Origin of the sequence: Actinotignum inguinis (genome assembly GCF_051265835.1) — a bacterium.
Classification (GTDB): domain Bacteria; phylum Actinomycetota; class Actinomycetes; order Actinomycetales; family Actinomycetaceae; genus Actinotignum; species Actinotignum timonense.
Genome location: NZ_JBOZDP010000004.1, coordinates 1 through 56886 on the forward strand (window position 1 = coordinate 1; position 56886 = coordinate 56886).

56 protein-coding genes and 4 tRNA genes (1 of these 60 only partly in view) are annotated in these 56886 nt (G+C 62.6%); 5 read left to right on the forward strand and 55 right to left on the reverse strand.

The annotated features are described in order from the left end of the window. Positions 1 to 117: 117 nt before the first annotated feature. From map to rpsJ, 24 genes are all read right to left on the reverse strand, one after another. The gene (gene map, locus ACRQFC_RS03470) at positions 118 to 942 is read right to left on the reverse strand and encodes a type I methionyl aminopeptidase (RefSeq protein ID WP_087070542.1); all 825 of its coding nucleotides are present in this window, start codon (positions 940 to 942) and stop codon (positions 118 to 120) included. Between the two features lie 8 nt (positions 943 to 950). Beyond that, positions 951 to 1526 (reverse strand): adenylate kinase, encoded by a 576-nt coding sequence (locus ACRQFC_RS03475; RefSeq protein WP_026428272.1) that lies wholly within the window; start codon positions 1524 to 1526, stop codon positions 951 to 953. 71 nt (positions 1527 to 1597) lie between these two features. Then, the gene (secY, locus tag ACRQFC_RS03480) at positions 1598 to 2893 is read right to left on the reverse strand and encodes a preprotein translocase subunit SecY (protein WP_026428273.1); all 1296 of its coding nucleotides are present in this window, start codon (positions 2891 to 2893) and stop codon (positions 1598 to 1600) included. 300 nt (positions 2894 to 3193) lie between these two features. Then, on the reverse strand, positions 3194 to 3670 hold the full coding sequence (gene rplO / locus ACRQFC_RS03485) for a 50S ribosomal protein L15 (RefSeq protein ID WP_087070541.1): 477 nt from the start codon (positions 3668 to 3670) through the stop codon (positions 3194 to 3196). Further along, on the reverse strand, positions 3670 to 3852 hold the full coding sequence (rpmD, locus tag ACRQFC_RS03490; protein ID WP_026428275.1) for a 50S ribosomal protein L30: 183 nt from the start codon (positions 3850 to 3852) through the stop codon (positions 3670 to 3672). Before rpmD ends, rplO begins: the two co-directional genes overlap by 1 nt. Further along, positions 3852 to 4556, reverse strand: coding sequence for a 30S ribosomal protein S5 (rpsE, locus tag ACRQFC_RS03495; RefSeq protein WP_026428276.1), 705 nt, complete (start codon positions 4554 to 4556; stop codon positions 3852 to 3854). Before rpsE ends, rpmD begins: the two co-directional genes overlap by 1 nt. Positions 4557 to 4579: 23 nt before the next feature. Further along, complete coding sequence (gene rplR / locus ACRQFC_RS03500) at positions 4580 to 4951, reverse strand: 50S ribosomal protein L18 (protein WP_016443087.1); 372 nt, start codon at positions 4949 to 4951, stop codon at positions 4580 to 4582. Next, positions 4951 to 5487, reverse strand: coding sequence for a 50S ribosomal protein L6 (gene rplF, locus ACRQFC_RS03505; RefSeq protein ID WP_026428277.1), 537 nt, complete (start codon positions 5485 to 5487; stop codon positions 4951 to 4953). Before rplF ends, rplR begins: the two co-directional genes overlap by 1 nt. Before the next feature lie 18 nt (positions 5488 to 5505). After that, positions 5506 to 5904 (reverse strand): 30S ribosomal protein S8, encoded by a 399-nt coding sequence (gene rpsH, locus ACRQFC_RS03510; protein ID WP_026428278.1) that lies wholly within the window; start codon positions 5902 to 5904, stop codon positions 5506 to 5508. Between the two features lie 54 nt (positions 5905 to 5958). Then, on the reverse strand, positions 5959 to 6144 hold the full coding sequence (locus ACRQFC_RS03515) for a type Z 30S ribosomal protein S14 (RefSeq protein ID WP_016443090.1): 186 nt from the start codon (positions 6142 to 6144) through the stop codon (positions 5959 to 5961). A 2-nt stretch (positions 6145 to 6146) separates the two neighbouring features. Beyond that, positions 6147 to 6698, reverse strand: coding sequence for a 50S ribosomal protein L5 (gene rplE / locus ACRQFC_RS03520; RefSeq protein ID WP_016443091.1), 552 nt, complete (start codon positions 6696 to 6698; stop codon positions 6147 to 6149). Continuing rightward, positions 6695 to 7036 (reverse strand): 50S ribosomal protein L24, encoded by a 342-nt coding sequence (rplX, locus tag ACRQFC_RS03525; protein ID WP_016443092.1) that lies wholly within the window; start codon positions 7034 to 7036, stop codon positions 6695 to 6697. Before rplX ends, rplE begins: the two co-directional genes overlap by 4 nt. Then, on the reverse strand, positions 7036 to 7404 hold the full coding sequence (rplN, locus tag ACRQFC_RS03530; RefSeq protein ID WP_016443093.1) for a 50S ribosomal protein L14: 369 nt from the start codon (positions 7402 to 7404) through the stop codon (positions 7036 to 7038). The genes rplX and rplN overlap by 1 nt, the downstream gene beginning before the upstream one ends. A 157-nt stretch (positions 7405 to 7561) precedes the next feature. Further along, a complete protein-coding gene (gene rpsQ / locus ACRQFC_RS03535) occupies positions 7562 to 7837 on the reverse strand; it encodes a 30S ribosomal protein S17 (protein WP_026428279.1) in 276 nt (91 codons plus the stop codon). A gap of 11 nt (positions 7838 to 7848) precedes the next feature. Continuing rightward, the gene (gene rpmC, locus ACRQFC_RS03540; RefSeq protein WP_016443095.1) at positions 7849 to 8076 is read right to left on the reverse strand and encodes a 50S ribosomal protein L29; all 228 of its coding nucleotides are present in this window, start codon (positions 8074 to 8076) and stop codon (positions 7849 to 7851) included. Continuing rightward, positions 8076 to 8492: a 50S ribosomal protein L16 gene (gene rplP / locus ACRQFC_RS03545; protein ID WP_016443096.1), complete on the reverse strand. Its 417-nt coding sequence runs from the start codon at positions 8490 to 8492 to the stop codon at positions 8076 to 8078. The genes rpmC and rplP overlap by 1 nt, the downstream gene beginning before the upstream one ends. Before the next feature lie 3 nt (positions 8493 to 8495). Then, positions 8496 to 9329 (reverse strand): 30S ribosomal protein S3, encoded by an 834-nt coding sequence (gene rpsC, locus ACRQFC_RS03550; RefSeq protein ID WP_026428280.1) that lies wholly within the window; start codon positions 9327 to 9329, stop codon positions 8496 to 8498. Beyond that, entirely contained in the window at positions 9329 to 9709 is a 381-nt protein-coding gene (gene rplV / locus ACRQFC_RS03555; RefSeq protein WP_016443098.1) for a 50S ribosomal protein L22, read from the reverse strand. Before rplV ends, rpsC begins: the two co-directional genes overlap by 1 nt. Positions 9710 to 9743: 34 nt before the next feature. After that, positions 9744 to 10025 carry a 30S ribosomal protein S19 gene (gene rpsS / locus ACRQFC_RS03560; RefSeq protein WP_026428282.1) on the reverse strand — a complete coding sequence of 94 codons (282 nt, stop codon included), beginning with the start codon at positions 10023 to 10025 and terminating at the stop codon, positions 9744 to 9746. A gap of 14 nt (positions 10026 to 10039) precedes the next feature. Next, positions 10040 to 10876 carry a 50S ribosomal protein L2 gene (gene rplB, locus ACRQFC_RS03565; protein WP_026428283.1) on the reverse strand — a complete coding sequence of 279 codons (837 nt, stop codon included), beginning with the start codon at positions 10874 to 10876 and terminating at the stop codon, positions 10040 to 10042. A gap of 33 nt (positions 10877 to 10909) precedes the next feature. After that, entirely contained in the window at positions 10910 to 11221 is a 312-nt protein-coding gene (gene rplW / locus ACRQFC_RS03570; protein WP_016443101.1) for a 50S ribosomal protein L23, read from the reverse strand. Further along, the gene (gene rplD / locus ACRQFC_RS03575) at positions 11221 to 11868 is read right to left on the reverse strand and encodes a 50S ribosomal protein L4 (RefSeq protein WP_087070539.1); all 648 of its coding nucleotides are present in this window, start codon (positions 11866 to 11868) and stop codon (positions 11221 to 11223) included. The genes rplW and rplD overlap by 1 nt, the downstream gene beginning before the upstream one ends. Positions 11869 to 11870: 2 nt before the next feature. Next, on the reverse strand, positions 11871 to 12536 hold the full coding sequence (gene rplC / locus ACRQFC_RS03580) for a 50S ribosomal protein L3 (RefSeq protein ID WP_016443103.1): 666 nt from the start codon (positions 12534 to 12536) through the stop codon (positions 11871 to 11873). Between the two features lie 11 nt (positions 12537 to 12547). After that, positions 12548 to 12856, reverse strand: a complete 309-nt coding sequence (rpsJ, locus tag ACRQFC_RS03585) for a 30S ribosomal protein S10 (RefSeq protein WP_016443104.1) — start codon at positions 12854 to 12856, stop codon at positions 12548 to 12550. A gap of 294 nt (positions 12857 to 13150) precedes the next feature. Between rpsJ and ACRQFC_RS03590 the strand changes: the two genes are divergently transcribed. The 3 genes from ACRQFC_RS03590 to ACRQFC_RS03600 all read left to right on the forward strand — a co-directional run bounded on the left by ACRQFC_RS03590 (position 13151) and on the right by ACRQFC_RS03600 (position 15894). Further along, entirely contained in the window at positions 13151 to 13282 is a 132-nt protein-coding gene (locus ACRQFC_RS03590) for a hypothetical protein (RefSeq protein WP_257960040.1), read from the forward strand. Positions 13283 to 13366: 84 nt separating this feature from the next. Further along, on the forward strand, positions 13367 to 14791 hold the full coding sequence (locus ACRQFC_RS03595; RefSeq protein ID WP_087070538.1) for an aldehyde dehydrogenase family protein: 1425 nt from the start codon (positions 13367 to 13369) through the stop codon (positions 14789 to 14791). A gap of 2 nt (positions 14792 to 14793) precedes the next feature. After that, complete coding sequence (locus ACRQFC_RS03600; protein ID WP_087070537.1) at positions 14794 to 15894, forward strand: zinc-binding dehydrogenase; 1101 nt, start codon at positions 14794 to 14796, stop codon at positions 15892 to 15894. Positions 15895 to 15917: 23 nt separating this feature from the next. Here ACRQFC_RS03600 and ACRQFC_RS03605 read toward each other — a convergent pair whose 3' ends face one another. From ACRQFC_RS03605 to ACRQFC_RS03680, 16 genes are all read right to left on the reverse strand, one after another. Then, complete coding sequence (locus tag ACRQFC_RS03605) at positions 15918 to 16631, reverse strand: HAD family hydrolase (RefSeq protein WP_159455007.1); 714 nt, start codon at positions 16629 to 16631, stop codon at positions 15918 to 15920. Positions 16632 to 16887: 256 nt separating this feature from the next. Next, complete coding sequence (tuf, locus tag ACRQFC_RS03610; RefSeq protein ID WP_087070535.1) at positions 16888 to 18078, reverse strand: elongation factor Tu; 1191 nt, start codon at positions 18076 to 18078, stop codon at positions 16888 to 16890. A gap of 104 nt (positions 18079 to 18182) precedes the next feature. Continuing rightward, positions 18183 to 20309 (reverse strand): elongation factor G, encoded by a 2127-nt coding sequence (fusA, locus tag ACRQFC_RS03615; protein ID WP_026428289.1) that lies wholly within the window; start codon positions 20307 to 20309, stop codon positions 18183 to 18185. Between the two features lie 42 nt (positions 20310 to 20351). Then, positions 20352 to 20822 (reverse strand): 30S ribosomal protein S7, encoded by a 471-nt coding sequence (gene rpsG, locus ACRQFC_RS03620; RefSeq protein ID WP_016443110.1) that lies wholly within the window; start codon positions 20820 to 20822, stop codon positions 20352 to 20354. Beyond that, the gene (gene rpsL, locus ACRQFC_RS03625) at positions 20822 to 21196 is read right to left on the reverse strand and encodes a 30S ribosomal protein S12 (RefSeq protein ID WP_016443111.1); all 375 of its coding nucleotides are present in this window, start codon (positions 21194 to 21196) and stop codon (positions 20822 to 20824) included. The genes rpsG and rpsL overlap by 1 nt, the downstream gene beginning before the upstream one ends. Positions 21197 to 21498: 302 nt before the next feature. Beyond that, positions 21499 to 25386 carry a DNA-directed RNA polymerase subunit beta' gene (locus ACRQFC_RS03630; RefSeq protein WP_087070534.1) on the reverse strand — a complete coding sequence of 1296 codons (3888 nt, stop codon included), beginning with the start codon at positions 25384 to 25386 and terminating at the stop codon, positions 21499 to 21501. Between the two features lie 45 nt (positions 25387 to 25431). After that, positions 25432 to 28929, reverse strand: a complete 3498-nt coding sequence (gene rpoB / locus ACRQFC_RS03635) for a DNA-directed RNA polymerase subunit beta (RefSeq protein WP_026428291.1) — start codon at positions 28927 to 28929, stop codon at positions 25432 to 25434. Between the two features lie 437 nt (positions 28930 to 29366). Next, entirely contained in the window at positions 29367 to 30455 is a 1089-nt protein-coding gene (locus ACRQFC_RS03640) for a GNAT family N-acetyltransferase (RefSeq protein ID WP_159455006.1), read from the reverse strand. A gap of 428 nt (positions 30456 to 30883) precedes the next feature. Further along, a complete protein-coding gene (gene rplL / locus ACRQFC_RS03645; RefSeq protein ID WP_026428293.1) occupies positions 30884 to 31273 on the reverse strand; it encodes a 50S ribosomal protein L7/L12 in 390 nt (129 codons plus the stop codon). 182 nt (positions 31274 to 31455) lie between these two features. After that, positions 31456 to 31977 (reverse strand): 50S ribosomal protein L10, encoded by a 522-nt coding sequence (gene rplJ, locus ACRQFC_RS03650; protein WP_026428294.1) that lies wholly within the window; start codon positions 31975 to 31977, stop codon positions 31456 to 31458. 355 nt (positions 31978 to 32332) lie between these two features. Beyond that, positions 32333 to 33664 carry a glycosyltransferase family 39 protein gene (locus ACRQFC_RS03655; protein WP_087070532.1) on the reverse strand — a complete coding sequence of 444 codons (1332 nt, stop codon included), beginning with the start codon at positions 33662 to 33664 and terminating at the stop codon, positions 32333 to 32335. Positions 33665 to 33838: 174 nt separating this feature from the next. Next, positions 33839 to 34540 carry a 50S ribosomal protein L1 gene (gene rplA, locus ACRQFC_RS03660; protein WP_087070531.1) on the reverse strand — a complete coding sequence of 234 codons (702 nt, stop codon included), beginning with the start codon at positions 34538 to 34540 and terminating at the stop codon, positions 33839 to 33841. 175 nt (positions 34541 to 34715) lie between these two features. Further along, positions 34716 to 35150, reverse strand: coding sequence for a 50S ribosomal protein L11 (rplK, locus tag ACRQFC_RS03665; RefSeq protein WP_016443119.1), 435 nt, complete (start codon positions 35148 to 35150; stop codon positions 34716 to 34718). 237 nt (positions 35151 to 35387) lie between these two features. After that, a complete protein-coding gene (gene nusG, locus ACRQFC_RS03670) occupies positions 35388 to 36239 on the reverse strand; it encodes a transcription termination/antitermination protein NusG (RefSeq protein WP_284883275.1) in 852 nt (283 codons plus the stop codon). Between the two features lie 42 nt (positions 36240 to 36281). Next, positions 36282 to 36521, reverse strand: coding sequence for a preprotein translocase subunit SecE (gene secE, locus ACRQFC_RS03675; protein WP_016443121.1), 240 nt, complete (start codon positions 36519 to 36521; stop codon positions 36282 to 36284). Between the two features lie 55 nt (positions 36522 to 36576). After that, positions 36577 to 36649: transfer RNA gene (locus tag ACRQFC_RS03680), tRNA-Trp, on the reverse strand. A 195-nt stretch (positions 36650 to 36844) separates the two neighbouring features. Here ACRQFC_RS03680 and ACRQFC_RS03685 point away from each other — a divergent pair. Then, the gene (locus ACRQFC_RS03685) at positions 36845 to 38059 is read left to right on the forward strand and encodes a pyridoxal phosphate-dependent aminotransferase (RefSeq protein WP_284883274.1); all 1215 of its coding nucleotides are present in this window, start codon (positions 36845 to 36847) and stop codon (positions 38057 to 38059) included. Between the two features lie 190 nt (positions 38060 to 38249). On the opposite strand, the gene phoA is transcribed toward ACRQFC_RS03685, so the two are convergent. Together phoA and ACRQFC_RS03695 are read right to left on the reverse strand one after the other, a co-directional pair. Further along, the gene (gene phoA, locus ACRQFC_RS03690; protein ID WP_284896426.1) at positions 38250 to 42026 is read right to left on the reverse strand and encodes an alkaline phosphatase; all 3777 of its coding nucleotides are present in this window, start codon (positions 42024 to 42026) and stop codon (positions 38250 to 38252) included. A gap of 196 nt (positions 42027 to 42222) precedes the next feature. Beyond that, positions 42223 to 43527: a phosphotransferase gene (locus ACRQFC_RS03695; RefSeq protein ID WP_284896427.1), complete on the reverse strand. Its 1305-nt coding sequence runs from the start codon at positions 43525 to 43527 to the stop codon at positions 42223 to 42225. A gap of 80 nt (positions 43528 to 43607) precedes the next feature. Between ACRQFC_RS03695 and ACRQFC_RS03700 the strand changes: the two genes are divergently transcribed. Continuing rightward, positions 43608 to 44627 (forward strand): adenosine deaminase, encoded by a 1020-nt coding sequence (locus ACRQFC_RS03700; RefSeq protein WP_284896428.1) that lies wholly within the window; start codon positions 43608 to 43610, stop codon positions 44625 to 44627. Between the two features lie 16 nt (positions 44628 to 44643). Here the strand turns inward: ACRQFC_RS03700 and ACRQFC_RS03705 are convergent, their stop codons facing one another. The 13 genes from ACRQFC_RS03705 to ACRQFC_RS03765 all read right to left on the reverse strand — a co-directional run. Next, positions 44644 to 45810, reverse strand: coding sequence for a UDP-N-acetylmuramate dehydrogenase (locus ACRQFC_RS03705; RefSeq protein WP_284896429.1), 1167 nt, complete (start codon positions 45808 to 45810; stop codon positions 44644 to 44646). A 542-nt stretch (positions 45811 to 46352) separates the two neighbouring features. Beyond that, the gene (gene rpmG / locus ACRQFC_RS03710; RefSeq protein ID WP_016443127.1) at positions 46353 to 46523 is read right to left on the reverse strand and encodes a 50S ribosomal protein L33; all 171 of its coding nucleotides are present in this window, start codon (positions 46521 to 46523) and stop codon (positions 46353 to 46355) included. Between the two features lie 39 nt (positions 46524 to 46562). Further along, positions 46563 to 46636: transfer RNA gene (locus ACRQFC_RS03715), tRNA-Met, on the reverse strand. 27 nt (positions 46637 to 46663) lie between these two features. Further along, positions 46664 to 46736 (reverse strand) — tRNA-Thr (locus ACRQFC_RS03720). Between the two features lie 97 nt (positions 46737 to 46833). Beyond that, positions 46834 to 46915, reverse strand: a tRNA-Tyr gene (locus ACRQFC_RS03725). Between the two features lie 315 nt (positions 46916 to 47230). Beyond that, on the reverse strand, positions 47231 to 48280 hold the full coding sequence (gene lplB / locus ACRQFC_RS03730; RefSeq protein ID WP_284896430.1) for a lipoate-protein ligase small subunit: 1050 nt from the start codon (positions 48278 to 48280) through the stop codon (positions 47231 to 47233). Between the two features lie 45 nt (positions 48281 to 48325). Continuing rightward, entirely contained in the window at positions 48326 to 49747 is a 1422-nt protein-coding gene (locus ACRQFC_RS03735; protein ID WP_284896431.1) for an FAD-dependent oxidoreductase, read from the reverse strand. Between the two features lie 493 nt (positions 49748 to 50240). Next, a complete protein-coding gene (gene hpf / locus ACRQFC_RS03740; protein WP_087070522.1) occupies positions 50241 to 50894 on the reverse strand; it encodes a ribosome hibernation-promoting factor, HPF/YfiA family in 654 nt (217 codons plus the stop codon). A 186-nt stretch (positions 50895 to 51080) separates the two neighbouring features. Next, the gene (locus ACRQFC_RS03745) at positions 51081 to 52031 is read right to left on the reverse strand and encodes a ComF family protein (protein ID WP_145989742.1); all 951 of its coding nucleotides are present in this window, start codon (positions 52029 to 52031) and stop codon (positions 51081 to 51083) included. Between the two features lie 169 nt (positions 52032 to 52200). Further along, positions 52201 to 53922 carry an LpqB family beta-propeller domain-containing protein gene (locus ACRQFC_RS03750; protein ID WP_284883103.1) on the reverse strand — a complete coding sequence of 574 codons (1722 nt, stop codon included), beginning with the start codon at positions 53920 to 53922 and terminating at the stop codon, positions 52201 to 52203. Further along, positions 53919 to 55811, reverse strand: a complete 1893-nt coding sequence (mtrB, locus tag ACRQFC_RS03755) for an MtrAB system histidine kinase MtrB (RefSeq protein WP_284883102.1) — start codon at positions 55809 to 55811, stop codon at positions 53919 to 53921. The genes ACRQFC_RS03750 and mtrB overlap by 4 nt, the downstream gene beginning before the upstream one ends. Next, complete coding sequence (gene mtrA / locus ACRQFC_RS03760; RefSeq protein ID WP_026428307.1) at positions 55808 to 56491, reverse strand: MtrAB system response regulator MtrA; 684 nt, start codon at positions 56489 to 56491, stop codon at positions 55808 to 55810. The genes mtrB and mtrA overlap by 4 nt, the downstream gene beginning before the upstream one ends. Positions 56492 to 56584: 93 nt before the next feature. After that, positions 56585 to 56886, reverse strand: partial view of a DUF3499 domain-containing protein gene (locus ACRQFC_RS03765; RefSeq protein WP_284883100.1) — the 3' portion only. Its footprint extends 88 nt past the window's final position; only the last 302 of its 390 coding nucleotides appear in the window; its start codon lies off the right edge, out of view; its stop codon occupies positions 56585 to 56587.

The window sequence follows — 56886 nt, forward strand, 5'->3', positions numbered from 1 at the left end:
GTAGTGCGAGAATTGCGCGGGGAACGGTTGTGCGCGGTGCACTTTTAGTACGACGGCGCAGCTGCGGCGCGCAGGCCCTTAGCCCAGAACCGCACACCTTCAGTACGACGGCGCGGCTTAGTCCCCGAGGGGTACCGGCACCACGCCGTACTTAGCGAGGCGGGCCGCTCCCCCATCGGGCTCGTTGAGCACCCAGATACCTCCGGCGTGCTTGGCGATTTGGCTTTCCCAATGGCAGGCATCCTGGCCGTCCGCGGTTTTAACCGTCCAGCCATCGGCCAGGGTGATATTCTCCTGGGAGCCTGCGGTAAGAATCGGTTCGATGCACAGCACCATGCCGGCCTTGAGCCGGGGCCCGCGCCCGCGGGTGCGGTAGTTGAAGACCGTGGGGTCTTCGTGCATGGCCCGCCCGATGCCGTGCCCGGTGAATTCTTCCACGATGCCCGGTTCGGGATCTTGGGCTACCACGAAATCGTCGATAGCCGCCCCGATATCGGATACAAATTTTCCGGTGGCCATCGCGGCGATACCCACCCACATGGATTCTTCCGTAATATCGGAGAGCCGCTGGCGGGCGGCCATCTGCTTCTCATCCCCACCCGGAAGAACAATGGAGAAACAGGAATCCCCATTCCAGCCGTTGAGGAGCGCCCCGCAGTCGAAGGAGACCAAGTCTCCCGGCTCCAGGATTTCCTCTTCGCTGGGGATACCGTGCACCACGGTGTTATTCACCGAGATGCAGGTCTGGGCCGGGTAATCGTAATACCCGTAAAAATTCGAGACGGCCCCGTGTGCCTCCAAGACGGCCTTGGCGCGCTGGTCGAGCTGCGCCGTCGACATTCCGGCTTTCACGTGGGCGCGCAAGTCATCGTGAATCGCGCGCACCACGAGCGCGGCCTGGCGCATGCCCAGGATATCCGCCTCGCTGCGAAGATTAATCATCGGTGCGCCTACCGGCCCAGGAAATCGCGCAGCGCGCTATCAATCGCGGCCGCGACTTCCTCCACGGTACCCAGGCCATTGACGGAGACCACGAGCCCGCGGCTGGCGTAGGCGTCGATAATCGGCTTGGTGGTGGCGTGGTACACCTCGATGCGGTGGCGGATAACATCCTCGGTATCATCGGCACGGCCCTGCTCGAGGGCGCGCCCGAGGAGGCGCTGGACCACCACGTCGTCGTCGGCCTGCAATTCCACCACGGCGTCCACGTTCTTCTCACCGAGCATGGCATCCAGGGCGCTCACCTGGTCGAGGTTGCGAGGGTAGCCATCCAGGAGGAAACCGGCGGCCGCATCGGCTTCGCCCAGGCGCTCCTCCACCATCTGGTTGGTGACGGAATCAGGAACCAGCTCGCCCTTTTCCGAATAGGAGGCCGCCAGGCGCCCGAGTTCATCCTGGGCCTTGGCGTGCGCGCGGAACAGGTCACCGGTGGAAATCGCCGGGATACCGTAGCGCTGCGCGATACCGGCCGCCTGGGTGCCTTTGCCCGCGCCCGGGGGGCCAACCAAAATCAAACGTACTGACATGAGTGGCACCTTTCTGTGTTATCGATGCGGAGCGCCCGCGCGCCCCGCCTGAAAGAAGGGGCGAGGCCGCGTTAGCGGATACCGCCGAGGAAGCCTTCGTAGTGGCGCTGCTGGAGCTGGGCGTTGATGTCCTTGACGGTCTGGAGGCCCACACCCACCAGAATCATGATGGAGGTACCGCCGAAACCGGACTGTACGATGCCGAGCGCGCTGAAGAGCAGCAGCGGGATGAGGGCCACGATGGTGAGGTAGGTGGCGCCCACCCAGGTGAGGCGATTCGAAACAAAGTGGAGGTAATCCGCGGTGGGTTTGCCGGCGCGCACATTCGGAATGAAGCCGCCGTACTTCTTCATATTGTCCGCCACTTCGTCTGTATCGAAGGCGATGGAGGTGTAGAAGAAGGTGAAGGCGAAGGTGAGAAGCGCGTAGGTGAGGATATAGGCCCAGCCATTGTGCTGGAAATTGCGCTGGATCCAGATCACCCACGAAGAGTTCTGATTCCCGAAGGTGGAAATCATGGTGGGGAGCATGAGGATCGAGGAAGCGAAGATCACCGGGATAACGTTCGCCATATTGATCTTGATGGGCAGGTAGGTGGTGGACCCGCCGTAGGTGCGCCGGCCGATCACACGCTTGGCGTACTGGACCGGAATGCGGCGCTGGGACTGCTCCACGAAGGTAACAACCAGGGTGATGAGCGCGAAGACCACGATCACGATGAGGAGGGTACCGATGCCGTGCCCGGCGTAGATCTGACCCATCATCGAGGGGAAGCCGGCGCAAATACCCGTGAAGATGAGGATGGACATACCGTTACCCACCCCGCGTTCGGTGATGAGTTCGGCCATCCACATGATGAGGCCGGTGCCGGCCGTCATGGCGAGGATGGTCATGGTGTAGGTCCACCAGGTGGCATTCGGGATCACCGGTTCTTTGCAGCCGGCGAAAAGCGTGAAGTTCGCGGTGGCCACCACAACCGAGGACTGGAGCAGGCCCAGCCCGATGGTGAGGTAGCGGGTGTATTCCGTCAGCTTCGCGGTACCCGACTGCCCCTGCTTATGCAGTTCCTGGAAGCGCGGGATCACCACGCGCAGCAGCTGCACAATAATCGAGGCCGTAATATAGGGCATGATTCCGAGGGCGAAAACGGAGAGCTGCATCATCGCGCCACCTGAGAACAGGTTGAGCATATCGATGAGATCCTGCGCGCCCGACTGCTGCGTGGTGCACTCCCGAATATTACTCAGGCTCACGAACGGAGCCGGGATGAAGCTGCCCAAGCGGTAAATCACCATAATCATCATGGTGAAAAGCAACTTGCGGCGCAGATCCGGGGTGCGGAAAGCAGCTGCGAAAGCCTTAATCAAGATTCCTCCTGATGGTGACGGATCGCGCGGGGCAGTCCGTTATCGTCGAGAACCGTCGGGTGACGGAAATGGGGACAAGCGTATTTTCTGGGAAAGTACGTACGACGGCGCACCGGCCACGCTGCTTATTCGCCACTGAAAGCAATCTTTCCGCAGCAAAGCAATACTTCAGCAGGGCTGCCTGCGCCCAGAAAAAAGCTCGCCCCCGCCATAATAGCGGGGACGAGCAAATTTCGCACTGTTCATCCACAGAGTGTGGGTGAGTGCTCAGTCAAACGGTGGCCGTGCGGCCAGCGCGTATTACTTGGATTCGACCTGCGGCGCGGAGATAGAACCCCCGGCAGCCTCGATCTTTTCCTTAGCCGAATTCGACCACGCTTCCACTTCGACGTCGAGCTTGACGGAAATCTCACCGGTTCCGAGAACCTTGACCGGGGAGTTCTTGCGAACCGCGCCCTTGGCGACGAGATCCGCCGAGGTCACCTTCCCACCTTCGGGGAAGAGCTCGCCGAGCGCCGAAACGTTAATGACCTGGTATTCGACCCGGAACGGGTTCTTGAAACCGCGCAGCTTCGGAAGGCGCATATGCAGCGGCATCTGGCCACCTTCGAAGCCGGGACGCACGGTATTACGTGCCCGGGTACCCTTGGTACCGCGACCGGACGTCTTACCCTTGGATCCTTCACCGCGACCAACGCGAATCTTCGCCTTGTTCGAACCGGGAGCCGGACGCAGGTCGTGCAGCTTAATGATGGAATCCTTTTCTGCTTCCGCCATTAGTCAACCTCCTCCACCGTAACGAGGTGAGCCACGGCGCGAACCATGCCCTTCACCTCGGGGGTATCCTCGCGCACAACGGACTGACCGATCTTGCGCAGACCGAGCGTGCGCAGGGTGTCCTTCTGGCGCTGGATCGCACCAACAACACCCTTCACCTGGGTGATCTTAAGATTTGCCATTACGCACCAACTCCCGCGGCCGCGGCCTCATTTTCCGCCTTGGCGGCTTCGGCCTCTTCGATCTCGCGTTCCTTGGCTTCCGCTTCGGCGCGGGCCCGCAGCATAGCTTCGGGAACGACGCGCTCGATGGGGAGCCCACGCCGGGCGGCAACCGCTTCGGGCTGCTCAAGCTGCTTGAGGGCAGCCACGGTGGCGTGCACGATATTGATCGCGTTCGAGGAACCGAGCGACTTGGAGAGCACATCGTGAATACCCGCGCACTCCATAATGGCGCGCACCGGGCCGCCGGCGATAACGCCGGTACCGGGAGCGGCCGGGCGCAGCAGCACAACGCCGGCGGCGTCTTCGCCCTGCACCACGTGCGGGATGGTCCGCGCGATACGCGGGATGCGGAAGAAGTTCTTCTTCGCTTCCTCGGTACCCTTGGCGATAGCGGCGGGAACTTCGCGGGCCTTGCCGTAGCCGACACCCACGAGGCCGTTGCCGTCGCCCACCACCACGAGGGCGGTGAAGGACATCCGGCGGCCACCCTTGACCGTCTTCGCAACGCGGTTAATGGTCACCACGCGCTCGATATAAGCGTTCTTTTCTTCACCGCGACGGTTGTCACGGCGGTTCTCACGACGGTTGTCGCGGCGGCCGCGACGACCTTCGTTGCGATTTTCCCGGCCGTTCTGGGCCGGATCCTGCTGCTCTGCAGCCATTTTCCTCTGCCTTTCCTCAGCCGTTAGAAATCGAGTCCTGCTTCGCGCGCACCTTCGGCGACAGCTGCAACGCGACCGTGGTACTGGTTGCCACCGCGGTCGAAGACCACGGCGCTGATCCCAGCGTCCTTGGCGCGCTGACCGACGCGTTCGCCGACCTTCCGCGCGATTTCTGTCTTGGTACCCTCCGCTTCGCGCAGGTCAGCCTCGTAGGACGAGGCGGCCGCGAGAGTGCGGCCCACGACGTCGTCGATAACCTGGGCGTAAATATGGCGGTTGGAACGCGAAACCACGAGACGCGGCCGCGCGGCGGTACCGGAAATACGCTTGCGCAACCGGAAGTGGCGGCGCGCACGAGCGATGTACTTGCCCTTGCCCTTGATGGTAACAGCCATCACTTACCAGCCTTTCCAGCCTTGCGACGAATAACTTCGTCCGCGTACTTGACACCCTTGCCCTTGTAGGGTTCGGGCTTACGAAGCTTGCGAATCTTCGCTGCGGTTTCACCCACGAGCTGCTTATCGATACCCGAGACCGTGAACTTGGTCGGGGTCGTCACCGTAAAGGTGATACCCTCGGGAGCTTCGAAAAGAATCGTGTGGGAGTAGCCCAGCGAGAATTCGAGATCAGAACCCTTGGCGACCACGCGGTAACCGGTTCCGACGATTTCCATCGCCTTGGTGTACCCGTTGGTGACGCCCTCGATCATATTCGCGACGAGGGTGCGGGTCAGGCCGTGCAGCGAACGCGATTCGCGCTCGTCATTGGGCCGGGTCACCAGAACCGTATTGTCATCAACATTCACCGCGATCGGCTCGGCCACGGAGAGCGCGAGCTGACCTTTGGGGCCCTTGACGGTGACGTCCTGGCCGGAAACCGACACGTCGACGCCGCCGGGGATAGCGATGGGAAGCCTACCAATTCGAGACATTATTGCACCTACTTCCCATTACCAGACGTAAGCGAGGACTTCCCCGCCAACGCCCTTATCCTTGGCCTCGCGGTCCGTCATGAGGCCGGAGGAGGTGGACAAAATAGCCACACCCAGGCCGTCAAGAACGCGCGGCAGGTTCGTGGACTTCGCGTAAACGCGCAGGCCCGGCTTGGAGATGCGCCGGACGCCAGCAAGGGCGCGCTCACGGTTCGATCCGTACTTCAACGTGAGGGTGAGAGTCTTGCCCACCTGGGCACTCTCCACCTCGTAGGAGTCGATGTAGCCTTCGCGCTTCAAGATGTCCGCAATATGGGACTTAATCTTGGAGTACGGCATAGACACCGACTCATGGAACGCCGAATTGGCGTTACGCAGACGCGTCAGCATGTCTGCGATTGGGTCAGTCATTGTCATTTTGGGCTGTGGCCCTTCCTCGTCGCGGTTTCCGATGGACCTGCGACGTAGTCTTTACCAGCTGGACTTCTTAACACCGGGGAGTTCGCCGCGCAGGGCCAACTCACGCAGGCAAATACGGCACAGGCCGAACTTGCGGTAAACGGAATGCGGACGGCCGCACCGGTTGCAACGGGTGTACGCACGAACGGCGAACTTCTGCTTACCGGCGGCCTTTTGCTTCAGAGCGGTCTTTGCCATATTTAGGCCTCCTTGAAGGGGAATCCGAGATGCTTGAGAAGAGCGCGCCCTTCGTCGTCGCTCCCGGCAGAGGTCACCACGGTGATGTCCATACCGCGCACGCGATCAATCTTGTCCTGGTCGATCTCGTGGAACACGGTCTGTTCGGTCAGACCGAAGGTGTAGTTCCCGTTGCCGTCAAACTGCTTGGGCGAAAGGCCGCGGAAGTCGCGGATACGCGGCAGCGCGGTGGAAATAAGCCGGTCGAGGAATTCCCACATGCGGTCACCGCGGATGGTGACGAAGCACCCGATGGCCTGGCCTTCACGCAGCTTAAACTGCGCGATGGACTTCTTGGCCTTGGTGATCATCGGCTTCTGGCCGGTAATCGCCGTCATATCGGCGACGGCGCCGTCGAGTACCTTGGAGTCACGCGCAGCATCACCCACGCCCATATTCACCACGACCTTGACGATCTTGGGAACCTGGTTGACATTGACGTACTTAAATTCTTCCTGGAGTTCCGGGATGATGTGTTCCCGGTACTTCACCTTGAGACGGGGGGTATCGCTCACAGTTCGATTTCCTTCCCGCCGCGGCGTCCGATGCGCTCACGGACAATCTTCTTCTTGCCGTCGCGCTCCACCTCTACCTCGCGGTAGCCCACGCGAATCGGCTTGCCATCGTGAACGAGGGCAACGTTCGAAATGTGAATCGGTGCTTCAACGGTTTCAATACCGCCGGTGGTGCCGCCCCGCGAGGTCTGCCCCACACGCACGTGCTTCTTCACGCGCTGGACGCCTTCCACGATGACGCGATCACGCTTGGTATCAACGGAAAGCACGCGCCCCTGCATACCCTTATCGCGCCCGGCGATAACTTGGACGAGATCATCCTTCTTAATCTTCGCCATTAGATCACCTCCGGAGCCAGCGAAATGATGCGCATGAACTTCGCGTCGCGAAGCTCACGCCCAACGGGCCCGAAGATACGGGTGCCGCGGGGTTCGCCGTCGTTCTTCAACAGCACGGCTGCGTTTTCGTCGAACTTGATGTAGGACCCGTCCTTGCGGCGCGTTTCCTTAACTGCACGGACGACGACCGCCTTGACGACGTCGCCCTTCTTTACGTTTCCGCCCGGAATAGCATCCTTGACGGTGGCGACGATGGTGTCACCAATTCCGGCGTAGCGCCGGCCGGAGCCGCCGAGCACGCGGATGCACAAAAGTTCCTTGGCACCGGTGTTATCGGCGACGCTAAGCCGCGTCTCCTGCTGGATCATGTGTTTCTATCTCCTATTGTCGTGCCGGTTCTCGGATTCGAGCCTTGCCGAACGAATGGGTTCGCGCGAACTGCGCCGGCCCAAACGCCTTTGGCCCACATGCGAGGGCCGCCTGCGTTCAGGCCGGTCACATTCGCTCAAGCTAGGAAAGCCCTAACTACTTCGCCTTCTCGATGATCGTAACGACCCGGAAGTGCTTGGTCGCGGAGAGCGGGCGGGTTTCCATAATGGAAACCAAATCGCCTACGCGAACTTCGTTATTTTCGTCGTGCGCCTTCACTCGCTTGGTGCGGGTAATAACTTTACCGTATAGCGGGTGCTTTACGCGATCTTCAACTTCAACAACAACGGTCTTGTCCATTTTGTCGGAGACCACGTAGCCGCGCAGCGACTTGCGATGATTACGTGTTTCGGTGCTTGCGTTCTCGCTCATCTCATCCTCACTTACTGAGCGGCCGGAGCGGTTCGAATGTTCTTCTCCCGCTCGCTCTTAATGGTGTAAATGCGAGCAATCTCGCGACGAACTTCCCGCAGGCGGCCACTGTCCTCCAGGCGGTGAGTCACCGCCGAGAAGCGGAGGTTGAACAGTTCCTTCTTCGACTCGGCAAGCTTCTCGAGAAGCTCCGCGTCGGTCATCGCGTCGAGTTCCGCGGTGGTCAGTCCCTTAGCCATTACTCAACCTCCTCACGGGTGATAAAGCGGGTCTTGATGGGCAGCTTGTGCTGGGCGCGGCTCATGGCCTCACGGGCGAGAGCCTCATCCACGCCGGCCATTTCGAACATGACCCGGCCGGGCTTGATATTGGCAACCCAGGTTTCCACCGGGCCCTTACCCGAACCCATACGCACGCCGAGCGGCTTCTTGGTGAGCGGGCGATCCGGGAAGATATTGATCCAGATCTTACCGCCACGCTTGACGTGACGCGTCATGGCAATACGGGCTGCTTCAATTTGACGATTGGTGATGTAGGCCGGCTCGAGCGCCTGGATGCCGTATTCACCGAAAGCCAGCTGAGTTCCGCCCTTGGCCATACCCTTACGGTGCGGACGGTGCTGCTTGCGCCATTTAGTACGACGAGGAATCAGCATGAGTTATGCCTCCGTTCCGGTTGATTCCGGCGCGGCCACCGGAGCTTCGGCTCCGGCCGCCGGGCTCTGAGCCTGTTCGCTGCGGGCTTCCCCACGCTGGCCACCGCGACCGCGACCGGCGCCGCGGCGACCGCGACGATCCGAACGGCCCCCGCGCCCACCGCGCGGAGCTTCCGCGAGGCTGCGGTAGTACTCAGCGTCGGTCAGATCACCGCGGTAGATCCACACCTTCACGCCGATGCGGCCGAAGGTGGTACGCGCTTCGTAGAAACCGTAGTTGATATTCGCGCGCAGGGTGTGCAGCGGCACGCGCCCTTCGCGGTAGAACTCGCTACGCGACATTTCGGCGCCACCCAGACGGCCCGAGCACTGCACGCGGATGCCCTTGGCACCGGCGCGCTCGGCGGACTGGATACCCTTGCGCATGGCGCGGCGGAAGGACACGCGCGAGGCGAGCTGTTCCGCGATACCCTGCGCCACGAGCTGGGCGTCAGCTTCCGGGTTCTTCACTTCGAGAATATTGAGCTGCACGGCCTTACCGGTCAGCTTCTCCAGATCAGCGCGGAGGCGATCAGCTTCCGCACCGCGCCGGCCAATGACGATGCCGGGGCGAGCGGTGTGGATATCCACAACCACGCGCTCGGCGCGGCGCTCGATGTGCACGCTGGAAATCCCGGCGCGCTCGAGCGTCTTTTCGATCATGTCACGGATTTTGACATCTTCGAGGACGTAGTCCGAGTAGCGCTGCCCCTTCTTGGTGGAATCAGCGAACCACTTGGAGCGGTGGTCGGTCGTGATGCCGAGACGGAACCCAATAGGGTTGACTTTCTGTCCCACTAGCGGGCCCTCCTCTGGTTCTTGGTCTTGGGCTTCTCGTCGGTAACGATAACGGTGATGTGACTCGTCCGCTTGTTGATGCGGTTCGCCCGGCCCTGGGCACGCGGCTGGATACGCTTCATCGTCGGGCCTTCATCGGCGTAAATTTCGCCAATGAACAGCTCGGACTCATCGAAGCGCTCCCCCGCCTGCTCGGCGGCGTAGCGCGCGTTGGCGATGGCCGACTCCACGATCTTACGAACCGGAGTGGCGGCCGCAAACGGTGCGAACTGCAGTACGTCAATAGCGTCCAGGGCGCGCCGGCCGCGGATGGTGTCCACGACACGACGGGCCTTCATGGGCGACACGCGCACGAAGCGCGCCTGCGCCTTTGCTTCCATAGTTCTGCCTTACTCTCTCGCTCGAGGCCCCGGCTTAGCGCCGGCGGCCCTTTCGGTCGTCCTTGTCGTGCCCGCGGAAGGTGCGGGTCGGGGCGAACTCCCCGAGCTTGTGGCCAACCATGGATTCGGTAATGAATACCGGCACATGCTTGCGTCCATCGTGCACTGCAAAGGTGTGACCCAGGAAATCGGGGGTGATAACCGACCGACGCGACCAGGTCTTGATTACGTTCTTGGTGTTCTTCTCGTTCTGCTCGTCGACCTTCTTGTAGAGGTGCTCGTCGACGAACGGACCCTTCTTCAAACTGCGGGGCATCAGCTAATCCTTCCTCAGCGCTTCTTGCCGGTCTTGCGACGGCGCACGATGAGCTTGTCGCTGGCCTTGTTCGGACGGCGGGTACGGCCTTCCTTCTTGCCCCACGGGCTAACGGGATGGCGCCCACCGGACGTCTTACCTTCACCACCACCGTGCGGGTGGTCCACCGGGTTCATCACAACACCGCGGACGGTCGGGCGCACGCCCTTCCAGCGCATACGGCCGGCCTTACCCCAGTTGATATTCGCCTGCTCGGCATTGCCGACTTCACCGACGGTGGCGCGGCAACGCACGTCCACGTTACGGATTTCACCGGAGGGCATACGCAGCTGCGCGTACTTGCCTTCGCGGGCAACCAACTGCACGGAAGCGCCGGCGCTGCGGGCGATCTTGGCCCCGCCCAGCGGCTTGAGTTCCACATTGTGCACCGTGGTACCGAGCGGGATATTGCGCAGCGGCAGGTTGTTGCCGGGCTTGATATCCGCATTCGGACCGGTTTCGATGAGATCGCCCTGCTTCACGCCGCGGGGAGCAACGATGTAACGCTTCTCGCCATCAACGAAGTGAAGCAGCGCAATGCGCGCGGTGCGGTTCGGATCGTATTCAATGTGCGCAACCTTGGCCGGCACGCCGTCCTTATCCCAGCGACGGAAGTCGATGAGACGGTACTGGCGCTTGTGCCCACCGCCCTTGTGACGGGTGGTGATGCGTCCCTGGTTGTTACGCCCACCGGTCTTCTTCAGGGGACGAACGAGGGACTTCTCCGGGGTCGAACGAGTGATCTCGGCGAAGTCGGCAACGCTCGCACCGCGACGACCCGGGGTCGTCGGCTTGTACTTACGAATTCCCATGAGTTCTTATTCCTCAGTTCCTCGAATCGCCTATTAGACGATTTCGCCGTAGATGTCGATGGAGCCTTCACGCAAGGTGACGATGGCCCGCTTGGTATTCTTGCGCCGCCCGATGCCGTTGCGCGTACGCCGGGTCTTGCCCTGGCGGTTCTGCGTATTGACGGAGGCAACCTTGACGCCAAAAATCGCTTCGACGGCCTGCTTGATTTCGGTCTTATTCGAACGCGGATCAACGAAGAAGGTGTACTTACCCTGTTCTTCGAGCAGCGCGCTCTTCTCCGACATCACCGGGGCGAGGATGACATCGTGCGGGTTCTTATTCCAGAAGTTACCGTTCTCAGTCATTACTTCTCATCCTTCTTGGTGTTCTTCTCCACGAACGCGCCGAGCGCGGCTTCGGTGAAGATAACGTCGTCAGCAGCAAGAACGTCGTAGCTATTGAGCTGATCAACGTAGAGGACGTGGATCTGCGGGAGGTTGCGCACGGAGAGCACCGAGGCGTCATCTTCACGCTGGACCACGACGAGCGCCTTGCGCCCCTCGTTCATCTTCTCGATGAGCGTACGCGCCGCCTTGGTGGACGGGGTCTCATCGGCAACAAAAGCGGTCACGGCGTGAATACGCTCGTGGCGAGCCCGGTCCGAAAGGGACTGCAGCAGCGCGGCCGCGATCATCTTCTTGGGGGTGCGCTGCGAGTAGTCACGCGGCTGCGGGCCGTGGACAACGCCGCCACCGACCCACTGCGGAGCGCGGATCGAACCCTGGCGGGCCCGGCCGGTCCCCTTCTGGCGCCACGGCTTCTTGCCGCCGCCGGACACCTGACCGCGGGTCTTCGTGGCGTGGGTACCGAGGCGAGCGGCAGCTTGCTGCGCGTTAACGACCTGGTGGACCAGCGCCATATTGAAGTCGAGATCAAAGAGCTGAGCCGGGAGGGTGGCCTGCGAGGTCACCTTGCCGGTTTCATCGAGAACGTCAATCTTGAAGTCTGCCATTGTTAGGCTCCCTTCACGGACGTGCGGACCACAACCGAGCCACCCTTTGCACCGGGGATGGCGCCAACCACGAGCAACAGGCCGTTCTCGAGGTCAACGGAGTGGATGGACAGATTCTGCACCGTGACACGGTCCTGACCCATGCGACCAGCCATGCGCAGACCCTTGAAGACGCGCGAGGGGGTGGCGCAGGCGCCGATGGAACCGGGCTTGCGGTGGTTGCGGTGCGCACCGTGGGAGGCCGACACACCGGCGAAGCCGTGACGCTTCATCACACCGGCGAAGCCCTTACCGCGGGAGGTACCGATAACGTCAACGGACTGACCGGCTTCGAAGATATCCGCGGTCAGTTCCTGCCCGAGCGTGTATTCACTGGCATCGGGGGTGCGGATTTCCGCCAGCTTCTTGCGCGGCGTAACACCGGCCTTAGCGAAGTGGCCCTGGAGCGGCTTGGTGACGTTCTTCGTCTTTTCATCGCCCGAGGCGAGCTGCACGGCGGAATAGCCGTCAACCTCGGGGGTGCGAACCTGGGTCACCACATTGGTGCCCACGCGCACAACGGTAATGGGAAGGAGGCGCCCGTCCTCATCCCAGAGCTGGGTCATCCCCAGCTTCGTGCCCAGCAACGCCTTCACGGGCTTGCTGGCAACAGCTTGCTTGGAGTTCATTGCGTATTACCTCAGAGCTTGATTTCCACGTTGACGTCAGCCGGAAGATCGAGACGGCGCAGGCTGTCAATCGTCTTCAGGGTGGGATCCACGATGTCAATAAGGCGCTTGTGTGTGCGCATCTCAAAGTGATCGCGGGAGTCCTTGTACTTGTGGGGCGAGCGGATAACGCAAAAAACGTTTTTTTCCGTCGGCAGCGGGACGGGTCCCACCACGGTCGCGCCGGTACGCGCAACTTCATCGACGAGCTTCTTGGCCGCGCTATCAATGACCTCGTGGTCATATGACTTCAGCCGAATGCGGATCTTCTGTCCCGCCATGGCGCGTCTACCTCTCTTTAGCTTCGGTGCCCGGTACCCGCACTCGGGCGTGTCGTACCGGAGGTAAATCTAGTAGCCATGCCCTATGTGAGGTTACGGAGAACCCTTTATACGATAATCGGCGTTGGGTAACCGATTAAGTTCCTTCGCTCGTAATCCGAGCAACTTGTTAAGTATGCCAAAAACTTCGGCGTACTTTCAAGACTTTCACGGCGAACGTGCGCCGTTTCTCATTCCCAGCGAGCCCGAAGGCCTGCCGGCACGGGTAAAAATTTTACCGAAAGGCCGCGTTTCGTGCAAGAAACGGTTGCGGTGAAGCGCTTCACGTCGCGGTACGACGACGCCGCAGCCTCCCGGACTCTCGGCCACGCGGGCCGCCAGCGGCGCCGTCGCCCCACCCTTGCCCCGGATGCCGCCACCACCTAGCATGGCCTTAAGTGATCTACATCGCTTAGCAGCGCGGATGCTGCGGGCGGGTGATCATCCACCATACCGAGGAGGTAGACAAAGATGTCCTATCGATCAACAAATCCCTATACCGGTGAGGTGCTCGCCGAGTTCCCCTATGCCACCGATGCCGAGGTGGATAAGGCCCTCGAGCTGGCCCACGAAACATTCCAGACGTGGAGCCGCACCTCCATCGCCGAACGCGCCGCTATTTTGCGCCGCGCCGCGGATATCGCGGAAGAACGCGCGAGCGAACTCGGGGCGCTGGCCACCCTGGAAATGGGCAAACTCATTGGGGAAGCCACCGGGGAAGCCGGCGGCACCGTTCCAACAATGCTGCGTTGGCTCGCTGATGAAGCGGAAAATATTTTAGCTCCGCGCCCTGTCAGCTCCACCGCCGCACCTTTTGAAGGCTATATTGACTATCGCCCGGAGGGCGTCGTCGTCGAAATTGAACCGTGGAACTTCCCGTACTACCAGGCCATTCGCGGTTTCGCGCCCGCAATGCTCTGCGGCAACACGGTTATCCTCAAGCACGCGTCGATTTTGCCGCAATGCGCCGCAGCGATTGTCCAGGTGCTCTACGATGCCGGGCTGCCGCGCGGGGTATGGCAAAATCTCTACGCCACCCACGCGCAGGTGGAGCGGCTCATCAGCGACGACCGGGTACGCATTGTTACGCTCACCGGCTCAGAAGCTGCGGGAGCGAAAATCGCGCAGCTCGCGTCCCGGCACCTGAAGAAATCCGTGATGGAACTGGGTGGTTCCGATCCCTTTATTGTTTTGGACGACGCCGATATTGAGGCCACCATCCAGCTGGCAATTATGGGACGCTGCTTCAATGCCGGCCAGGTATGCGCCTCCCCCAAACGCATGATCGTTCCCGATGCGCTCTATGACCGTTTCGTTACCGGCCTCAAGGAGAGCACCGCGCAGCTGCGGCCCGGGGACCCGGCAGCAGAAGACACCACCGTGCCGCCCATGTCGTCCCGCGAGCAGGCCGCCACGGTCAATGATCAGATTCGGCGGGCTATCGAAGGCGGGGCGAGCGCCACTCCCCTGGGCCATATCGTTCCCGAGGGAGATACCTGGGTGCAGCCCACCCTGCTCGAAAACGTGGAGCGGGATAACCCCCTCTTCTACGAGGAGATTTTCGGGCCGGTCTGGAGCGTGTACCGGGTATCCTCGGAAGAAGAAGCAATCCGACTGGCTAATGATTCGTGCTACGGGCTGGGCGGAACGGTTCATTCGGTAGACGTTGCGCATGCCGCGCGCGTTGCCGCCCGGGTAGATACCGGCACCGTTGCTATTAACTCCCCGGTTCCCGCTGTTCCCGCCGGCATGCCTTTCGGCGGTGTCAAGCGCTCCGGTTTCGGGCGCGAGATGGGCTACGAAGGGGTACGCGAATTCGCCAATATCCAGTCGATTCTTCTCCCGGAGGGAATCTCCGCGGCGGAGTTCCTCTCCTCGCTTTCAGGAAAGGAGTAAGCATGAAAGCAGCAGTAGTCAATTCTGTGGGCGGTGGGTTCACCATCGAAGATATCGAAATTGCCGAACCCATCGGGCGCGAGGTACTTTTCGACGTCAAGGCTTCCGGCCTGTGCCGCTCGGATCTCACGCTCTCCACCACCAATTTCGGTTTCCCCTTCCCGCAGGTGCTCGGGCACGAAGCCGCCGGCGTGGTTACTGCCGTAGGCCCGGACGTGAAGGAAATCAAGGTGGGTGACCACGTGGTTGCCTCCCTCATCCAGTATTGCGGACACTGCCGGGCCTGCCGCGAATCACGCATGTACGAATGCGAATTCCCGGAGGAAACACTACGCGGCCCAGACGAAGCCCCGCGGCTGAGCCGGAAAGGCGAACCGATTTTCCAAACCTACGGCATTGCCGGCTTTGCGGAGCAGGCGCTCGTGCACGAACACCAGATCGCGAAGATCAACCCGGACATGCCTTTCCCGCAGGCCTGCGTGATCGGCTGCGCGGTCATTACTGGCGCGGGCGCGGCTCTCAATACCGCGCGGGTACGCCCCGGTGACACCGTGGCGGTGGTGGGCTTGGGCGGAGTGGGCCTGAGCATCGTCAACGGCGCCCGCATTGCCGGGGCCAGCCGGATTATCGGGGTGGATACCAACCCGGAGAAGGAAGAATTCGGAAAGAAATTCGGGATGACCCACTTCGTGAACGCGGGCGACCGGGATGTTATCGAGCAGATCTTCGCCGCGACCGAGGGGCGCGGGGTGGATAAGTCCTTCGAGGCTCTCGGCATCGTGCCCACGATGGAGACGGCCATCGCCGCCACCCGCCAGGGTGGGGACGTGTACGTAGCCGGGGTCTTCAAGCCGGAGATGGAGTGGACCATTAATCCGCTCAACGAATTCTTCGTGCACCGGCGCCATATCCACGCGGTGTACATGGGGAATACCGATATTAAGACCGATATTCCCCAGTACGTGGAGTTCTACCAGCAGGGCCGCCTCCACCTGGATGACCTTGTCGCCACGGAAATTGCCCTTGATGATATCGACGCCACCTATAAGGCGATGGTGGATCATCACGCCGGGATTGGGCGCGTGGTTATCACGTCCTTCTAGCGGGTGGGCCGCGCGGCGGCGTGCTAGAGCAAAGCCGCGAGTTCAGCCAGGGGGAACTCCCCCACATCCACGGTGAAAGCGCCGGCATTGCGGGCCGCGGCCAGCCCCGGCCCGGAATCCTCGAAAGCGAGGCAGCTCTCAATAGGAACGCCAAGGCGCTGCGCACCCAGGAGGTACGGGGCGGGATTCGGTTTACCGGGGACGTCATCATCCCCGGTAACCGCCGCCTCCAGCCTGCTTCCCGGCCCGGCCAGGAAGATTTCCACCGGGCGGCCCGGGGTGGCCGTAACAAGTGCCTGCGGGATGCCGGCCGCGGAGAAAGCATCGAGGAGCTCAGCCGCCCCGTCAATAAGTTCCGCATCGGCCATATGATCGGCCATGGCCCTTAGCACCTCAGCAAACATTTTCCAGGGGTCCACTTCTCCCCCGCCGCGGCGTACCGCGGCCATCATGCGCCGCCCGTGCGCAATCGTATCCGCACCGCGGATCGCCAGCACATCCTCATCGGTCCAGATTCCACCGTGGGAACGCACCACATTTCCAGATACCCGGGCCCATTCCTCTTCAGAATCCACCAGGGTGCCGTCCATATCCCAGAGTACCGCGGCCGGAGCGACAGATCCCGCCGAGCCTGCAGCACCCACCGCTGCCGGGGCTGCGTTTCCTGCTGCCGGGGCAACGCTGCCCGCCATATCACCGGGAAACCCGATTTTCTTATACACGTCCTCAAGAGCCATAGCGCCACTCTGCCAAGTTCTGCGTCGTCGTGCAAATATACGACGGCGCGCAAGCATCCCCGCGCGGTTGCGCATCGCGCAGCGGCGCACCTGTACGGCACGCAAGCATCAAGCGTAACGGCGCACCGTACGGCGCCCATAACACCCACGCATAACAAAGGGACCCTAGCGCAGTGCTAGGGTCCCTTCCCGCCTCGCGGCGGACGTTTTGCTCAGTTACCCGGTGACCGGGTAGCTGCGCCCAGATGCATCAAAGTTACTTGATGATCTTGGTGACGCGCCCTGAACCAACGGTGTGGCCGCCCTCGCGAATAGCGAAGCCGAGGCCTTCTTCCATGGCGATGGGCTGGATGAGCTCAACCGACATCTCGGTGTTGTCGCCGGGCATAACCATCTCGGTGCCTTCGGGCAGCGTGATGACGCCGGTGACGTCCGTGGTGCGGAAGTAGAACTGCGGGCGGTAGTTGGAGAAGAACGGGTTGTGACGGCCGCCTTCTTCCTTCTTCAGCACGTAGACCTGAGCTTCGAACTGGGTGTGCGGGGTGATGGTGCCGGGCTTGGCCACAACCTGGCCGCGCTCAACATCTTCACGCTTGGTACCGCGGAGCAGCAGACCGCAGTTTTCGCCGGCTTCGGCGTAGTCCATCTGCTTGTGGAACATTTCGATACCGGTGACGGTGGTCTTCTGGGTATCGCGGATACCGAGAATTTCCACTTCCTCGTTGAGGTTGAGGATACCGCGCTCCACACGGCCGGTGACCACGGTGCCACGACCGGTAATGGTGAAGACGTCCTCAATCGGCATGAGGAACGGCTTATCGGTGTCACGCACCGGATCCTCGAAGTAGTTGTCCACCTGGTCCATGAGCTCTTCGATGGAAGCAACCCACTTCGGATCGCCTTCCAGCGCCTTGAGAGCGGAGATCTTCACGACCGGGAGGTCATCGCCCGGGTACTCCTGGGAGGACAGAAGTTCACGAACTTCCATTTCCACGAGTTCGAGCAGCTCTTCGTCGTCAACCATATCGGACTTGTTGAGAGCAACGATGATCTGGGGCACGCCAACCTGACGGGCGAGCAGCACGTGCTCGCGGGTCTGGGCCATCGGGCCGTCGGTCGCCGCAACCACGAGGATCGCGCCGTCCATCTGGGCCGCACCGGTGATCATGTTCTTGATGTAGTCCGCGTGGCCGGGGGCGTCAACGTGTGCGTAGTGACGCTTCTCGGTCTGGTATTCCACGTGGGACACGTTGATGGTAATACCGCGCTGGCGCTCTTCGGGAGCGTTGTCAACCTGATCGAACGGGGTGTACTCGTTCAGATCCGGGTACTTATCCGACAGAACCTTGGTGATAGCAGCGGTCGTGGTCGTCTTTCCGTGATCGACGTGACCGATGGTGCCAATGTTCATATGCGGCTTGGACTTATCGTACTTGGCCTTCGCCACTGGGCCCTCCTGGGACTCTAGAAATTACTTACAGCTATGTGGATGATGCTCGCGCATAATCCGGTCTGTTCCGAACAGTTACCTATTGTAAACGAAACCGGCGACTATTCACCACGAGATTCCGCGATGATCTGTTCCGCAACGGCCTTCGGGACTTCGGCGTAGGAATCCATCTGCATGGAATACACCGCGCGCCCCTGGGTCTTCGACCGCAGGTCACCAACGTAGCCGAACATTTCGCTCAGCGGCACGTTGGCGCGCACGATCTTGACGCCCGTCGCATCCTCCATGGACTTGATCATACCGCGCCGGGAGTTCAGGTCGCCGATAACGTCGCCCATGTACTCTTCCGGGGTGCGGACTTCCACGTCCATGATGGGCTCCAGGAGCACCGGGTTGGCGCGGCGTGCGCCTTCCTTGAACACCTGGTTACCCGCGATCTTGAACGCCAGCTCCGAGGAGTCGACGTCGTGATAAGCGCCGTCTTCCAGGGTGGCCTTGACGCCCACCACCGGGAACCCGGCGAGGACACCATTCTGCATGGCTTCCTGGATACCCTGATCAACAGACGGGATGTATTCACGCGGAACGCGACCACCGGTCACGGCGTTGACAAATTCGTAAGTATCGCCGTCTTCGTTGGAGTCAAGCGGCTCAAACGTGACGATGACACGCGCGAACTGGCCCGAACCACCCGTCTGCTTCTTATGGGTGTATTCGACGCTATCGACCTTCTTGCGGATCGTCTCGCGGTAGGCAACCATCGGAGCACCGACGTTCGCATCAACCTTGAACTCACGCTTCATACGGTCGACGAGGATATCGAGGTGGAGTTCGCCCATACCGCCGATAACGGTCTGGCCGGTTTCCTCATCCTGACGAACCGTGAAGGTCGGATCCTCTTCCGCGAGCTTCTGAATAGCCACGGAAAGCTTTTCTTGGTCACCCTTCGACTTCGGCTCAATCGCCACGTGAATCACGGGCTCCGGGAAGGACATGGACTCAAGAATAATCGGGGCGTCCTGGGCGCAGAGGGTATCACCGGTGGTGGTATCCTTCAGCCCAATGAACGCGTAAATATGCCCGGCATGCGCTTCTTCAACAGGGTTTTCCTTATTGGAGTGCATCTGGAACATCTTGCCCACGCGCTCCTTGCGGCCCTTGACCGAGTTGAGCACCTGGGTGCCGGCCGAAACCTTACCGGAGTACACGCGGATGTAGGTGAGCTTGCCGTAGAAGGGGTGCACCGCAATCTTGAAGGCCAGCGCGGAGAACGGTTCGTTCTCGCTCGGGTGGCGTTCTTCGGTTTCGCCGTCTTCTTCGTGACCCGGCTTGAAGCCCTTGATAGCGGGAACGTCAATCGGGGCGGGCAGGAAGTTCACCACGCCGTCCAGCGCGGGCTGAATACCCTTGTTCTTGTAAGCCGAACCGGCGTACACGGGGTAGATTTCCGAGGCGATGGTGCGGATACGCAGACCCTTGATCATATCCTCGGTGCTCAGCTCGCCGTCCTCGAGGTACTTCTCCATGAGTTCATCGGAGGCTTCGGCGGCATCTTCCATGGCGGCCATACGCAGTTCTTCGGCCTTGGCCTGCAGTTCCGCGGGGATATCCTCTTCCACCACCACGGCGCCCCAGGTGTCATTACCCTGGGCGTCCTTTTCGGGGAAGCGGATGGCCTTCATCTTGAGGACATCCACCACGCCGGAGAAGTCATTCTCCGCGCCGATCGGGAAGGTGATGACAGTCGGGTGGGCGCCGAGGCGGTCCCGAATGGTCTGGACGGAGAAGTCGAAGTTAGCCCCCAACTTATCCATCTTGTTGATGAGGCAAATACGCGGCACATGGTACTTATCAGCCTGACGCCACACGGTTTCCGACTGCGGCTCCACGCCTTCCTTACCGTCGAACACCGCGATGGCGCCGTCCAGCACGCGCAGGGACCGCTCCACTTCCACGGTGAAATCAACGTGGCCGGGGGTGTCGATGATATTGAACTGCGTACCCTTCCAGAACGCGGTCACAGCGGCAGACGTAATCGTAATGCCGCGTTCCTTTTCCTGTTCCATCCAGTCGGTCGTCGAGGCGCCGTCATGGGTTTCACCCAGCTTGTGGTTGATGCCGGTGTAGAGCAGGATGCGTTCGGTGGTCGTTGTTTTGCCGGCATCGATGTGCGCCATGATGCCGATATTGCGAACCTTGGAAAGGTCCGTAAGCACTTCTTGTGCCACTTTTCGCTCTCTTCTATATCGCGGGTCAGATAACCCTGGTGATTACCAGCGGTAGTGGGCGAAGGCCTTATTGGCTTCCGCCATGCGGTGGGTATCCTCGCGGCGCTTCACAGCACCACCAAGGCCGTTGGAGGCATCGAGGATTTCGTTGAGGAGACGTTCCGTCATGGTGTTTTCGCGGCGCTGGCGCGCGAATTCCACCAGCCAGCGCAGGCCGAGGGCCGTGGAACGGCCAGCCTTGACTTCCACCGGCACCTGGTAGGTGGCGCCACCAACACGGCGGGAACGCACTTCCAGCTGCGGACGAATGTTATCCATAGCGCGCTTGAGAACCGCCAGGGCATCCTGCCCGGACTTTTCCGCCACGCCTTCCATCGCACCGTAGACGATGGACTGCGCCAGGGACTTCTTGCCATCCACGAGCACGCGGTTGACCAGCTGGGTCACCAGCTGGGAATTGTAAACCGGATCGCTAACCAGCGGACGCTTCTTAACCGGACCCTTACGAGGCATTACTTCTTCTCCTTCTTGGCGCCGTAACGGGAACGAGCCTGGTTGCGGCTCTTCACGCCCTGGGTGTCAAGGGCGCCGCGGACGATCTTGTACCGCACACCGGGGAGGTCCTTCACGCCACCGCCGCGAACGAGGACAATGGAGTGTTCCTGCAGGTTGTGACCTTCACCGGGAATGTACGCCGTCACTTCGATGCCGGAGGACAAGCGAACACGGGCAACCTTACGGAGCGCAGAGTTCGGTTTCTTGGGGGTGGTGGTGAACACGCGGGTGCACACCCCACGACGCTGGGGGCTCCCCTTAAGCGCCGGGCGCTTAGGAGCGCGCTTCTTCTTCGCGCGGCCCTCGCGGACCAGCTGCTGAATTGTAGGCACTACTTCTCCTGATAGACAGATGAATATTATAACGTTTGCCAAATCTGCCCGAACGCACACCGCTCATTACGGGACGGCCGAGGGCCGCCACAACAGACCCGCAAACAGGCAACCTAAACAAGAATAGCGGTTAATGCGAGGAGCCGTCAAAGCTTCGCGGGCTGAGGTGTTAGGAAACACACGGGCTGCGGGCCCACCCGGGCCGTTTTTCTGCGCCGCGTTTCTTTTTACGACGACGCCGCAGCGGGGCGGCCACACCGTGGCCGCCCCGCTGGGAACTCCCCCGCTACCGGGGAACTTATTTAGGAGAACATTCCGTAGCCGGCTCCGAGATCGAACTCTTGGAAGTCGGTATACGGGAAGGTGTCATCGAACATGTCGAAATCGGTGGCGGCAAAGCCATTGTTCTTTTCGAACTCCACCCGAGCTTCGGCAGTCGGTTCGATCTTGGCCGAGCGCATCGTCTCCAGGCCGGTACCGGCCGGGATGAGCTTACCAAGGATAACGTTTTCCTTCAGGCCCTCGAGCGGATCGGACTTGGAATTGAGTGCAGCCTCGGTGAGGACGCGGGTGGTCTCCTGGAAGGAGGCCGCCGAGAGCCAGGAATCCGTGGCCAGGGAGGCCTTGGTAATACCCATGAGCTCGGGGCGCCCGGAGGCGGGCTTGCCACCTTCGGCCATCGCCGCGCGGTTCTCATCTTCAAAGCGCGCCACATCCACGAGTTCGCCCGGGAGCAGCTTCGTGGTTCCCGCTTCCAGCACGGTAATGCGGCGCAGCATCTGGCGCACGATGACCTCGATGTGCTTGTCGTGGATTTCCACGCCCTGGGAGCGGTACACCGCCTGCACTTCGGAAACGATATGTTCCTGAGCCACCCGGCGCCCGGAAATACGCAGCACCTTCTTGGGGTCCACGCTACCTTCCACGAGCTGCTGACCAACATTGACGTGGCCGCCTTCGGGAACGAAGAGCTTGGCTCGCTTGGAGACCTGGTAGACAAGGTCCTCTTCGGCGTCGTCGCGCTGAATAATGAGGCGACGTACGCGCTCCCCATCCTCGATCTGGAGGATGCCGGCCGCTTCCGCGATCGGGGCCTCGCCCTTCGGGGTACGGGCTTCGAAGAGTTCCTGCACACGGGGAAGACCCTGGGTGATGTCGTCCGCGGAGGCCGAACCACCGGTGTGGAAGGTACGCATCGTCAGCTGGGTACCCGGTTCACCAATGGACTGGGCGGCCACGATACCCACCGCTTCGCCGATATCCACGAGCTTGCCGGTGGCCATGGAGCGGCCGTAGCACTTGGCGCAGGTACCGGTGCGCGACTGGCAGGTCAGCACGGAACGCACCGAAACCTGGGTCACGCCATTCTCAATGAGATGCTCGATAATCGCATCGCCCAGATCGGTTCCGGCAGCCGCCAGCACTTCGCCATCCTCGGATACAACGTCCTTCGCGAGGGTGCGAGCGTACACGGAAGTATCCAGCTGCGGATCGGGAATGAGGGTGCCGTCGGCGCCCTTCTCCGCGATGGTCTTGGTCAGGCCGCGGCTGGTCCCGCAATCGGATTCGCGCACGATAACATCCTGCGCCACGTCCACGAGGCGGCGGGTAAGGTACCCGGAATCGGCGGTACGCAAGGCGGTATCCGCCAGGCCCTTGCGGGCGCCGTGGGTCGCCACGAAGTATTCCAAAACCGAGAGGCCCTCGCGGTAATTCGAGGTAATCGGGCGGGGAATAATCGCGCCCTTCGGGTCGGCCACCAGGCCGCGCATACCCGCGATCTGGCGGACCTGTTCCCAGTTACCGCGCGCCCCGGAGGACACCATTCGGTTCACGGTGTTATCCGCGGTGAAGTTTTCGCGCATCTCCACGGCAATCGCGTCCGTCACTTCCGACCAGAGGTCCACGAGGTCGCGGCGGCGATCCTCGTCCTCGATACGGCCGGTGAGGAACTGGTTTTCGATAACCGCGGCCTTCTTTTCGGCTTCCGCCAGAATTTCCGGCTTCGATTCGGGTACGACGACGTCCGATACCGCAATGGTGGCGCCGCTGCGCCCGGCCCAGTAGAAACCAGCTGATTTCAGGGCGTCCAGCGAGGCGGCCACGTAGACCTTCTCGTAGCGTTCGGCCAGGCGATTGACGATCCCGCCGAGCACCTTCTTATCGACGGTCTCATTGACGTAGGGGAAGTCCACCGGGAGCGAATCATTAAAGATCGCGCGGCCCAGGGTGGTTTCCAGCAGCAGCCGGTCGCCTTCTTCGAAGTTCTCCGGGGCCTTCCAGCCGCGCGGGGGAACAACGTCCGCTTCGAAACGAATCTTCACCTTCGCATTGAGGTCAAGACTGCCCATGTCATAGGCCATCTGCGCTTCATCAATGGAGGTGAAGTAGCGGCCTTCCCCGGTGGCGCCGTCGACCTGAGATGTCAGGTAGAACAGCCCGATCACCATGTCCTGCGAAGGCATGGTCACGGGGCGCCCGTCGGAGGGCTTGAGGATGTTATTCGAGGAGAGCATGAGGATGCGCGCCTCGGCCTGGGCTTCCACGGAAAGCGGGAGGTGCACGGCCATCTGGTCGCCGTCGAAGTCCGCGTTGAAGGCGGAGCACACCAGCGGGTGCAGGCGGATCGCCTTGCCTTCAATCATGAGCGGCTCGAAAGCCTGAATGCCCAGGCGGTGCAGGGTAGGTGCGCGGTTGAGGAGCACCGGGTGCTCGCGCATAACCTCTTCGAGAACGTCCCATACTTCGGGGCGCTGGCGGTCGATGAAACGCTTGGACGCCTTGATATTCTTGGCGATTTCCAGGTCCACCAGGCGCTTTTGCACGAAGGGCTTGAACAGTTCGAGGGCCATCACACGCGGCAGCCCGCACTGGTGCAGCTTCATGGTCGGGCCCACCACGATCACGGAGCGGCCCGAGTAGTCCACGCGCTTACCCAGGAGGTTCTGGCGGAAGCGGCCCTGCTTGCCCTTGAGCATATCGGAGAGCGACTTGAGGGGGCGGTTGCCCGCGCCCTGCACCGGGCGCCCGCGCCGGCCGTTATCGAAGAGCGCGTCCACGGATTCCTGGAGCATGCGCTTTTCGTTATTGACCATGATCTCCGGGGCGCCCAGGTCCAGCATGCGCTTGAGGCGGTTATTCCGGTTGATCACGCGGCGGTAGAGGTCGTTGAGATCGGAGGTCGCGAAGCGGCCACCGTCCAGCTGCACCATGGGGCGCAGGTCCGGCGGGATCACCGGGAGGGCATCAAGCACCATCGATTCGGGCTTGGTATCCGAGTGCAGGAAGGCGTTGACCACCTTGATGCGCTTGAGGGCGCGAGCCTTGCGCTGGGCGGTACCCGATTCGATGACCTCCACGAGGCGGTCATGTTCGGCCTGCAGATCGAAGGAACGCAGCCGGGCCTGGATCGCTTCCGCACCGCGGGCGGCCTTGAAGTAGTCGCCGTAGTGCGCGTCCATTTCGCGGTAGAGGTCTTCATCGCCTTCCAGATCCCCCACCTTGAGCTTGGTGAAGCGATCCCACATGGTTTCCAGGCGCTCGAGTTCGCGATCCGTATTCTTGCGGATCTTGGCGAGGTCGTTATCGGCCGCGCGCTTGATCTTCTGCTTCTGGGAATCGGTCGCGCCATCTTCTTCGGCCTGCGCGAGCTCCTTTTCGAGCTCCTGCTGGCGGCTTTCGAGGGCAACATCCCGGTTCTTTTCCAGGGCGCGGCGCTCCAGTTCGTATTCGGACTGGAGGGTGGGCATATCTGCGCGGCGGGCTTCTTCATCAACTTCGGTCACCATATAGGCGGCGAAGTAGATGACCTTTTCGAGGTCCTTGGGGGCTACGTCCAGGAGGTAGCCCAGGCGCGAGGGCACGCCCTTGAAGTACCAAATATGGGTGACGGGAGCGGCGAGCTCAATATGGCCCATCCGTTCGCGCCGCACCTTCGAGCGGGTGACTTCCACGCCGCAGCGTTCGCAGACGATGCCCTTGAACCGCGGCCGCTTGTACTTACCGCAGGCACATTCCCAATCGCGGGTGGGCCCGAAGATCTGTTCGCCGAACAGGCCGTCCTTTTCCGGCTTGAGGGTGCGGTAGTTGATAGTTTCCGGCTTCTTCACCTCACCGTGCGACCAGGCACGGATATCATCCGAGGTTGCCAGACCAATGTGGAGCTGGTCAAAACGATTAACGTCGAGCAAGATTCCTACTTCCGATGTTGTGCGCCACTAAGAAGATTTGAGATTTTAGAAGTCGGCTCCGGTGGACAGATCCTCCAGACCGGTCTGCAGCACGGGCTCCTCCGGGCCGGCCGCAGCGCGCATGCGATCTTCTTCTGCATCCTGGAGGTCAATGACCTGACCGGATGCATCGAGAGCTGCCACATTCAGGCACAGCGACCGCATTTCCTGCATAAGAACCTTGAAGGATTCCGGAATACCAGCTTCGGGGACGTTATCGCCCTTGACGATGGCTTCGTACACCTTGACGCGGCCCACGGTGTCGTCGGACTTGATCGTGAGCATTTCCTGCAGGGTGTGTGCGGCACCGTAAGCTTCCAGGGCCCACACTTCCATTTCACCGAAGCGCTGGCCGCCGAATTGTGCCTTACCGCCCAGGGGCTGCTGGGTCACCATCGAGTACGGACCGGTGGACCGGGCGTGGATCTTATCATCCACGAGGTGGTGCAGCTTGAGCATGTACATGTAGCCAACCGAGACCGGATCCGGGAAGGGATCGCCGGTGCGCCCGTCGAAGAGCCGGGCCTTGCCGAAGCGATTGACCAGGGTGTGGCCTTCCGCATCCGGGAGGGTGGACTGGAGCAGTCCGTCCAGCTCATCGGCCTGGAGGCCGTCGAATACCGGGGTGGCAACCCGGGTACCCGGGGCGGCCTTGACGGTATCTTCGGGCAGGCGCAGGGCCCATTCTTCACCCGCTTCCCGGGCGGCGCTGGCATCCCACCCGCGGGAAGCCACCCAACCCAGGTGCAGTTCGTACACCTGGCCGAGGTTCATGCGGCCGGGAACGCCCAGCGGGTTGAGGATGATATCAACCGGGGTGCCGTCTTCCATGAAGGGCATATCTTCCACCGGAAGAATGCGGGAGATAACGCCCTTATTTCCGTGGCGGCCGGCCATCTTATCGCCCACCGTGATCTTGCGGCGCTGGGCGATGTACACGCGAACGGTCTCATTAACATCCGAGGGCAGTTCGTCGTTATTTTCCTTATCGAACTGGCGGATATCGATGACGATGCCGGATTCGCCGTGCGGGACGCGCAGCGAGGTATCGCGAACTTCCTTGGCCTTCTCCCCGAAGATGGCGCGCAGCAGGCGCTCTTCGCTGGTGAGTTCGGTTTCCCCCTTGGGGGTAATCTTGCCCACGATGATATCGCCGGCGCGCACTTCCGCACCGATGCGAATAATCCCGTGATCATCGAGATGCGAAAGCATTTCCTCAGACACATTGGGGATATCGCGGGTGATTTCCTCCGGGCCGAGCTTGGTATCACGCGCATCGACCTCGTGTTCCTCGATGTGGATCGAGGTGAGGAGGTCATCGCGCACGCAGCGCTCGGAGAGGATGATGGCGTCTTCGTAGTTGTAGCCATTCCAGGACATGAAGGCCACGAGCAAGTTCTGCCCCAGCGCGAGTTCGCCACCTTCGGTAGCTGCGCCGTCGGCAATAAGAGTTCCCGCTTCCAGGCGGTCCCCAGCGGAAACGACCACGCGCTGGTTAATGCAGTTGCCGGGGTTGGAACGTTCGAACTTGGACATCTTGTAGATGACGTGGCGGCCGTCGTCCTGTTCCACGTGCACGGCGTCGGCATCCACTTCGGTGACCACGCCGGGGGCCGCGGCCACCGTCACGTCACCGGAGTCAACCGCGCAACGCATCTCCCAGCCGGTTCCCACGTACGGGGAAACCGGGCGGATGAGCGGCACGGCCTGGCGCTGCATATTCGCACCCATGAGGGCGCGGTTGGCATCGTCGTGCTCGAGGAAGGGAATCATGCCGGTACCGATGGAAACCATCTGGCGCGCGGACACGTCCATGTAATCGATTTCGTCCACCGGAACGAGGGCCGGTTCGCCGCCCGGAACGCGCACGAGCGCTTCTTCTTCCAGGAAGTGGCCGTCCGCGTCGATGGGCGCTTCGGCCTGGGCGATATTGTGGTTATCTTCGTCCCCGGCCTGGAGGTAATCGATCTCGTTCGTGACCCGGCCATCGACCACGCGCCGGTAGGGCGTTTCGATGAAGCCGAAGGAATTGATCTGCGCGAAGGAGGCCAGCGAACCGATGAGGCCGATGTTCGGACCTTCCGGAGTTTCGATGGGGCACATGCGCCCGTAATGCGAGGGGTGCACGTCGCGCACTTCCATGCCCGCGCGATCACGGGACAGACCGCCCGGGCCGAGGGCCGAGAGGCGGCGCTTGTGGGTCAGGCCCGCCAGCGGGTTGTTCTGATCCATGAACTGCGAAAGCTGGGACGTTCCGAAGAACTCCTTAATCGCGGCGACAATCGGGCGGATATTGATGAGCGAGGAGGGCGTAATCGCTTCCACTTCCTGAGTGGTCATGCGTTCGCGCACCATCCGGTCCAGGCGCGCCAAACCGGTGCGGACCTGGTTCTGGATGAGCTCACCGACCGCGCGCACGCGCCGGTTGGAGAAGTTGTCAATATCATCGGTGCTCACGCGCACCGGGGTGGCACCTTCGGCGCACAGGATGGTCGGGAATTCGCCGTCCTCCCCCATGCGATCCATGCCCTGGTGGAGGGCAAGCAGGTAGCGCAGCGCCGCGGTGATATCCGTGAGCGTGAGCTGGCGAGCGGTGTTATCCTCCGGCAGGCCCAGCTTCTTGTTGATCTTGTAGCGCCCCACCTTCGCGGTGTCGTACCGCTTGGGGTTGAAGTAGAAGTTATTGAGCAGGGTACGGCCCGCTTCCGCTGTGGGCGGTTCACCCGGGCGCAGCTTGCGGTAGAGATCCTGCAGGGCTTCTTCCTGGTTGTGGACGGTGTCCTTTTCCAGGGTGTCAATGAGGATGGGGAATTCGGAGAAGGTTTCGCGAATTTCCGATTCCGTCATGCCCAGGGCCTTGAGGAAGACAGTCACGGACTGCTTACGCTTGCGGTCCACGCGCACGCCCACCGCATCGCGCTTATCGATTTCGAATTCCAGCCAGGCGCCGCGGGAGGGAATCACCTTGGTGTTGTAAATATCCTTATCGGAGGTCTTATCCGCGGTGCGCTCGAAGTACACGCCCGGGGAACGCACCAGCTGGGACACCACTACACGCTCGGTACCGTTCACGATGAAGGTACCGCGGTCCGTCATGAGCGGGAAGTCGCCAATGAAGGTGGTCTGCGACTTGATTTCGCCCGTTTCGTAGTTCTGGAATTCCGCGGTGACGTACAGGGGGGCCGAGTAGGTGAGATCGCGTTCGCGGCATTCGAGGATGGAGTACTTCGGTTCCTCGAGATGCGGGGCGGAGAGCACCAGGCCCATGGTTTGCGCGGCATTTTCGATCGGGGAAATTTCTTCGAAGATTTCTTCGAGCCCGGACTGAACGCCGGGGTTTTCCGCGACCCATTTATCCGAGCCGATCAGCCAACCGAAACTATCGGTTTGGAGGCCGAGCAAATTCGGCACTTGCAGTGGTTCATGGATTTTCGCGAAAGATACGCGGTCAACAACCGGCTTGCCGTTATGTGCAGCGAGCGAGTATGTGCGCGAAGCAGCCAAAGTGGATCCTTCCCTGACGAATCTGGCAGAAGGACAATCCAGTCACCCTCACCGAAAACCGCGATATCACGCCGAAAAGCGCTGCGGAGGTGATCAAGGGCATAGGAGTGTCAACGCAAGTTTCTACACTACACGTTTTAACGGCAAGAACCAAGACCCCAGGCCTATGCGAGGGGTCACACATAGGGATACCAGCGCTTGGCGGTGCCGGTATCTCATCTGAACTTCATCGTCCGAAAGTACTTTCGCACAAGAACGGCGTACATGCAAGTGCGGGCGCGCCGGGGCGCCGGGGCGCGGGGCGTTCGCGCAGGTCTGCGGGTGCGTGCGTATGTGGCGCGGCCCGGGCCGGGTGGCGAGCTTGCGTGCGCCGGGGCGCCGTTGCTCGGGGCGTTCCGGTAGCACGACGACGCCGCAGTCCCGCGTGGTCACCTCCTCTAGCGCAAGCGTTTTTCGAGGGTCACCTCGGCGCAGTAGCCTTCAAACCCGTGGGCGGTGTACAGCCGGCCGGCCCCGGTGGAACTATGGGTATCCACGTCCAGCCCTACGGTGGCATACCCGGCCCGTGCCGCATTGGTGATGACCCGGTCCACAAGCTGGCCGCCCACCCCGCGCCCGCGCACGGCCCGCAGCGAGCCGAGATATTCGATATAGAGCTCGGTGCCGTAGTCATTGGCGAGCGCGTAGCCCACTACCGCGCCGGTTTCTTCGCTGAGCGCCACGACGGAGCAGTCCAGGCGCATGCGCCACCCGGTGAGGAAGGAGTGCCAGGATGCGGCCTCGTAATCGTAACGCCCGTAGTGGTCACGGAAAGCTTCGGCGTGGGCGAGGCGCAGCGGTTCTTCGTCGGCGAGGGTGGGGGCGCGGAAGGTCACGCCGTCGATGTGGACGGTAGGGATTTGCGCGGCCGGGCGGCGCATCACTTCGTATTTGCGGGTGAGGCGGTAGCCGAGCTCTCCCAGCGCCGCGTTGGTTTCTTCTGCGTCATCATCGCGCGCTACCTGCACCGACAGCCCGGAATAGCGGGTTTCGGAGCGTTCGGCGAGTCCGATGGCGAGCTGCTCGCAGCGGCTGAGGAGTTCGGGGAGGTACGTGAGGTCCGGGCAGGCATAGCCGATATAAATATCGAGGTCATCATCTTGGTCGACGTCGCCCATCGTGGATACGGTGGCTCCGGCGAGGAGGTGATCGCCGCGGTACAGCGCGAGGGTTTCAGTGGCCGGATCGACCTCAGGATTGGCGAGGAAATCGCGCAGATCGCGCTCCGTGGCGGAGTGGAGCAGAGAAGGATCCGCGGCGCCCAGCGCGGCCCACGCAGGAATATCGCTCGGGGTGAGGGGGCGCCAACTCAGGGCTTCGCTTGAGCGCTGGTTCGGGCTTTGCTCCGGGGTCTGACTCGGGCTCTTCTTTGAGCCCGGGTTCAGGGTTTGCTCCTGGGGCGATTCGGAGCTCTGGTTTAAGCACGATTCGGGGCTGTGATTCGTCGTTGTTTCCTGCGTCATCTTCACGTTCGTCTTCGTTATCATCGTTGAGTTTGTATCCGGGCTCGTTTCCGGGGCGTTTCCGGGCTCGTCCCGGCTCGTTTCCGGGGCGAGCTGGTATCCGTTTCCGGCCCTGCCTCGGGCCTCGCATCCGCCTGTGCGCCGATGCTCACCCGTGCCAGTGTAGCCGGGAACAACCTTCGTGCGTACCATCGCGACAAAGTGGTACTGGAGAACATCGGGACTGACAAAGTGGTACTCCACGACAGAAAATCGTGGTTTGACTGTAGCTCCAGTACCACTTTGCGATCCAGCACGGCGCCGGACGGCCAATAGCACGGGGTCTCACATCACGGAAACCAAACAAGCGGATACGCCGGGGCGTATCCGCTTGTGGAGTGGAGGGCGGGCGTGAAGCCCGCGCGCCGATGGCTGATTTTTCAGCCGATTAGCCGAGTTTTCGGCGTGCCGTGTTACTTGAGGGTAACGGTGGCGCCGGCGCCCTCGAGGGCTTCCTTGGCCTTTTCGGCGGTGTCCTTGTCCACACCTTCGAGGACGGCCTTGGGAGCCGAGTCCACGAGGTCCTTGGCTTCCTTGAGGCCGAGGGAGGTGAGGGCGCGGACTTCCTTGATGACCGCAACCTTCTTGTCGCCAGCGGCTTCGATAACAACATCGAAGTCGGACTTCTCTTCGGCGGCAGCACCGGCGTCGCCACCGGCAGCGGCCGGAGCGGCAACGGCGGCAACGGGAGCCGCGGCTTCAACGTCGAATTCCTCTTCGAACGCCTTGACGAAATCGTTGAGCTCAACGAGGGTGAGCTCCTTGAAAGCTGCAATGAGCTCTTCGGTCGAGAGCTTAGCCATGATGGCCTTCCTTTCCGCTCTAGCGAGCAGACTCTATCTGATGGGCAGAAATACCTGCCGTGCAGATCTAACTGGGTGCGCGGCTGGGGGCCGCTCCGCGACGCGTATGCCGAGCCGCGAAAACTCCGAAATATCCGTGATAGTCGCTATTCGATACCCGTGATATTCCGAGGTGGAAGTGGCTACGCAGCCGCTTCCTGCTTGGCGCGCAAGGCGTCGATGGTGCGAACGGCCTTGGTGGCCGGCGCGTTGAGTACGTACGCTGCCTGGTACATGAGCGCCTTGAGAACACCGGCGGACTTGGCCAGCAGGACTTCGCGGGATTCGAGTTCCGCGAGCTGCTTGACGTCGTCTGCGGACAGCTGGGCGCCGTCCATCACGCCGCCCTTGAGGATAAGGGCTTCGTTCTCCTTGGCGAAGGTCTTGAGGGCCTTCGCGGCTTCCGGAGCTTCACCGGTGACGAAAGCAACGGCGGTCGGACCCTGGAAGGTCCCCTCCGCTACCTCGACTCCGGCCTGCTTCGCGGCGATATCAAGAAGGGTGTTCTTGGCGACCTTGTAGACAGCTCCACCCTGGAACGACCGGCGCAGATCTTTCATCTGGCCGACCGTCAGGCCACGGTACTCAGTAAACAGCACAGCGGTGGAGTTCTCGAAGAGCTCCTTGAGTTCCGCAATCGCTGCAGACTTATCGGTCCGTGCCATGGGGCCTCCTTCCGGTCTTACCCGCAGGATCGGCAACGAAAAAGCCCCGCGCGGTAAGGCACGGGGCTTGGATGACCTGCCGTGAGCACGGCAACATTTAGCTCTGTTCTTACCTGCGCTGGCCTCGCGGTGCGAGTTTGATCCCGTTGGAACCTGCGGTCTTTGGCATCGGTTAGTCTATCGTTTTCGCGCGGCCACGCCAAGGCCGATCCGCGTGGCTTGCCTCACGGGCGCGGATAGGTGGCCCTCCGCGAAGATCCACTTCCGGCCCGTGCACCGCCGGCGGTCCGGCACACGCACTGAAGGCGTACATATAGCGTGCGCTGGCCCGGTCCATATAGGTACGACGGCGCAGCTACGCCCACACCGGCCCGGCGAGCAAACACAGGTACCCCAGCGCCCCGGCCCCCATGAGCACACCGCGCCAGATGGGCCGGTCTGCCAGGTGGGCGATAGCGGCCAGTGCCCCTGCCACATTGGCGATCCCGTAGCGGCGCGGAATGGAACGGAAGTAAAGACCGCCGTTGATAATTTCCCGCGCCTGGACCACCACGCCCACAATAAGTGGCCCGGTAGCGCCCGATAGACCGAGCACCCGCCCGCGCACCGAGCGCAGCCCCGCCACCAGCGCGAGGAGCGGTCCGACCAGCAGAACAACATAGGCCACCGTGCCCCAGATCTGGGTGGGAGCGGAGATGAGCTCCGGGGAAAAGTGGTATTTCGCCGCGGGATTGGTTAGGCCGTAGGGATTGAGAAGGCTGAGAAGGAGCCGCCCAGTACTGGCCTCGCTTACCGGCGAGGTAGAGATCGCGTTGATGGCGGGCACGTAGCCTTCTGGGGTACGGGCGCCCTGGATAGCATCCCAGCCCAGGTAGCAGGCGGCCACCGTGAGTACCTGAGTACCGAGCAGCACCGCGAGGTGGCGCCGCTGCGCCCGCCCGAAGCCCACCAGGCCCGGCCAACAAATCGCCAAGGTAACCGGCACCAGAATCGCCAAAATTCCGGTGATGGAAATGACCCGGGAGAGGCAGATAGCCGCGGTTATCAGCGCGGGCAGCACCCAGCCGGTTTTCTTACCTACCACGATGCGCGCGCTCAGCCATGCCGCGGCCGCGCCGGCCAGCGGGCCCACGGCATCGTTATGCACCATGGTGGCACTGGCCGCCACCGAGGGCACCGCCAGGAAGAACAGCGCCGCCGCGAAGGACACCACCGGGCTCAAGCGCCAGGCGCGCAGCGCGGCGTAGAAAAGCCCCACTCCGGCGGCTACCAGCACCGCCGACCCCAGGCGGGCGCCCGTGAGGAAGCTCAATCCTGCCAGGCCGGCCAGGCGCGCGATGGCGCCGTCGACCAAAAAATACAGGGGCGGGTGGAAAGCATTGTAGTTTTCCGCGCGATAGGGCCAATCCGCCGGGGCCACCTGATCCCAGGCATCGCAGGGTGGTGGGGTGATGGCAGTACCGGCCGGGGCATGGCAGGCCCAGGCCTGGCGGGCCTGCGGGGCCATCACATCCCCGGGGGCGGGGACGGTGCCACTGGATGCCTTGAGGGAATAGTCCAGGTAGGTCCACTCCCCCACCGGGTTGATGGACGGGTTGTGCGCGAAGGCCCACGCCGCCCACCCCAGGCAGAGCAGCATGAGGAGGCAGGCGAGCAAAGCGTCACGTACGCGCGGATGGAAAGTCACGGCTCTAGCCTAAAGCACGGTTACGACAAGAAAAAACGGCGGAACGCGCGCGCCCGCCACAGCGATGTATGCGCGCAGATACGCGAACCGCCGTACGTATAACAAAGGGCGGAGACCCCTGAGGATCCCCGCCCTTCGCGTTACGCGTATATCCGCTTAATCGCCAACCGGCCCTTAGGCTTCGGCGCGAGTCTTGGTGGCATCAATCGGGATGCCGGGGCCCATCGTGGTGGACACGGTAGCCTTGAGGATGTAGCGACCCTTCGAGGAGGAAGGCTTGAGACGCATGATCTCCTCGTAGGCGGCAGCGTAGTTCTCCAGGAGCTGCTGCTCGGTGAAGGAGGTGTTGCCGATAATGAAGGGCAGGTTGGAGTTCTTATCCACGCGGAATTCGATACGTCCGCCCTTGATATCGCTGACGGCCTTCGCCACGTCCATGGTGACGGTGCCCGTCTTGGGGTTCGGCATGAGGCCGCGGGGGCCGAGCACGCGGCCGAGGCGGCCGACCTTGCCCATCATATCCGGGGTGGCCACCGCCGAATCGAAATCAGTCCAGCCGCCAGCAACGCGTTCAATGAGTTCGTCGCTGCCAACTTCGTCCGCGCCGGCGTCAATAGCCTGCTGGGCGCGCTCGCCCTGGGCGAAGACGATCACCCGGGCGGTCTTGCCGGTGCCATTGGGCAGGCTCACGGTACCGCGAACCATCTGATCCGCCTTACGCGGATCCACGCCGAGACGGAACACAACTTCCACGGTTGCGTCAAACTTCGTCACGGACGTTTCCTTCGCGAGGCGCATTGCCTCCACGGGGGTGTAGAGCACACCGGGCGCAATCTTTTCTGCTGCGGCGCGGTATGCCTTCGAGCGCTTTGCCATTTCTGCTTCTCCTTTAGTGCAGGTGTGGTCAGCGAGCCTGCGTGGCCCTTCCACGGTTCCACTCGGGAACCTGCGGAGTCTAAGAGCGCGGTTGCTCGATGCTCTTAGCTCCGGTTACGTTGTGGTCTCGGATTGCGGTGGAACGACGGCGCTGCCGCCTTCCAGCACGCGCTATTTAGATAGCGTCCGAGGTGATGCCCATGGAGCGGGCGGTGCCGGCGATAATGCGGGCGGCGTTGTCAATGTCGTTCGCATTGAGGTCCGGCTCCTTGATCTTCGCGATTTCGCGAAGCTGATCGGCCGTGAGGTGCCCAACCTTCTGGGTGTGCGGAGTGGGCGAACCCTTCTGCACCCCGGCAGCCTTCTTGATGAGCTGCGCCGCCGGCGGGGTCTTGAGAACAAAATCAAATGTGCGGTCTTCGTAGACGGTGATTTCCACCGGGACGATGTTTCCGCGCTGGGATTCGGTCGCGGCGTTGTACGCCTTCGTGAACTCAACAATGTTCACGCCGTGCTGACCGAGAGCCGGACCAACCGGCGGGGCCGGGGTGGCCTGGCCGGCAGGAATCTGTAGCTTAATGAAGCCTGCAACCTTCTTCTTCGGTGCCATATCTGGTCCTTTTCTCATTGAACAGCCGTCGCAATGGCTAGCGACGGCACGCCTATCTATATTACGGGAAAGTAAGCGATGCACAAAGCCCCGCCTGTGTGAGACACACCGCGGAGCTTGTGTTACATTGCGCGAGATACGAGCCTGCGTTGCCGGCGTACTCGCGTTTCTACACCCTTACGTCTATGCGTGCGCAGGTTACGGAAGTACGACGCCGCCGCAGCGGCCACGTGGAACTTAGTCTTCCTTGCGCACCTGGGCGAAGGAGAGCTCCACCGGGGTTTCCTGACCGACGAGCGTCATCATCACGGTGAGGCGCTGGTTTTCCGCGTCGATTTCCGAGACGGTGGCCGGCATTCCGGCCCATGGTTCGGCGGTGAGGGTAACCGGATCGCCCACTTCGAAGGGAGCGATGGTTTCCGGAGTGGCGCCGGTGGGCAGGCCCGCGGCGCGTGCTTCGTCTGCCGCGGCGGCTTCCACCACCGGGGTCAGCATGGTGACAACCTCATCAAAGGTGAGGGCCACCGGGGTACGGCCGTTGCCCACGAATCCGGTCACGCCATTGGTGGATTGCACCACGCGCCAGGAGTCATCGGTGAGGTTCATGCGAATGAGCACGTAACCGGGCATGCGCACCCGCGATACCAGCTTGCGCTGCCCGCGGCGCACTTCGAAGACTTCTTCCATGGGGACTTCGATCTGGAAGATGTAGTCCTCCATATTCATGGAGACAATGCGGACTTCCAAGTCCTGCTTGACGCGCTTTTCGTAACCGGAATACGTGTGGAGAACGTACCAGCGGCCTTCCAGGCCCTTGAGCTTGGCCCGCACCTCTTCTTCGGTGACGATGCCGTCCTTCTTCTTGCCCTTCTTGGAGGAAGCCGGAGCGGGTTCCTCAGCCGGCTCGCCAGTTTCAACAGCGGCTTCGGGCACTTCTTCGGAAGCCAGGCCGGCGGTTTCTTCCGCGGCTACGCTTTCCGGGGTGGTGGTATCGGTGAGGGAATCCGCGCTGGGAGCAGCCTCCTCAGCGGGCGCGCTTGCACCCGGTTCCATAAAAAGATCGTCGTGCGCGGTATTGTTCTCAGACACGCTGTTCCCTCACTGTTCTTGGGGCCGGCCCTGGTTCTGGACCTACCCGAAGATCCAGACGGTGGCGCGACCGAAAATAAGATCGAAGATTCCGATAAAGACCATCACGGCGAGGATGAAGAGCACCACCGTGGTGAACAGCTGCCCCAGTTCCTCCCGGGAGGGGCGCTGGACGCGCTTCAATTCACCGAAGATTTCGTGGAAGAACTGCGCGAGCCGGGCAAAGAAGCCCTTCTTCTCCGCAGCGCCCTTGGAGGACTTGGATGCTGCAACTTCCTTCACAGTGCGTCCTTTTCCTCGTCGTAACAATGCCCCGTCAGTATTGGCGGGGCAGGAGCAGGGTAGGAGGGACTCGAACCCCCAACCGCCGGTTTTGGAGACCGATGCGCTACCAATTGCGCCACTACCCTAGGTTGGCAACTCCACCATTATGCCTGAAACCGGGGTGCTCCGCGAGCTCCGGCCGCCAGGTGGACGTTGGAGTATCACGACCGCGAGGCCGTCATACCCGGAATAGCATAGTCGATAACGCCCCGGCCGTCCACTTCCAGCACTTCCCTTGGAGAAAGGTCACAGCCGCATCCGGGACAGTGTTTAATGGGAGGGTGAGTACTACACCGAGCCCCCGTACCCCGCGCCGCGTTTCCGCGCGCCTGGAAGCCCTTGCTCCCTCCGCCACCCTCGCGGTGGATGCCCGCCAGCGTGAGCTGCGGGCCGCCGGCCGCCCCATTATTTCCTTCGGGGCCGGGGAACCGGATTTCCCCACCCCGGATCATATTGTTGCCGCCGCGGCCGCCGCCACCGGCGATATCCGTAATCACAAATACTCCGACCCCAACGGCTTGCCGGAACTGCGCGAGGCGATTTGCGCCAAAGTCGCTTTCGATGCCGGGGTGCGGATTGACCCGAGCTGCGTCGTCGTTACTAATGGGGCGAAACAGGCCAATTTCGAAGCGTGGGCGGCGCTCATCGACCCGGGCGATAACGTGCTCCTCCCCTCCCCCTACTGGGTGACCTACCCGGAAGTCATTAAGCTCTTCGGCGGTACCGTGACCGAGGTGTACGCGCCCCCGGCGCAGGGCTTCAAGGTGAGCGTGGAGCAGCTCGAGGCCGCCCGCACCGAGAAAACGAAGGCGCTGCTGCTGTGCTCGCCCACCAATCCGACCGGCGCGGTTTACAGCGCCGCGGAAGTGCGCGCTATTGGCGCTTGGGCCCTTGAGCACGGGATTTGGCTGGTGGTCGATGAAATTTACGAACACCTCACCTACGACGGCGTGCGCACCGCCTACCCGCTGGCCGAAGTGCCCGAGCTGGCCCAGCAGACCCTGGTGATCGGCGGGGTTTCGAAGTCCTTCGCGATGACGGGCTGGCGGGTTGGGTGGCTCTACGGCCCGGCGGATGTGATGGCCGCGGTCAAGCGGGTGCATTCGCATCTGACCGGGAATGTCAATAACGTGGCGCAGCGGGCCACCATCGCCGCGCTCACCGGCCCGCGCGACCGCATCGAGGAAATGCGCGAAGGTTTCGCGCGCCGCCGCGGCCGCATCGTGCGCGAACTGGCCAGTATCGACGGGGTGGAGGTCGCGCCCCCGGATGGCGCCTTCTATGTTTTTGCCGACGTCGCAGGCCTGCTGGGCGGGGCGGGCCCCCGCCGCGCCACGAGCTCCTTGGAGCTGGCCGATCAGCTCCTGAGCGATATTAATGTTGCCGCGGTGCCCGGGGAAGCCTTCGGGGTGGGCGGCTTCCTGCGCTTCTCCTACGCGCTCTCTGATGAAGAGCTAGCCGAGGGCATGGCGCGGCTGCGCGATTACTTCGCCTAGCAGCCGGAGAGCTGCCTAGCCGGCTGGCTGTGCTCCACATGGCCAATCCGGCAGCCTCCCAACACATGTGGGCCGCGACGTTTCCGCCGCGGCCCACAGTGCTTGACCCGTTATTCAGGCAGCTGAGCGCCGGTATTTAGCGCCGGTGCGCAGTGCCGTATTTTATAGTGCCGACGTACAGTGCCGGTACTTAGCGCCGCACCGCCGGGGTATCGGTGCCGTTACCATCCCAGTCGCCAACGAAGAGCTCATCGGCCACGCGCCCGTAGTGGAGCGTGAGATCGGCCGGGCCGGCGTTGAGGGAGTTCTTCACGAGCAGCGCGTTGCCGCGGCGCACCGCGAAGGTATCGGTGCCGTTACCGTCGAAATCTCCGGTGAAGATTTCATCCGCGGCCTTGCCGTAGGAGAACTGGGTATCGGCGTTACCCGAAACAATGGCGTTCTTGACGAAGATGACATTGCCGCGGCGTACCGCGAAGGTGTCCTTGCCGTCGCCATCCCAGTCACCGACCAGCGGGGTATCCCCGTAGCGGCCGTAGCTAATAACCTCGTCCGCGTTCCCGCTCTTGAGGGAGTTCGCCACGTAGAAGGTGTTGCCGCGCTGGACCGCGAAGGTGTCCTTACCATCGCCATCCCAGTCGCCCACGAGCACGGTGTCACCGGCCTTACCGTAGGAGAATTCGATGGGGGCCTTGCCGCCCGCGAGGGTATCGGAGACGTAGAAGGTGTTGCCGCGGCGCACCGCGAAGCTATCCTTGCCATCCCCGTTCCAGTCGCCCACGAGTACGTCATCGCCGGCGCGCCCGAAGCTGAAGACCGCCTGGGCCACGGTGGCGGTCCAGTTATTGGATACGTAGAAGGTGTTGCCGTTATCGGACGGCTCGGCCGGGACGGTGGGATCACCGCTCGGGTCCGTACCCGGTTCCGGAGTCGGATTCACGCTCGGGTCAGCGCTCGGATCAACACTCGGATCCGGCTTGGCACCTTCCTTCACGAACTGATTGACCACCGGCTGCGATTCCTTATCCAGGCCGAGCGCATTCGCCACGGTGTAGTGCAGGTCGGTCTGATCGGTACGCCCGATCACGTTTTCCGCACCCGGGCCGGAGGCCGCGATACGCAGCTGGGCACCGGTGTGGCCCTGGCCGCCGCGCGCCACTTCATTGGAGGTCGCGGTGTTATAGGACATCTGCATGTAGTCGCCATCCACCGTCTTGAGGATGGTGTTCACACCGGAGGTCGTGCTTCCCGCGCTCACAATCTGCGAGGTGTGGGCGTGATCGGCGGTCACGAGGATAAGAGTGGGTTCGCCATTCTCCTTGGCCCAGCGCTGCGCCACCGCAACGGCCTGGTCCAAATCGTCCAGTTCGCCAATCTGACCGCAGGCATCCGCCCCGTGATCAGCCTTATCAATCGAGGCGGCTTCCACCTGGAGGAAGAATCCGGCGTCGTTCTTGAGCAGATCCATGGACTTTTGGGTCATGGCCGCCAGAGTGGGAACATCGGCGGTCCGGGCTTCGTTAATCGTGCAGGTCTCGTAGGTTGTCGGCTTGCCCGGGGTAGGCACCGACTCGTTGAACATGCGCGGCATATTGCCCGGGGTGAAGAGGCCGAGGACCGGCTTATCCTGGTTGGCTTCGGTCAGGGCAGCCATCTGCTCCGCCGTCGTCACAATCTGGAAGTCATTATCGCGCGCGTTTTCCAGCACGGACTTACCGGCCGTCCACCGCGTCGTCTCACCCCAGGTACCGGACACCTGAACTTCGGCGTCGAAGTACTTCGCGCCGCCGCCCATCGTCACGTCCGCGCGAGTATCCACGAGCTGTTCGGAAATCGAACCCATCCCGCCGTTTTCACGCAGATCGGAACCCTTGGCGGGCTTCGCGTTCCCGGAGGGAGCGTAATGCGAGCGGCTGGTCACGTGAGCACCCATGACCGCCGGGGTGGCATCCTGCACTTCCGAGGTGGTGATATTACCGGTCTTGAGCCCGGCCCGCTTCGCCTTCTCCAGGAGATTCTCCTGGGGCTTCTGGGCCAGGTCCACGCCGATAGCGCCGTTGTAGGTCTTGGTGCCGGTGGCCCAGGCGGTACCCGAAGCGGCCGAATCGGTCACGTAGTTGATGGCGCCGTCGCGATCAATGGAGAAGTGGGTGTAGGACCCGGTGTAGTCGAGGTTATCGATACCGGGCAGGCGCCCGTTCGCCCCGTAAAGGTAGTTGCGGGCGGAGGTGATTTCCGAATCGCCCATCCCGTCACCGATGAAGAGCACCACGTTCTTGGCCTTGGCGTCCGAGCGCTGCTCGCCGTCCTTGCCGTACTGGGCGAAATCACCGGGGGCCGGCACGGTCACCTTGCCGTTTTCGTCCACGGCGATGGCCATCTTGGCCCCACCGGCTACCGGCTTGGCCAGATTGGCATCGCTGGCGGCGGTGGAAGCTTCGGCGTTGAGCGAGAGTGCGTTACCGATGGTGTAGAAAAGATCGGTCTGGTCGGTTTGGCCCAGCACATTTTCTTCACCGGGGCCGTAGGCGGCCACGCGCAGCTGCGCGCCGGTGTGCTGCTGGGAACCGGCATTCGTGCCATCCTCAGCTACCTTCGTAGTGCCGTAAAGGATGGACATGGGCGAACCATCGGCGGTGGTCAGGCGGGTCACGGGGCCCACGTGGTCGTCGCCGTCGGACACAATCTGCGCGGTATGCGAGTGATCCGCGGTCACGATAACGAGGGTCTGCCCGTCCTTCTTCGCGAAGTCCAGGGCAACCTTGGTGGCCTGGTCGAGGCGATCAGTTTCCCCGATCTGCCCGCAGGCATCCGAAGCGTGATCGCGCTTGTCGATAGAGGCGGATTCGACCTGGAGGAAGAAGCCCTTCTCCGCGCTCGGGTCATCGAGAAGTTCAATGGCCTTGCGGGTCATATCCACGAGTTCAGGCTCGGTGCCAATATCTTGCTTTTCGCAGGTGAGCGGATCGGCCTTCGCCCCGCCGACCTTCGCCTGGGAGGACTTGTAGGCCGTGGTCATATTCGAGGGCGCAAACAGCCCGAGAACCGGGGAATCCTGATTGGCCTTGGTGATTCCCGCGAGCTCGTCGGCGGTGGTCACCACCTGGAAATCATTCGCGCGGGCGTTGTCCACAACCGACTTATTGGCTTCCCACTGGGTGTTGTACTTGGCCGCACCCTCGAGGAAGGGGTTGGTGTTCCCGGAGGCGGTGGTCACCATGGCGTCGAAGTACTTTGCGCCGCCGCCCAGGGTCACGTCCGCGCGGGTATCCACAATCTGCTCCGAGATGGAGCCGAGCCCGCCGTTTTCACGCAGGTCCGCGCCCTTGGCCGGCTTCGAGTTACCGGAAGGAGCGTAGTAGCTGCGGCTGGTGGAATGCGCACCCATCACGGCCGGGGTGGCATCCTGAATATCGGAGGTGGTCACGTTGCCGGTACGCATCCCGGCGTTCTTGGCCTGCTCGATGAGGTTCTGCACCGGCTTGCCGGCCAGATCCACGCCGATGGCTCCGTTGTACGTCTTCGTACCGGTGGCCCAGGCGGTTCCCGAGGCGGCCGAATCAGTCACGTAATTGAAAGCACCATCCTTGTAGAGGGAATGGTGCGTGTACATACCTTCGGAGGTGAGTTCGTCAATACCTTCGAAACGCCCCGAGGCGCCCTTGAGGTAGTTGCGGGCCGCGGTGATTTCCGACTGGCCCATGCCGTCACCAATAATGAGGATGACGTTGCGGGCCTTGGCGTTGGAACGCCCCTGACCCGCCTTACCGAATTGCGCGCAATCGCCAGGTTTGGGCGGAATAACGTTTCCTTGCGAATCAAAAATAACGCAGTTTTCCGGCCCGTTTGCGGTGCGGTAGGTGGTATTTTCCGCCGAAGCGGCACCTCCCGCGAGCGCCGAGAAGCCGACGGCGGCCACAGCTGCTGCTGCCACCGCGCGCCGGGCAGTGAAATGTGAGGATCCCATTGTCCTTTTATCCCTTCTAACAGAACGTGGGCCCTCTAAGGTTCACTTAACTCATTTACCGGAAAGCAAGCACAATGTAACGAGCGGGTGAACAGTATCGTTTGTGCGTGGTGGGTGCGGCACTGTCAGGTGACGAAAAATCCGGGTTTTTAACGACGACGCCGCTCGCCGGGCAGCGGGTGTATCGGGAGCGCATCTAGCCCCGCGGGTAGGCATTTCCTCCATATCCGGCCAGGTAGCGCGCCCGGGAAAGCCAGTATTCGGCTTCGCGCAGCCGCCCGAGGGCATCGTGTTCCCAGCGGGTGCCGTCGGTGCGAGCTGCCCCGGCAACGAGGGAGAGCGTGACCCCGGCTGCTCGCGCGTACACGGGTGCGGCAGGTAAACGCTGTTCCAGCAAAGCACACCACTGCCCCAGGATGGAACGCAGGTGCGGGTAGGCGGCCGGGGCCAGGTGGGGTAGCACGCTCATATGCCCGAGCAGGCAGGCCCAGTCATCAGCGCGGTAGCCCGGCCCGAGGGAATCCACATCAATAACGCCGGCACTCCAGCCGGTGGGGCTTCCCGCCGCGCGCCCCGTTGGTGCGGGCGCGCCTACCGCGGACCCGCGCTGCACGAAAATATTGGCTTCGTAAAAATCGCCGTGCACGGGCACGATGGGCCCGGGATCGAGGCTGGCCATCATCTCCGTGACTCCACTGGCCACCGCGTGGGCGCGAGCCGCGATTCCGGGGAGGGCTACCGCGGCGGCGTGCGCGTAGTGGCCCACCCGATCAGCCCAGGCCGGCCGGTGGGTGAGGTGGATGGCCGCGGCCGGCAGGCTTTCTTGCAGATTCCACAGGGTATCGAAAAGCGCGACGCTCTCCTCCCCCAGCCCGCGGGCGAGCCAATTGGCTAGCGGCTCGCCCGGGAGGGTGGAAATAAGAACGAGGCCGCTCGGATCTTCGCGCACCACCCGCGGGGCGAGCACCCCGGCTTGGCCGAGCATGCGATGGCGTTTGGCCAGGGACTGCGCGGCCGGTGGGCGCAGCACTTTCGCGAAGGCACTGCCGCCGCCCCCGGTGGTGACTTTGACGACGGCGCGCCTGGTGGGCCGGTAGCTTTTGAGCTCCACCGCAACTTTTTCTCCCAGGAATGCCGACATTCGGCTCGGGGTGACGGCCAGCGGGAGCGCGGGAAGCTCGGGGTCATGGGGATATTCCCAGACCCACACGGCAGTATCGCGGTGGGTGAGGCGCACGAGGGTGGGGGTGAAAGTTTGGGAGAGCTGCGCGGTGGATGCACATACGTATTTTTCGCGCGCTTGGCCAGTGGGGCGCCCGCCTTCTCCGCGGGCGCGCGCCGTCACGGTGTAGCTCACGGTCACGCCGGCCCCGGGGCGGTGATTGACGCGGTGGACCGCCCAGGAGATGAGCTGCCAAGCGGGAAGCGCGGTGGCGAGCATCGACCCGGCGTCCGGGCCGGTCAGCAGCGCTAAATCAGCGCTTTCCGAAGATGCAGCCATAGAACAATAGTGCCGCATCCACCTCGGTGGCACAATGCGGGCACGCGCCACGCTCGCCGCCGGCGTGGGAAGATGGAGGGGTGCGTGACCTTGCTGCCCTTCCCAAAGCCCATGTGCATCTGCACTTCACCGGTTCGTTGAGCGTGCCCAGTCTCGTGGATATGGCCCGCAGCGCCGGGGTGCGCCTGCCTGAGAACCTCACCGATAACGTGGCGATGCAGGTACCCGCGGACCAGCGCGGCTGGTTCCGATTCCAACGTGCCTACGATGCCGCGCGCGCCGTCGTTCGATCTGAAGAAGCGATGCGGCGAATCGTACGCGAAGCAGCGCGGGCCGACCGAGCGGAAGGATCGCGGCGCCTGGAAATTCAAATCGACCCGACCTCCTACGCACCTTACGTTGGCGGTATCACCCCGGCCCTCGAAATTGTTTTGGACGAAGCGAAAGCGGCCACCCGGGATACCGGGGTGGAGGTGGGTGTTATTGTGGCGGCCTCGCGCACCCGCCACCCGCTCGATGCGCGCACCCTAGCCCGCCTGGCCGCCCGCTACGCCGGGGATGCTCCCGGTGAGGTGGTGGGTTTTGGGCTTTCCAATGATGAGCGGCGCGGGCGCACCGCGGAATTCGAGGCGGCTTTCCGCATCGCCAAGCGGGCCGGCCTGCGTTCGGTTCCCCACGGTGGGGAGCTGCTCGGCCCCGAGCATCTGCGCGAGGTCATCACCCACCTGAATCCGGACCGGCTCGGCCACGGGGTGCGGGCCGCCGAGGATCGCGCCCTCATCGGCGAGATTGTGGAACGCGGAATCGCGCTGGAAGTGTGCCCCGCCTCGAATGTGTCGCTCGGGGTATTCCGCGAAAATGACGATGTTCCCCTGCGTACCCTTTTCGATGCCGGGGCAATCATCGCCCTGGGTGCCGATGACCCGCTGCTCTTCCTGGCCCGCCTCAATGCCCAGTATGAGATCGCACGCCGGCAGGGCTTCTCCGATGCGGAGCTGGCCGAATTGGCCCGCCGTTCCATCCGCGCTTCCTTCGCCTCCGCTTCCTCGAAGCGGGCCTGGCTCGCGGAGGTTGATGCCTGGCTGGCAGAAGAGGACTAGGCTTCCAGGCCGCGCGCTACGCTCCTAAACCGCCGAGCACCACCGGCTCGGGATGGAGCACCACCCCGAAGGCATCTTTCACACCCGCCTGGATTTCCCGGGCGAGGGCACGCAGCTGCGCACCGGTGGCTCCCCCGGCATTGGTGAGCGCCAGGGTGTGCTTGGAGGAGAGCCGCGCCGGGCCGTGCCCGTAGCCCCGGGTGAACCCGGCATGCTCAATCAACCACGCGGCTGAGGTCTTGACCAGCCCGTCGACGACGGGAACACCGCCGCTCAGAGTTGCGTGCGCGGCGTCGTGCACCTCGTAACGCGGGGCGTCTTCCGGCAGCCGCTGCGCCTGCGCGGTGGTGAGCACCGGGTTGGTGAAAAAAGAACCGCACGAATACGTATCGCGGTCGGCATTATTGAGGACCATGCCTTTACCGGCGCGCAGCTCTAGCACCGCCTCCCGCACGGTTTCCGAAGGCACCCGCGCTCCGAGCTCCACCCCGAGGTGGCGGGCCAGCTGCGCGTAGCCGATGGGATCGGACACATTGGAGAGCTTCGTTTGGAAGGTCACCTCAAGGACGATATACCGCGGGCTCGGCCCGTATTCCCCAATGGTTTCTTTGAGGATTGAGGTGCGGTACCCCAGGCGCATATCCGCGAGGAACAGGGTGCGGATGCGCTGTTCGCGCCGGTCGTAGACCTTGAGACGCGCGAGGGTCGCGGCGACTTCCTGCCCGTAGGCCCCGATATTTTGCACCGGCGCCGCGCCAACAGTTCCGGGAATCCCGGAGAGTGCTTCAAAACCGCCCCAGTCCTGGGAAATCGCGTGAACCACGAGGTCATCCCACGGGGTTCCCGGCAGCGCGGAAAAATTCGCACCTTCGCAGCTGCCCAGCGAATCCAGCACGATCCCGGAGCGCATATCGCGCAGCACAATCCCGTCAAAATGGCTATCCGCGGGCAGGATATTCGAGCCGCCCCCAATAACGAGGAGCGGGGTGCCGGCCGCGTCCGCCCGGCGTACGGTATCCACCACCTCGGTTTCGGTGGTGGCTTCCACGAGTTCGGTGAAGGTTCCGCCCACGCCGATGGTGGTGAGTTCGGCGAGGGTGGTAGCTCCGCTGCGGGCCCGGGTGGAGAGCACCGGCGCGCTCACGTGATGCGGTTCGGGTGGTTCGGGAAGAGTACAGCTCATTGTTCTAGCCTACGGCTTTCACGGCGACGGCGCATGCGCTGCGCGCGCGATTGGTACGACGGGCTAATAGACAAATGGTGGGTCTTATACCGGGAGTTTGCCCTGTCATACCAACGAAAAGTCGGCCTTATTGAGGTCGGGCACCTCAATAAGCTTGCTTCCTTGACATCCGTTGCGTGACATGCCTTGACGGAAAACTCGTTCCGTCCGGGCTGCCATGCGCCACAGCCACGGGGTGGGCAGAGGCGTCAGAGCCGCTTTCTGGGCCGTGTAGGCGCCATAGTGCGCGTTAGAGACACGAAATCGGGGACAAACGGTGCTCTCCCTCGCACTTCGTTTGTGTACCCGATTCGTACGGATCTGATCCGGATCCAAGCCAACGACACGCCGTCATTAGACCCACTTTTTGTCTATTAACCCGGTACGACGGCGCAGCTGCGGCCATCAGATATGCAAAAAGGGAAGCCCGTTCAGGCTTCCCTTGAGCTGTGCATCCCGGCCAGGGTTCACCCCGGGTGGGATACCGTCACGCTACCGCACTATTAGCGGGTTTCGCGATGGTTCGTGGAGGCATTGCACCGCGAGCAGTACTTCTTCAGCTGCAGACGATCCGGATCGTTGCGGCGGTTCTTCTTCGTGATGTAATTACGTTCCTTGCACACCTCGCAGGCGAGGGTGATCTTGGGACGCACGTCAGCAGACTTGCTAGCCATTCCTTTTTCTCCTCAAGGTTGTGCCCTACTGGTAGTCAGTAGCGGGGGCGGGGATTGAACCCGCGACCTCACGATTATGAGTCGTGCGCTCTGACCATCTGAGCTACCCCGCCTCATGTCACCGCATGAGGCGGCAACGGAGCCCCGAAAGAGAATCGAACTCTTGACCTTCTCCTTACCATGGAGACGCTCTGCCGACTGAGCTATCGGGGCGATGCCGATTTCGCAACGAGTACCAAGCTTACTCGATTCACGCTGAAAAACCAACAGTGCGAGAAATGTGAAACAGATCAACCATTTCGACATTTCGTGGCGGGTGTAGGATTCGAACCTACGAAGCGTAACGCATCTGATTTACAGTCAGGTCCCTTTGGCCGCTCGGGAAACCCGCCAATATGACTTCCGAAGAAGTGTTTTTTACCCCGCGGAAGAAAGGCTTCGTGGCCGCCCTTCCGTAAGGCACCAGATGAGATTACCCAGGGAGGAAAGTTACTGTCAACTTTTGAGGCGGGAACGTGGCCACCACCACTCCCCCGGCTGCCCGGCGAGCGCGCCGACCGCTAGCTGCGCCGTCGTACCTACGCGTGCAAGGGTGCGTACGCACGTGCCGGAGCGCGCATACACACGCTTACGCGCACGCACGCATGCACACCGGTACCGCACCCGCACGCGACACAACGGTGCGCGCCCACGCGCCGCAACCGGACTTAGGGCAGGCGGTGAATCCATTCGGGCGTGGAGAATTTCGCCTCGTAGCGTTCCTGGGCCACGCGCAGATCCTCCGCGGTGATCTGCCCCTGGCTCGCGCCGTATTTCTGGGTGAACACGTCCTTGAATACCTCGATAATGGCGTCGCGTTCCATCCCGGTCTGGCTCTTCATGGGGTCCACGCGCTTGTTCGCGGAGCGGTGCCCGCGGTTCTTTTTGCCCGCACTGCCCATATTGAGCACGTCCATCATTTTGTCCGCGTCAATGTCATAGGCGAGAGTGACGTGATGAACCATATAGCCGGTCGCGAAATGCTTCTGGGCCGCGCCGCCGATTTTGCCGCGGTCGGAAGCGATGTCATTGAGGGGGACGTAGTGGGCTTTCACCCCCACCCGCGCGAGGGCTTCGATCACCCAAGCATCCAGGAAGGGATAGGACTCCAGGAAAGACATCCCGTCCACGAGCGCGGTGGGCACCACCAGCGAATACGTGATGCAATTGCCCGGCTCCATGAACATGGTGCCCCCGCCGGTAATGCGCCGGCCCACGGTAATCCCGTGGCGATCCACCCCGTCCTGGTTGATCTCATTGGAATAGGACTGGTAGGAGCCCATGACCACGAGCGGGCGGTCCCATTCCCAGATACGCAAGAAAGGCTTGTGTTCCCCGCGGGCCACCGCTTCGGGGAGGGTCTCATCCATGGTCATATTGAGAACCGGGTGGATAACCGGGGTGTGAAGGACCTCGAAATCGATATCTTCCCAGGCCAGGGCGTGGCCGACGGCGCGGCGCACCGCCACCGCGACCCCGCGCGGGCTCAGCCCGAAGAGGTTATCGGTGGGGAGCACCGCCGCCTCCACCGCCTGGGCAATATCTTCCGCGGACGCATCCGCGCTCAGCCCCTCGATGGCATCGGTGATGCGCCACAGCGCGCTATCCGGTTCGATGAAGAAATCACCGGAGAGGCGAACATTCGCGAGTTTGTTATCGACCACATCCAGGTCAACAATGGCCATTTTCTGGCCGAGTTCCTTGTATTCGCCGTGCATAAGCGTTCTTCTTTCTGTCGCAGAAGGTGAGGGATGAGCGGATGGTTAGAGAAGTGCGCCGTCGTGCGACTCCCCGCGGGAAATCGCGGTCATCGTGTCACGATTAACCACCTTGACGCGGGCGCGGCCCTGCTGGGCGCCGAGGTTTTCCTCGAAAGCTTCCAGGAGTTCCCAGCCTTCCCAAGTGGTCCATTTCACGCCACGTTCGGTGAGGAGGTCGAGGAGCCCGCGCCCACCCGAGCCGTCCCCGGTGGCGCGCGCGATGCCGGCTTGGGCGTCGGCAACGAGGTGGCGGATGGTTTGGCGCGCATCGGATTTCGTGGAGCCGATCAGGCCCACGGGACCGCGTTTGATCCAGCCGGTCACGTAGTAGCCGGGAATGGTCTCCCCGGAATCAGTGACGATACGACCTTCCTCATTCGGGATGACCCGGTGGATGGGATCCCAGGGCAGCCCGTCCAGCGGTTCGGAGGCGTAGCCGATAGCGCTATAGACGGCTTCCACCGGGTAATCCACGGTTTCGCCGGTGCCGGCAACGGTGCCATCCCCCTGGAGCTGGGTGCGTTCCATGCGGATTCCGGTCACGTGATCCGTGCCGAGGATTTCCACCGGCGCTTGCATGAGGTGGATGTGGATCCGGCGCGGGGCGGTCATTTCTTCCGGGTCGTTGAAGACCCAATCCGTGAGGAGATCCACCACCTGGCGGGTCATCTTCGAGGAATCCAGGGCTTCCTGAGAGCCGGCATCATATTGGAAATCTTCGGGGTACACCTGGATATCCACCCCGGCTACTTCGCTCAATTCGCGTAGCTCAAGCGGGGTGAACTTCACCTGGGCCGGGCCGCGCCGCCCGAAAATATGCACGTGTTCGACGGGGTTGGCGCGCAGCCCGCGCTCCACATTCTCCGGAATATCGGTGCGGGCGCGCAGATCGTCCGCGGAACGCACGAGGATGCGGGAAATATCGAGGGCCACATTCCCCACCCCGATAACCGCCACGTTGCGGGCATTCAGGGGCCAGGTGCGCGGCACGTCCGGGTGTCCGTCGTACCAGGAAACGAAATCCGCGGCCCCGTAGACTTCCGGAAGATCGGCGCCCGGGACGGTGAGGGGTACGGATTGATCGGCACCGGTGGCGACGACGACGGCATCGTAAAACTCGTGAATTTCGGACATGTGAACGTCTTCCCCGATTTTCACATTTCCGAGGAAGCGAATATCGCCGCGTTTGAGGATGGCGTGGAGGGCTTTGATAATCGAGCCGATGCGCGGGTGGTCAGGCGCGACCCCGTAACGGACCAGGCCGTAGGGAGTGGGCAGCTTATCGAAAAGGTCAATGCTGACCGGGATATCGGATTTGCTGAGGATATCCGAGGCGTAAATCCCGGCCGGTCCCGCGCCGATCACCGCTACCCGATAGGGGCGTTCCGGGGTGGCTTGCTCGGGGGCGGGGGATGCATGTGTCACGGCTAACTCTCCTTCTGCGTTCACCTCCCCTATCTTAGCGAGCCGCGCGCACGGCGGGCAGGGTGGTACTGGGGAACATCGAGCCACACAGAGTGGTACTGCACGACAGAAAATCGGGGATTGGCTGTAGCTCCAGTACCACTTTGTTATCCGACCCGGTCTCTCTCCTCCTCAGAGTGCGCATTTCGAACCGTCAACCCCGTCAAGTGCGCGTAAGGAACATGAAACCGGGTGAAAACGGTGCTCTTATGCGCACTTTGTTTTCGGAGGCGGCTGCGCATGGTCAGTTACGATCTGGGAAATAGGGCGAGGGGCCGAGCATAGGGCGCGGGGCCGAGCACAGGGCGCGGGGCCGAGCACAGGGCGAGGGACCGGGCATAATGCTCGGTCCCTCGCCTTGGTGTGTATTCGTGGCTTTGGCCCGCTTGTATTCCGCTGCTATCCCGCTACTCAGTGCGGCAGGTGCGGCGCGGGCCACACCGGGGTGCAGTCTTTAGTGCACCGTGGTGTCGAGACGAATAATCCCGTAGGTCCAGCCGTGGCGCAGGTAGACCGCGCACGGCTGCTTCGTTTCTTCGTCGATGAAGAGGTAGAAGGGGTGGCCTACCATTTCCATTTCGTAGAGAGCCTGGTCCACGGACATGGGATTGGCTTCGTAGAGCTTATCGCGCACCACAACCGGGGAATCCCCCAGCTGGGTTTCTACCGCTTCCCCGGTAGTTTCGGGGCGGGTGGGATGCGTTGCTTCCACCTCGGCTTCGGGCGCGGGCTCCACCTGCGCTTCTGCCGCGAGCTCCTCCGCGGTGAGCGTGAGCGGTTCGCCCACCTTCTCAACCACACGCCGATGGGACTTGCGACGATCACGCGAGCGGCGCAGCCGCTCAAAAAGCTTTCCGGATGCTAGATCGAGGGCGCTGTACTGATCAGCAGCTGAGGCCTCAGCCCGGATAACCGGGCCCTTATCAATAACCGTGATTTCGATAACTTTCGAGTTATCCGCTTGGGCGGGGTTCTTTTCCTTCGACACCTCTACCTCAACGCGCTGAGCGCGCGGAGCGAACTGTTCCACCTTCGCGATTTTTTCTTCAATGTGATTGCGGAAACGGTCCGAAACTTCAGTGTTCCTACCCTTGACGATAATCTCCACGGTGTCCTCCTTGGGATGTAGTGGCGGGCGCGCGGCCCGCTGAAAAAATGCCCGCTTCTCACGCGGATAAGAGAGGCACCACCCCCTATCCTGGGTCACCCGGCACGCATGCGGCTCAACGTTCACCATTGCTCGTTTCGCCCGCTAGCGCGGCCGGCACCGTTATTTCGTAGCATTAAGTGTAGTTCAGTTCACAACATTCTGAAAGGGCTGGAGCAGCGATAACGCTGTGCGCGAGTTCGCTGGACGCGGATCCGGAGCGAGGGCTAGGACCAATGCCGCAACCACGTGCCCACCCGCCTGCGCGATGGCTCGGGCGCAACCGGCCAGGGTAGATCCGGTGGTGAGAACATCGTCAATAAGAATGACCCGCCCGGGAATGGTGATGCCCGGGCTCAGCCGGATCCCGCGGCCTTTTGCGGCCCGCTCCCGCTGACCGGCAAGGTGGCGCTGCCCGGCCCGGGCCCGCTTTTCTTGCGCCGCGTGTTTTGCGCGGGTCAGGAGCCGCGCCGGAAGCGCGCCGAGTGCCCCGCCGCCAGGTGCTTCACCGCGCAGGATGCCGCCGAGTAGCCCACTACCCGCGCTTTCCCCGCTGATGAGCACCGGTGCGGCCCGCGCATCTACTCCCCCGGCAACCAGCCCCCGCGCGGCGGCCTGCGCCAGGTGCCCGGCAATGAAACGCCCGGCCCGATGGCGAGCCGCGCCCGAGGGCGCGGGAATAACGCTGAGCGCCGTGCCCTCCCAGAGCGGAGCGAGCTGCCGGCAGCGCTGCGCAAAAAGAGTGGCGAAGCGGGCGGTGAGTGCGGCGTCGTTCCCGTGTTTCCAGGTGAGGAGTGCTTGCCGGCGTACCCCGACGTATTCCCCCAGGGCGAAAACCGGGAAGAGGGCTTCTTCATCGCCGTTGGGGAGGATCTGCATGAGCGCGGGTGCGCGGCCTTCCCCGCCGCGCCAGCTGCCGGCTACCGCGCGGGTGCAGGCCGGGCACAGGGTGGCATCCCAGGCCCCGCATCCGGCACACCAGCGCGGGAAGACGAGGTCGCCTAGAGCACCGGCCCAGGAGCGCAGCACACCAGTAACACCACCGTTACGTGCCAATGGGGCGCGGGGCGGCGGGAGCGGCGTCGTACCAATAAACATGGCTCCAGCGTGCCGCACGTGCCCCGAAAACGCAGCTACCCGCAAACGGCCTGTGGATACGCGCGACGTTTGGGAACTTGTGGACAGCGCCTCGAAAACCCAGCTCCCGGAAAGCCCGGCGCCGCGAAAAGCGCAGCTCCCCGAACACCCGGCGCCTCGAGAAACCCAGCTACCCCGGCAGCACAATATCCGTGACGCCGGTGGCGACCGGGCGCCACGCCCCGCCGTCGCGAGTGGCAACCACCTGCTGGTCGGTGAGGACCACGATGGATTGCTCCCCGCGCCCGGCGGTCAGCCGCACCGAACCGGGATAGGGCGTGACGTTGAGGCGTTCCATGGGCCCGCCCACCCGCACCGCGAAAATCAGCGGGTCGGTACCGGCGGTGGCGCGCCCGAGCACCGCGATATCAGTACTGGAAATCCACGCCACCGAGCTCACATCCGCCAGGCGTTGCCCCACTTCCAGGGGGTCGCCGAGCGCCGTCGGCTCGTGGCGGGCATCGCGCTGAATGGGAGCAATGAGCATCTGCACGGTATCCCCCACCTGCGCCACGATGAGCAGGCGCGCGCCCTCACGCGAAGCCCGCACCTCGCGAATCCGCGCCCCCTTGAGGAACGGCGCGGTCAACTCGCGCACCCGGCCGTCATCGGCGGCGGCCAGCACCACACCCTTATTATCGGTTTCGGAAGTCCACACCCAACCCCAGTAGTCATACGAGGGCTCCACCAGGCGTTCCCCGCGCACCATCGTGAAAGGCTGGAAACCATCGCTTCCCACCCGCACCAGGGCATCGCGCTGGGCGGTGAGCAGGGCGTAGGAGGCCACCGAATCGGAATAGTTCCCGGCCATGCGCGCCACGTGGATATCGTCGAACACCCCGCTGCTGAAGACCGGGCGGGTCTTGCCTTCTTCCACCTTGTAGGGCCGGTTATTTTCCAGCACCGTGAGGTCATAAGCCCCGTACGGATACGTGGGCAGGTCAGCGATGGCGATGGTATCGAGCGGCTCGCCGGACACCGTAATATTCACCGAATGCACCGGCACCACGCTCTGGCCGGTGAAGGAACGCTGGATTTGCTGCACGGCACGCGCCTGGGATTCCCGGCTCAAGGTGGAGATTTCCGCGGTGACATCCAAGGTCAGCACCCCGCTTTCCAGTTTCGGGCTGGAGGCCATACGCAAACTGGTAGGAATTTCCGAGTGCACCGCATCGGCAAGCCAAGGCGAGGGCCCGGCTAGCAGCCCGGCAATCGTGGAGGAAATAAAGGTCATCCGCGGGTAGAAACGCAGGTCGGGCACCATGGTATCCGAGCCGGGACCGATGAAATACAGCGGGGTGCGCACGTACATGGAGGCGAAGAGGCTATCGGTCATCATGATGCCGTCTTCCAGTTCCGCGATGCGCCATTCGCCGCTGGCATTGCGGTCCAGTTTGAAGGTGGTGGAGTGGATGGCGTCCGTGGAGGCTTCGGTGTAGCGCCCGCCGGTATCTACGGTTCCCTGCGCGGTCACCGAAATAACGTAGGTGCCGTCCTCGCGTTGGGTGGGGGAAATATTTTGAGAATTCGGGTAGACGCGCACCTGGGAGCGCGGGTTCCAGGTGCGGCCGGCTTCTTTGGTGAGGAATTGGCGGGCGGTGGCGTAATCGTCGCCCGCCCCGCTGCTTCCGGCCAGCAGGAAACCGCGGATCACTTCTTCGGGTGAGGCACCGGTGGCCGGGCCGGCCGGGGTGAGGCCGAAAACAGCTTCTTCGGTGGGAGGCACGCTCGCCTCATTGACCGGCCCGGAGCGCGGCAGCCGCCCGCAGCCGGCCAGCGCCAAGATCACCACGCTGAGCAGCACCGCAAGGGCACGCCCCCGCCCCGCTTTCTTCAGCACGTGCGTGTTCATGCGTCCTCCTTCCCCGCCGGCCCGGTCGGCGCCGCCGTACCGGTGGGCGCTATTGTTCCGGTGGGCGCGCTTTGAGTGTGCGTCGTCGTACCGGAAACGCCCGTGCCCGGTACCGCATTTTTCGGCGACGACGCCGCAGCGGCCCCGCTACCTGCGTCCACCGGCGCTACCGCAGTTGCGCGAATAGCTGGAATCGTGCCGGTGGTACCCACCGCGGGCAGGGACCCGGTGGTATCCGCCCGCGCGATCTCGATGGGAATATCCCCGCTGTCCTGCCAGTCTTCCGCGGCCGCCACCCGCAGGGGCAGCGGCGGGGTGAAGGCCGCTTTTTGGGTGCGGGGCACGGTGAGGAGGAAGGTGGATCCCACCCCCAATTCGCCGGTGGCTTGCAGGCGCCCTTCGTGGAGCAGGGCGTCCTCGCGGGCGATGGTCAGGCCCAGGCCAGTTCCCCCGGATTTGCGGACCCGGGAGGTATCGGCGCGCCAGAAACGGTCGAAAACATGGGAGGCCTGCTCGGGGCTCAGGCCGATACCGCGGTCGGATACTTCCACCGCCACCGCGGTATCCGAACCAACCACCCGCACTTTGACGGGCCCGCCTTCGGCATGCTCCACCGCGTTCACCACGAGGTTGCGCACGATGCGTTCGATGCGGCGCGAGTCCACGCTCGCCACGGTTTCCCCGCGCGCGGAGAGCGTGACGGGCACCCCGTTCGCTTCGATGAGGGGCGCCTGGGAGATGATCACGCGCCGCACAATTTCTACGACGTCGATTTTGCTGGTTTCCAGCACCATCGAACCCGCATCGAAACGGGAAATCTCCAGTAGATCGGAGAGCATGGTGTCCAGGGAAATAAGTTGGGAATGCTGGAGTTCAGCCGAACGGCGCAGGCTGGAGGGAAGTTCGGAACGCTTATCGTAAATGAGCTGGCCGGCCATCCGGATCGTGGTAACCGGGGTGCGTAATTCGTGCGAGACCGCGGATACGAAATTCTGCTGCACCTGGGAGAGCCGCTCGAGGCGGGTGAATTGGTCCTGGAGCGATTCGGCCATCTGGTTGAAAGCGGAACCGAGCTGGGCTAATTCGTCTTCCCCGCGATCGTCCATGCGCACATCAAAAGCGCCGCCGGCCAGCTGGCGGGCATTTTCCGCCGCCGCCCGCACCGGCTTCAAGACCACATTGACGAGCACCCCGGTGGCCACCGCCACGATGGTGAGCAGGGCGATGGTGGCGAGCATCAGCACCCGGGAAACCTGGGCCACCGTCACTTCTTCGTTTTCCAGGGAATAGAGCGTGTAGAACTCATACATGCCGGCATTGGGCAGGCGCACGGTCGCGCCGATAAGAATCCCGGGAAGGGTGTATTCCTCCCCTTTAGCAATCGCCACCGCCTGCCATTGCGGGCTGGAGGATTCTTGCACGGCTTCGCGCAATTCGGGGGTGAGCACATCCATAACGGTTGCCGGGGTGGGAGCCCCCACATCCGCCACCAGGTAGTTACCGGTATTCTGCCCCGGGGAGCGGATGAGGGCCGTGCCCACTACCCCGCGGATCGGCTCAAATTGGGAGCGCACCTGCGCGTTGGCGATTTCCTGGACCGCCCCGGACGTTTGGGCATTCGCGGAGTCAAAAACGTACTGGGCTTGGGAGCGGGCACCGTAGAACTGTTCGGTGGCGGCGCTCACCGCGCGCTCGTAGAGTTGCGAACGCGTTTGGTTGGCAACAATCACCGCGGTGACGATACTGGTGAGCACCCCGATGGCCACAATTGCGGAAACCACCCGCGCGTTGAGGGAGGTGCGCCACGATTGTGAAAATGAGGTGAGGGCGCCACGCCCCATGCTCCCGAGGCTGCGATGAATATAGCCGCGCCGCGAAAATTGACTCACTCCTGGGTTGCCCCCGCCCGGTAGCCCACCCCGCGCACCGTAATAACCACCTCGGGATTATCCGGGTCCTTTTCCACCTTGGAGCGCAGGCGCTGGATATGCACGTTAACGAGGCGGGTATCGGTGGAATCGTGGCGGTAGCCCCATACCTGTTCCAGGAGTTCTTCGCGGGAGAACACCTGGTAGGGCTTGCGCGCCAGGGTGGTGAGCAGCTCGAATTCGAGGGGTGTCAGGTGCAGATCCTCCCCGTTGCGGGTGACCTGGTGGGCGCGCGGATCGATAACCAGATCGGCAACCCGCAAGGTTTCCGCTTCCGGTTCGGTACGCCGCAGCCGCGCCTTAATGCGGGCCAGCAGCACCGAGTTCTCAAAAGGCTTGGTGACGTAATCATCCGCCCCGGCCTCCAGGCCGGCCACCACATCCACCGAATCGGTGAGCGCGCTCATCATAATGATGGGCACATCGCTTTCTTCGCGCAGCTGGCGGGCCACTTCCACCCCGCTCATCCCGGGCAGCATGACGTCCAGCAGCACAATATCCGGTGTTTCCGCCCGGAAAATAGGCAGGGCATTGGTGCCGGTGGCACACACCGTCACGGCGTATCCTTCCGATTCCAGCAGGATCGCCACCATTTCAGAGATACCGGGATCGTCATCGACCACAAGAACGCGCATAGTCATAGCGCCATTTTCTCACGTTCGTGCCAATCGTGCAGAAAAACGCACGAATGGCGTGCGCGGTGGGCCCGGGGCCGAAGATGCGTCGTCGTACCCCTAGTTATCCTCCGGCGTTTCCGGTTCCTCACTGCGCACCACGCTTAGGCGCGGGCGCACTGCCACATCGGAGGGGCGGCTCACCCGCCGGGTAGCGCGGGTGGGTTCGGGTGGCTGGCGGGTCGCGGTTTCGCGGATGGCGTCCGCGAGCGCCATGAGGTCGGTATCCGAGGGCGGGGCCGGTTCAAATTCGGTGCGCAAGCGGATCATCTGCCAGCCGCGCGGGACGGTCACCGATTCGGCGTGGGCTTCGCACAGGTCGAAGGTGCCCGGGGAGGCCACCGGTGAGAGCGGCCCGATCA

What these genes read in the sequence shown, in the direction of transcription:
- map (WP_087070542.1), bottom strand. Translation starts at nt 942, where the DNA reads ATGATTAATCTTCGCAGCGAGGCGGATATCCTGGGCATGCGCCAGGCC.
- ACRQFC_RS03475 (WP_026428272.1), bottom strand. Translation starts at nt 1,526, where the DNA reads ATGTCAGTACGTTTGATTTTGGTTGGCCCCCCGGGCGCGGGCAAAGGC.
- rplO (WP_087070541.1), bottom strand. Translation starts at nt 3,670, where the DNA reads ATGGCGGAAGCAGAAAAGGATTCCATCATTAAGCTGCACGACCTGCGT.
- rpmD (WP_026428275.1), bottom strand. Translation starts at nt 3,852, where the DNA reads ATGGCAAATCTTAAGATCACCCAGGTGAAGGGTGTTGTTGGTGCGATC.
- rpsE (WP_026428276.1), bottom strand. Translation starts at nt 4,556, where the DNA reads ATGGCTGCAGAGCAGCAGGATCCGGCCCAGAACGGCCGGGAAAATCGC.
- rplR (WP_016443087.1), bottom strand. Translation starts at nt 4,951, where the DNA reads ATGGCTGTTACCATCAAGGGCAAGGGCAAGTACATCGCTCGTGCGCGC.
- rplF (WP_026428277.1), bottom strand. Translation starts at nt 5,487, where the DNA reads ATGTCTCGAATTGGTAGGCTTCCCATCGCTATCCCCGGCGGCGTCGAC.
- rpsH (WP_026428278.1), bottom strand. Translation starts at nt 5,904, where the DNA reads ATGACAATGACTGACCCAATCGCAGACATGCTGACGCGTCTGCGTAAC.
- ACRQFC_RS03515 (WP_016443090.1), bottom strand. Translation starts at nt 6,144, where the DNA reads ATGGCAAAGACCGCTCTGAAGCAAAAGGCCGCCGGTAAGCAGAAGTTC.
- rplX (WP_016443092.1), bottom strand. Translation starts at nt 7,036, where the DNA reads ATGGCGAAGATTAAGAAGGATGATCTCGTCCAAGTTATCGCCGGGCGC.
- rplN (WP_016443093.1), bottom strand. Translation starts at nt 7,404, where the DNA reads ATGATCCAGCAGGAGACGCGGCTTAGCGTCGCCGATAACACCGGTGCC.
- rpsQ (WP_026428279.1), bottom strand. Translation starts at nt 7,837, where the DNA reads ATGAGCGAGAACGCAAGCACCGAAACACGTAATCATCGCAAGTCGCTG.
- rpmC (WP_016443095.1), bottom strand. Translation starts at nt 8,076, where the DNA reads ATGGCTAAGGGACTGACCACCGCGGAACTCGACGCGATGACCGACGCG.
- rplP (WP_016443096.1), bottom strand. Translation starts at nt 8,492, where the DNA reads ATGCTGATTCCTCGTCGTACTAAATGGCGCAAGCAGCACCGTCCGCAC.
- rplV (WP_016443098.1), bottom strand. Translation starts at nt 9,709, where the DNA reads ATGGAAGCAAAGGCGCAGGCGCGCTTCGTGCGCGTGTCGCCCATGAAG.
- rpsS (WP_026428282.1), bottom strand. Translation starts at nt 10,025, where the DNA reads ATGCCCCGCAGTTTGAAGAAGGGTCCGTTCGTCGACGAGCACCTCTAC.
- rplB (WP_026428283.1), bottom strand. Translation starts at nt 10,876, where the DNA reads ATGGGAATTCGTAAGTACAAGCCGACGACCCCGGGTCGTCGCGGTGCG.
- rplW (WP_016443101.1), bottom strand. Translation starts at nt 11,221, where the DNA reads ATGACTGAGAACGGTAACTTCTGGAATAAGAACCCGCACGATGTCATC.
- rplD (WP_087070539.1), bottom strand. Translation starts at nt 11,868, where the DNA reads ATGGCAGACTTCAAGATTGACGTTCTCGATGAAACCGGCAAGGTGACC.
- rplC (WP_016443103.1), bottom strand. Translation starts at nt 12,536, where the DNA reads ATGAACTCCAAGCAAGCTGTTGCCAGCAAGCCCGTGAAGGCGTTGCTG.
- rpsJ (WP_016443104.1), bottom strand. Translation starts at nt 12,856, where the DNA reads ATGGCGGGACAGAAGATCCGCATTCGGCTGAAGTCATATGACCACGAG.
- ACRQFC_RS03595 (WP_087070538.1), top strand. Translation starts at nt 13,367, where the DNA reads ATGTCCTATCGATCAACAAATCCCTATACCGGTGAGGTGCTCGCCGAG.
- ACRQFC_RS03600 (WP_087070537.1), top strand. Translation starts at nt 14,794, where the DNA reads ATGAAAGCAGCAGTAGTCAATTCTGTGGGCGGTGGGTTCACCATCGAA.
- ACRQFC_RS03605 (WP_159455007.1), bottom strand. Translation starts at nt 16,631, where the DNA reads ATGGCTCTTGAGGACGTGTATAAGAAAATCGGGTTTCCCGGTGATATG.
- rpsG (WP_016443110.1), bottom strand. Translation starts at nt 20,822, where the DNA reads ATGCCTCGTAAGGGTCCGGTTAAGAAGCGTCCGCTGGTTAGCGATCCG.
- ACRQFC_RS03640 (WP_159455006.1), bottom strand. Translation starts at nt 30,455, where the DNA reads ATGATAACGAAGACGAACGTGAAGATGACGCAGGAAACAACGACGAAT.
- rplL (WP_026428293.1), bottom strand. Translation starts at nt 31,273, where the DNA reads ATGGCTAAGCTCTCGACCGAAGAGCTCATTGCAGCTTTCAAGGAGCTC.
- rplJ (WP_026428294.1), bottom strand. Translation starts at nt 31,977, where the DNA reads ATGGCACGGACCGATAAGTCTGCAGCGATTGCGGAACTCAAGGAGCTC.
- rplA (WP_087070531.1), bottom strand. Translation starts at nt 34,540, where the DNA reads ATGGCAAAGCGCTCGAAGGCATACCGCGCCGCAGCAGAAAAGATTGCG.
- rplK (WP_016443119.1), bottom strand. Translation starts at nt 35,150, where the DNA reads ATGGCACCGAAGAAGAAGGTTGCAGGCTTCATTAAGCTACAGATTCCT.
- phoA (WP_284896426.1), bottom strand. Translation starts at nt 42,026, where the DNA reads ATGGGATCCTCACATTTCACTGCCCGGCGCGCGGTGGCAGCAGCAGCT.
- ACRQFC_RS03695 (WP_284896427.1), bottom strand. Translation starts at nt 43,527, where the DNA reads ATGGCTGCATCTTCGGAAAGCGCTGATTTAGCGCTGCTGACCGGCCCG.
- ACRQFC_RS03705 (WP_284896429.1), bottom strand. Translation starts at nt 45,810, where the DNA reads ATGAGCTGTACTCTTCCCGAACCACCCGAACCGCATCACGTGAGCGCG.
- rpmG (WP_016443127.1), bottom strand. Translation starts at nt 46,523, where the DNA reads ATGGCTAGCAAGTCTGCTGACGTGCGTCCCAAGATCACCCTCGCCTGC.
- lplB (WP_284896430.1), bottom strand. Translation starts at nt 48,280, where the DNA reads ATGCACGGCGAATACAAGGAACTCGGCCAGAAAATGGCCATTGTTGAC.
- ACRQFC_RS03745 (WP_145989742.1), bottom strand. Translation starts at nt 52,031, where the DNA reads ATGTTTATTGGTACGACGCCGCTCCCGCCGCCCCGCGCCCCATTGGCA.
- ACRQFC_RS03750 (WP_284883103.1), bottom strand. Translation starts at nt 53,922, where the DNA reads ATGAACACGCACGTGCTGAAGAAAGCGGGGCGGGGGCGTGCCCTTGCG.
- mtrA (WP_026428307.1), bottom strand. Translation starts at nt 56,491, where the DNA reads ATGACTATGCGCGTTCTTGTGGTCGATGACGATCCCGGTATCTCTGAA.